The sequence below is a fragment of the Methanomethylovorans hollandica DSM 15978 genome (assembly GCF_000328665.1).
Classification (GTDB): Archaea; Halobacteriota; Methanosarcinia; order Methanosarcinales; family Methanosarcinaceae; genus Methanomethylovorans; species Methanomethylovorans hollandica.
In genome coordinates, this window is sequence record NC_019977.1 from 1 (window position 1) to 57,671 (window position 57,671).

Here is a 57,671-nt window from a genome sequence, read left to right on the forward strand (position 1 = left end):
TGGAACACTAAGGTTATGTGTTAGAGGTAAAAGTTGGATGTAAAGATTAACAGTAGTTTTATTTTTTATTTGTTTTGCTATTATATTTATCAAAGACAGTTTTTGTACTCAGAAATAAAGCTTAAATAGTATAAGCTACATAATTGAAGTAGGCTTTTTTTTTGTATATAGTTAAAAATTGTTCACCAATTTTTTTTTATGGCTCCACTGGAAACAATAGGGTTCCTCTCTTTTATAAACCTTCCACTGGAAATAAAGGGGTCTCACATTTTAAGTTCCATTTGAAATTCACAATTAGATGTATCTTTTTTCTCATTAAATTTTGATAAAGGTGCTAAGCACTGTTTTTTCTCCATAACTTTATTTTTATAAATGCTTGCAATGGAAACAAAGGGGTTATCACCATAAGGATTAATAACCCTAATTTCCAATGTAGCGAATGGAAGAAAAGGATGAAATAAAGACTTCAGTTAGTTATAGTAGATTTTCTTTATTCAAGGGTACTGAATTACAGAAGAGTTTATTTTTTCTTCTTTTAGTTCCCTTTACAATACATTTATCTGAAATGGTACCTTTACAGGCTATTTCACGTTGGTGAGTTAAGTCCAAGGTCTTCAGTGGTAGGATGGTAGTCAATATGCAAAATAAAGCTTTAGATGGTCTTTTTCAGGAATTACTTGCAACTGAACCTATTTTTAACAATAAGGAGGTTTTAAGGCCAACATATACTCCTGATACCTTAGTGCATAGAGATGAGCAAATAAACAGTCTTGCAACTATATTGGTTTCAGCTTTAAGAGGTGACACTCCTTCTAATATTCTTATCTACGGCAAAACAGGAACTGGAAAAACAGCTGCTTCCAGGCATGTGGGAAGAGAGCTGGAAAGAATAGGTGAACAACTTAATGTTCAGTGTAGTGTAGTTTATGTTAATTGTGAAGTGATCGATACTCAATACAGGTTGCTTGCTAATCTGGCAAGACAGTTTGGAGAAGATGTACCAATGACCGGTTGGCCTACTGATCAGGTATTTGCAAAATTTAAAGAGGTTATAGACTCAAAAAAGCAAGTAATTGTTGTAATTCTTGATGAAATTGATAAGCTTGTTAAAAAGGGAGATGATGTACTTTATAATCTATCCAGAGCAAATTCAGATCTCAAACAGGCTAAGGTTAGCATGATCGGAGTCTCTAACGACCTTAAATTCACTGAATTTTTAGATCCACGAGTAAAAAGCTCTCTTGGAGAAGAAGAAATCATTTTCCCACCTTATGATGCAGATCAGATCAGTGACATCTTGATGGAAAGAGCAGAAATTGCTTATAAAAATGGAGTTTTGGAAGAAAGTGTCATCCCTTTATGTGCAGCTTTTGCGGCTCAGGAGCATGGTGATGCAAGGCGTGCATTGGATCTATTAAGGGTTGCAGGAGAACTTGCTGAACGCGAAAAGAAACCGCATGTACAGGAAGAGCATGTTAGAAGGGCTCAGGATAAAATAGAAGTTGATCGTGTTATTGAAGTAGTAAAGACCCTTCCCACTCAATCAAAACTTGCACTTTGTGCAGTCATAAATTTGAGAAACAACGGATATAAGAACGTTACCACTGGAGAAGTGTACAATGTTTACCGTCAACTTTGTATTAATGTAGACATGGACATTCTAACCCAGAGGCGCGTGACCGATCTGATGTCAGAACTGGACATGCTTGGTATAGTAAATGCTCTTGTTGTGAGTAAGGGTAGATATGGAAGAACAAAAGAAATAGTTTTGAGTGTCCCCGTTTCCAGTACACAGCGCGTACTTTTTGAGGATTACAGACTGAAGCCACTTGAGGACTTCAAACCTGTAATTACCACTCAAATGCACTTATGATGCTGTTTTCTGATAAAGTCCATATCAGAAAGGCAACATCAGCCTTATCTTCCCTATATATGGTATTCGATATCTGGCAATTCCTATGATCCACTCTTCTTTTACCGGTGTAAGATAGCTTATTTGTCCCTGCTGATCATATATCATATTAGTTTGCTCATTATCCCCTTTAGTGATATAACCATCATGAGGGGCAACTGGCCCTCCTTTCCACATTGGTTCACCTGCTTTAACAAAGTACATCGCTCTATGTATAATAGGTATAACCTCTTCTCTGCCGTAAGGCCGGTATAATATAACATCCCCTTTATCCTTAAATGATACATAATCAGTGGATGCATCATCTTTGGTTATTACAGATGTTCTTTCTATATTTTGGATAAAAATTATATCTCCTATATTCATATGTGGTTCCATACTACCGGATTCCACAGCTACCATTGGTGTCCACATCCCGAATATCAGGTATGAAATTGTTGAAAATAAAAGCACAGCTGCAGCTACAGAAGTTATGTCTCTGGCAAGGGAAATATAAAAGTTCTCGCTTTCTCTAAAAGTTTTAATACCTTCCTTTAAATCCATTCTTTCACCGGATGCTTTTAGATAAAAATGATATAATAGTTTCCTCCTTTCCATTACAACTATATAACAACATAGCATATAGAATACATCGCTCTCCTTGGAGTGCCAGAGGATTGAAAATCTGTGATCAAAATATTTCGCTATTCATAACGCTGATCCTCTATGAATCAGATCGAAGTGATTACCGTTTTCCTAGAAGAAGGATATCAGATAAGCCCGAATGCTGTGGAATTGATATGTTGTCATTGTAACCCACGCAGTCTTCTGGACGATGTCCTGCAGAACATGGACCCTTCTGTGTTAGTAGTGGATATTGAGCATATTAATGAGTGCATTAATGAAAGAGATATTCAAAAAAAATATGAAGTGCCTGTAAAAGCTCCTTTTTCTAAAAGCAGCAATATTATTCCTGCACAAGTAAACCCTATGGTTTCCACTCTTACCTGTCCTCAGTCTTACAATCCTGTTGATGTTTTATTGGACATTACTGATAATTCAACATGTGTAGGCGAATATATGGAATTTGTCCAGTTTTTCAGGAATAGATATAGCAGATTAAGTGAAATGATAAGGGGCAGGTTAAATTCAAGACCTATAGAAAGTCTGAACAAATACCGTAATAAAAAAGGCGGTCGTCGCGAGGGCATGGATAAGGATATGAATGAAGTTTCCATCATTGGTATGATCTCAGACATTAAGAGTACAAGTAATGGTCATAAAATGGTAGAACTTGAGGATACTACGGGTTCTATCTCAGTGCTGATAAGAATGGCTGATAAAGAGCTATTTGAGCTTGCCAGTTGCTTTGTACTGGATGAAGTTGTGGGTATTACTGGTGCTCTTACTAACGATGGTAAACTGCTTATAGCTAAAAAGATCACGATTCCAGACTTACCTAATACTCTGGGTGAAAGAAAAAGATCATACGGCAAAGCTGTCCTCACCTCTGATGTTCATGTAGGTAGTTCTACATTTTTAGAAGAAGAATGGTATCGTTTTATTGATTTTCTCAAAGGTGATACTGACAATGAAGTGATGGCTGAGTTGTCCACGGAGGTACGTTATCTTGTTGTGGCTGGAGATCTTGTAGATGGAGTAGGTATTTATCCGGGACAGGAGATGGAATTAAATATACCGGATGTATATGAACAGTATAAAAAAACTGCAGAATATTTTAGTGAAATACCAAAGCACATTAAAGTTATAATATCTCCTGGTAATCATGATGCTGTGAGACAAGCAGAACCACAGCCCATGCTGCCGGAAAACATACGGGCAGATTTCTCTGAAAATGTATTATTTGTGGGTAATCCCTCTGTTGTTGATCTTGATGGTGTCAAACTTATGATATATCATGGTAGGTCTATTGACGATCTGGTAGCCTCCATACCTGGTGTATCCTATCAGGAACCCACAAAGGCAATGGTGGAAATGATGAAAAGAAGACATCTTTCTCCCATTTATGGCAGCCGGGTATCTATAGCTCCTGAAAAACAGGATCATTTTGTTATTAGCCAGGTGCCAGATATACTGCATTGTGGTCATGTTCACACAGTGGGTGTGGAATGGTACAAGAATGTTCTATTGGTTAATTCGGGTACATGGCAGTCCCAGACCGAGTTCCAGAAAAGAGTAAATGTCGTGCCTACTCCTGCACAGGTGCCTATAGTAGACCTCAGCACTCTTAAGACCACTATCCTTAAGTTTGCTGAGTGATACTTGTAACAGTTTTTATCTAGAAATAAGATTGGCAGTTGAACAGAAAATTATAAATAGAAAATATTTACTACTCAACACCACATCCAATATAAATTTTGAAATTTTTGGTTACAGTATCAAATAAGTTTTTTTAGGTGTTTCTCTTATCTACTTCTTTTTTTCCAAAGCCCCCCATCTTAGATCTCAGAGCAAAAAATATATATTGGTGTGTCCTCAAGTCAAAGTTAAAACTTAATTGCCTGTAAATGCTTTTTGAAGGTATCTTCATGTATGTAATTGCACTAGACCTTGGTACTAGCGGTTTCAGATCGCAGCTGATAGATATAGAGACAAGAGAAACTATTAAAACTGTGATCACTATGGGTCATCCACTCCCTGGCGGGAATGTAATGGACCATCTGGATTTTGCGATCAGCACAGGCAAGGATGTAGCTCATGGATTGATAATTGAGGCTGTGAAGAAAGTACTGGAAAGATTCAATGTTGATCCATTAAGTATACAGAGAATAGCTGTTTGTGGTAATCCTATACAGTTATCCCTTTTTCAGAATAGTGAGATTCTGGACCTTGCGTATGCAGGCGAGGCCAAGCAGAAAAAACTGGGTGTTCACGATGTGAAAAGAGATGCTCGGATCTTCCCTGCCAACCAGATATTCAAAGGCATCTATGAGATGGACAACTGTGAGATAGTAGTCCCTCCTGCAATAAAACATGAGATAGGTGCTGATGCCCTTGCCATGATGATGGAAACCGATTTCATAAACCAGAATGAACCGTGTTTGGTAACAGATTATGGAACAAATGCAGAGATGGCATTAAAAGTAGGAGAGAGGATCATCACTGCAAGCGCTGCAGCTGGTCCGGCCATTGAAGGTCAGGGCATCAATTGCGGTATGCTGGCAGGTCCCGGAGCCATAAGTGATGTTAATCTTGAGGGTTCCTACTGGCGGCTCATAGTGCTCAACGAGGAGATGGAACCCATAGAAAGTGATCTTGTAGATCCAGTTTCCGGTGAAATCATTGAATCTTCTGGAATAAAGGCCAAAGGTATTACAGGAACAGGGGTTATTTCTACCATTGCTTTGGCTATCAAGGAAGGCCTGACGAAAAAGTTGCCGCATCTTCCAGAGGGAAGGATTGTTTTGGGTGATGGGATCATAATCACCGATAAGGATGTGGAAGAAGTGGGTAAGGCGATCGGTGCCATCTGGGCTGCTCACATGACTCTCATGATAGAAGCCGGTATTGAATACTCTGACTTGAAATACGTTTATATGTCGGGGGCTACGGGCACATACGTTGATGCTGAAAAGGCGAGACATTTAGGTTCTGTACCGGGTTTTATCCCTAATATTGTCCAGTTTGGCAACACTTCCATCGGTCTTGCAAGAAAGCTTGCTGTGGATCCTATAAAGTTGTGTGATGTCATATCTGTAGCAAAGAAAATACATGCCGATCATCTCATGATGGCTACAAGTGAAACATTTAAAGACATATATCTCTGTGAACTGTCTTACTGGCAACAGGGAATGCCTTTGGAGATCTATGATCAGATGCTTCAGTTATATAAAATTAAACCTTTCCCCCAAAACCTTGAAAAGGTGAATATAGAAAGACGTGTTTCAAAGGATATTGATGATGTGGGGGAAAAAGGCATAGAGATTGTAAAGGATATAGGTATCATCCTTGAGGCACCTGTGGTAAAATGTATAATGTGCCATAAATGTGAAAAAGACTGTCCTGAAGATGCTGTAATTATCATTGAAAGAGAAGGTAAGAGGTTTGCAAATATAGACAGCCAGCATTGCCTTGGTACAAGTTGTAGACGTTGTGTTACCATCTGTCCCGAACAAACAATGAACCATTCAATTTTGAAGGTGAAGCGTTAAACCTTTGCATGCTAACACTTCTAAAGGTCATAGTATATGGAACCCTCAGAACTTACTGACAGTAATAGAGCAACTTATGGCAGGTATTTTGGCATCTGTACTTCATACCATCATTCTAAAGGTTGCCTCTGTATAAAATGTCCTTCTTATCAGGAAAAAGGGATGATGTTCTGTGCCAGGAAAAATCAGCAAACGCCATCTTTAAAGGCAGGTTGTCTGTGTCTCTCATGTCATACTTATGAGAAGTTCAGACTTGAAGGAGATTATTTTTGTTTTATTCAGTAGTGAGGTAGATACTAATTGAAATTATTTAAAAAAATATTTACTGGCAACTCTACGAAGAAAGACATCAAAAAGATTCACGATGGTGCATTACAGGCTTATAAGAAGGGACATGTTCTTCTTAAGATGCAGAAGTTTGAAGAGTGTATAGCTGCTTATGATCTGGCAGAAGATTTGTGGGAAGAAGAGGTGGACATGCTTACATCTCAGGGTGATTATGAAGCTGCAAAGATATCAAAAGCAAGTGTCCTTAATAGTTTGGCTGGAAAAAGCTATGCAAATTATATGATAGGAAAATATGATAATTCTCTCGAACTCCTTGAAAAGATGTTGGATCAAGTTCCAGATGATCCTGAAAGCCTTTTTAGAAAAGGCTTTGTGCTTTATAAAACTGGGAGATACAATGAAGCTTTGTTTTGTCTTGACAGTGCATTGTCCAAATGTATGCAATTCCCTGAGGCATGGTACTGTAAAGGAAATATTTTAAGAGAGCTTGGAAATTATGAGGGTGCACTTGAAGCTTTTGAGTATTCTATTGAATGTTCGCAGCCTCTTAACTATCAGTTCCCACGGTTTACATGGATTCCTCTCACATCATCTTCTCACATTAAAATGGATAGTGCAGAAGCATGGTACTGCAAAGGTGACATATTTTTCAGACAGACTAAGTATGCAGATGCTCTAGAAGCTTTTAACAGAGCTTTGGCAATAAAACCCGGGTTTGAAGATGCTGCTAAGTTCAGGGATACAGTGCTTCATGAACTTGGAAAGAAAAGTATATCAAATTAGGAATGCTAGTTGAAAACCTATCCTTTTTTTAGTGATAGATAATTAAAAACTAATGCAGGGTCTTTACTAACCCTGCATATTTCAGGTTTTAGTTCAATACTTATGTGCTTTCGCCATTTCCACCATTGCCTGCAGGTTCACTGTGGGTGTCTTGCTGACAATACCACAACCTGGTGCAAGCAATGCGACCCCTGCATCAAGGACTTCCTTTGATTTCTCTTTGATGAACTCAGGTGTCTTGTTCCAGAGCACATTCACAGGGTCCAGGTTACCAACTATCAATGCCTTTTTGACTGCATTGACGGCTGTTGCAGGATCTACATTCTGATCGATACTGATGGCGTTCACACCACTGGATTCCATGAGTGCAAGACCAGCTGTGGTATCACCGCAGATGTGGAGTACTGTAGGCACGTTCAGCTCGTTCATGGCATCTACCAGTTTCTTGTGGAATGGTACTACGAACTTCTCATAGAACTCAGCTCCAATCAGCTGGTAACTTGCTGTTGGGTCGATAATAACCATAGTATCAGCACCGTTCTCCACCATCTTCTTTGCGTATGCAACACTGAAAGCTGTGGAGAACTCCATAAGCTTCAAGCCAAGGTTCTCATCTGTAAAGATATTCATGAACCAGTCATCACCGTTCAAATGCTGGGCAAGGGAGAAAGGACCTATCATACTGCCAATGATGGGTAATTCCTTACCGTACTTGTCTGCCAGGATCTTAATAGCCTCACAGACAACGCCTATCCTGCCGTGGTCCAGACTGTAACCTTCCAATTTAGCTATGTCATCAACGCTCTTGACCACATGGCCTACCACAGAAGGCTGTTGTTCCTGTGTACCTGCCTTGATCTGGCAGCCGAAGAACTCAGCTTCAGCAGTGATATCAAAGGGTACACGTACCGCTTCAAAACCTACAACGGTATGACCAGCTTCGCCTAAATTTGCCATGAGCTGGGCATCTTCATTGGCCTGCGGCCAGAATGCGCCACAAGCTTCCATTTGTTCTACGGTACCGGTCTGCGTGACAGAAATAGCTGCCATACGGTCTACGCTCTGCCCTGTTAAAATACGGGCAAGCCTTTCTTTAGGGGTGTAATCGGACATAATCAGTCTCCTTAAAAATTATGTTCTTTCAAAAGCTTTTCACTGTTAAAATGAAACAAGTGGCTATATACAATCCTCACAGATATGATGGTCTTTGAAAAACCAAAAGGTGAGGTGCTACTTATTATATCAGTTATGAGATTTATATAAACTAGTTCCGTTACTGTTTTTTCACTTTGATTTCTCACTTAAAGTTCATTATTCCCACTTGCAGGGTTTGCCTTCACTCTGTATCTTCGACATGACCTCTATACGTTTGAAACTTTCCCAGAGTCCGTGAACATTGCAACTTGCGACTGCAATTAGATCTGTGAGCACTGATTTTGTACCACAATCACCACACACATTGACCCCATGGATATTACATTGTTCTAACACTTTCACAGCAACAACTTCTTCAGGGATTGTTACTGTGAACTCCGCAGTGGTGCTGGTATCAGATGGTGAATAATTCACTTCTCCTAACTTTATTCCATGCATGGAGAGCTTTATCCATTCGATGTAATGAGATTGTTCCATTACATGTGGAACTGTCACCTTAACAATGAAAGGCTGTCCAGTGAGGACAAGTTCCGGTGCTTCTATCATAGGCACATGCTTCTGCTCAAGCTCTGTGAGGTGAGCTGGATCTACAGGCTTATTGATTTTTTTATCAGTCATTTGATCACCATTTTCCTGAGTTCTATATCAATAAATAAAATAAAAAGCCAGCAGAGCCGGCATTAGAACTTATAGTGTTTCACAGAGTGGTACAGTATAACCACAAAGAACACTATTATTACTCCAAGAGATGAGAAATAGGCTACAGGATCCCATACAAAGCTCATAGCTCCGCTTTCTCCCCAGCCTACAAGCACAGTTCCCTGCAAGACCACTGGTGTTACCACGCAGGTAAAAGCAACTATGAAGACAAAGAGGATGTCAAAGATCCTCATGAAAATTCCTGTTTCTCCTTCCTGTTTAACTGCTGCTGCCATCTTATACCTCCTTAATCATAGTATTCAAATTCGAACATGTGTTTCTTGATGGATTTATATACACCCACACATCCCAATGTTTCTATTCCCAGCAACAGGATTATGAACAGTACATACAGTCCTATGAGGAGAGGTGGTATAGGTACACTGGCTCCTATTATTGACACTATGTTGTATATCATGTACAGTTCGGAGAAGTACAGCAGTGCTAGCAGCAACACAATGACTCCGGCATCCTGATGCAATTTGCTATGGTATCTGTTATTGTCTATATTTGCCAACTTCATCCCTCCTTATTAGCTCCTGTGCATTACCGGATTTGGCCATCCCATATCGCGTTCCCAGTCATGCTCACTTTCCATGCTCTTGTACCTCCAGTTGAAGTAGAAGTACGCTACTATGTAGAACACCAGCCCAAAGATCAGATTGTAACGGTATCCCCAATTGAGTGTCGAGAGAATTATTATTGCAAGGAATATAGTAAAGTAAGCTATCCATGGCTGCAAGGGTCCTATGAACGGACGCACCTTGCTCGAATGCTGTGGGAACATTTTTCTGAACCTTATAAGAGCAAATGGGATCATGACATAGGCAACCATTCCTGATGTGATCGAGAAGGTTATAACCTGGTCAAGGAAACCACTAAATGCAAAAGCAATAGCTATAGGCATTGTAAAGATCACAGCTCTGTAAGGTGTGTAATATCTTGGGTGCACGGCTGCGAACCAGGGTGTCAGGAAATTATCCCTGGACAATGCAAACCATGACCTTGAAGAGTCACACACACATCCGTTTGCACTGGCAATACAGGTAAACAATGTACCTATGGCCAGGAACACTACCAGGAAATACATACCACTTGAAGTTGCTGCCTCATAAAGGGGATATACAGATACTCCGAGTACTGATGCGGGTATAAGGCCAGAACATAGAAACAGCGTCATACCTGCTCCAATAAGCAGAGTGATCATACCAGCCTGTTGTCCCAGTGGAACTGCCCTTGAGGGATGCTTGCATTCTTCTGCGCACATTGCCGCACCTTCTATTCCCAGATAGAACCAGGGACCGAACTGCAATGCAGCAAATATTCCCACAATCCCGTTAGGCATTGCGCCTGAGATCAATTCTGCAGGGTTCCATGGTATATTTCCTATTCCCAGGAGATTGAAGAAGAAGAACATGATTATAGCTATGAAAGCGGTCATGGTTAGCGCAAAGTTAAGAGTAAGTGCAGCCACGACTCCGCGGTAGTTGATAAATGTAAGGATCGATATCACAAGCAATGTAACTGGTAATACTTGTATCTCCGGAAAGATCGATTGGGCTATTGATGCCACGACAATTGAATCTGCAGCTTCCAAGGCAATATATTCCATGTACACGGCAAGACCAACTATGGCAGCTGCTCCTGGTCCTATGAACAATCTTGCCCAGTCATAGGGACCTCCCGCAAGTTTTGTAGCGGCTCCAAGTTCACTAGCACACAGTGCTACCATAACATACATCGTACCTGCTACAAGCAGTGCAAACAGGGAACCAAGTATACCACCCTTTGCAACTGTGAAGTTCCACCCCATATATTCTCCGACAAGCACTATGCCGACACCAAGAGCCCATACGTGATAAGGTCTCAATGTTTTTACAAGGGTGGGGGATTCTGAACTCGTTTCTTCGGTCATTGAGTTTTCCTCCTTTTATGATTTTTTAGACACTTTTACAGCATCCAGCAACACCCAACCTATCAACAAGAAATCGATGAGATAAATTGCACCATTTATCATGGTCCATGTGTCCATTTTAATATGCCTCCGCTGTTTTATATAATTAATAGATATTTCTACTTGGGCTAACCTCCATAAAAAAAAAGCCAGCGATTAATTCGCCGGCTTGGTTTTGGAGGCTTAGAACACCAGCCCCAGTCCTTCGAGCTTCTTTCTTGCTCCTTCGTAGACTTTCATGTATTCATCCGTTGGTTCGATTGTCTTGACGTTGTAGCATTCCTGGAACGTCTTGCCAGCAGGTGCTTTAGCATAGTCGTTCTCGTACATCTTGACGAGGTTGTCCAAGATCTTGTTGACCTCTGGGATCTCCATTCCGGCAGTAGCCCTTGCAGTTTCTCCCATCATCCTGGCTTCCATACCTGTGGTCTTGTCAAGTGCAACACCCTTTGCGGCTGCGACACCAGAGAGGATCTCACGTCCGGAAGCAGTGTCTGTGACGGACTGTGCTGCAGCTTCCAGCAGGCACATCTCGGTACATGGACCTGCACATGGGTAGTACTGGTTGCCTGAGAGAATGTTAGTGAACTCACTGATGGTTGCACATGTCCAGCCTGCGATCATGAGGGTTTCTCTGGTGTTGGTGGAACCCCATCTGATGTGGACAGGACCGTCAAGGTGCCAGCTTGCATTGCTCATCACCATTGCGTTGATGTGGGTTGCAATGTCCACAATTGCTGTCTCTTCTACGCCGCCGGTGTAACCACCGAATATGGGCATCTGTTCGTCCATAATGATGTTGCTGTTAGCCTGATAGTGTGCTATTACAGCAATTGCGTCCAGGTCGATCTTGAGCTCATTGAGCTGTGAGACCTCGTGACTGTCACTGCTTTTCATGCCACCGGCACAGTCTGCAGCTATATTTCCCTGAGCGGACAGGGAAGTCTCTGGTCCCTATATGCCCATACCTGGGCGGCCTGCCATAGCACATGCCTGCTTGATAAGCCTGGTTTCTGTCTTGGCTGCAAGTATTTCGTATGGGCTGCCTGGTACAGGTGACTTGCCGCGGATGGACATCATCACACCATCTACAATGGTGTCGACTTCCTTCTCAAGGGCATAGCTCATGTGTATTGGCATGAACATATCTTCGGATATTGGGGAACCAGTTGGGCCACCCTGAATAATAGGTTTCTTCTTGTCGCCGACATTTCTCTTGCTGACACGCACAGCGTCCCTGCCAGTTCCCAGCCTGAAGTCCTCGCCTGAATTCTTAATGGCATCCCAGATCTCGTCTTCAGTATACTTGACGACCCTGTGGGTGTCGGTACAGAAGATACCACATTCAAGAAGTAACTCGAAACCTGCCTTGAACAGTTTCTCCATCATGTCCTTGTCAGTGGGGACGAACTCGCCCTTGAAATCCAGACCATACTTCTGCTTAAGTTCCATTGTCTTGGATGGGAGGACCATAAGATCCCAGTCGTCCTGAGTTATCTTCTCGCCGCTCTTTGCGCGGTCATAGAAATCATAAACATCAAATGATTTTCTGTATGTCATCTACAAACCTCCTTATTTCATGATATCAATGGCTACACGGGCTGCTTCAGCTGCGTTCTCTGCTGTTGCATCAGCACCGATTTCTTTTATCCATTCCTTGGTAACAGGTGCGCCACCGAACATGCACTTTACACTGTCCCTGAGGCCTGCTTCCTTGAGCAGTATGACCACGTCTTTCTGGCCAAGCATGGAGGTTGTCATGAGTGCAGAACCTACGAGGACGACTTTATGTCCCTTGAGTTTGGCTACTTCTTCAACGACAGTCTCGTTAGGTACATCCACACCCAAATCAACGATGGTAAATCCGCTGGCACCCAGCATTGTGGACACTAACCTGTGACCTATGTCGTGAATGTCTCCTTCCTGCACAAAAGTAATTGCGGTACCTGTGCCTTCTCCCGGCTTCTCCTTTGCAAGTTCAGGGGCCAGGATTTCCATTGCGCCGTTCATGGCCTTAGCTGACATCATGATCTGAGGTAAGTAGATCTCAGCTTTCTCAAATTTTTCACCAACAATATTCATACCCAATGCAAGGCCATCGTTGATAGCATCAAATGCAGGAACACCGGCTTCAAGGGCTTCCTTTGCTGCTGCAACGCAACCATTGATGTCCTGTTTGACTATGGTGTCTCTAAGTTTGTCAAGAATTTCTTGTTTACCCATTTAAGTTCCTCCTATTGTAAATCAACTGTACTTTCAGCAATGCCATTACACGCTATGCTAATGGCTTACCTTCAGAACAGTTTATGATCAGGAAGTCATTCTGAAAACTTCCTACCCCATGATGGTATACGCTAATATATAGTATAATTTGTAGCTGCTTTTCCATAGAAGTACTAATATTGCACTTCTTTTTGATTTTAAGTAAAGTATATGACTTTGTGTAGGAACAGGATATTACAGATGTCATATGAAAGGCAGAAGATATGTGATATTACATGAGGTATATGATCTTGCAATATATATGCGAATTAACTGTCAATATCTAAATTTTCATGAGCATCTGGCGCTGGACAATCTTCACTCTGCACAAAGTATTAATAGAGCATTAGAAAGATACGTTATCAATGGCAATAAAGTGAGTTTTAGAGTATTATGCGATATTCACTGATGAACATTATCTGGTATTCAGAAAAGAGAAAGAATATTCTTCTCCTGTTAAAAGAAGGACCAAGGGATATAGATAGAATAAAAATTTCCCTTAATGAGACCTCACGGTCTATAATGCCTCAGATCAAAAAACTCTTGCAAAAGAAACTCATAGTTCAGGATGGAGAAAAGTACTATCTATCTGAAATAGGAGAACTGATAGTAGAGAATATTGAGCCGCTATTGAATACAATGAGAGTGATAGAAGAGAACAAAGAATTCTGGGCGACAAGGGATCTTAGCGCTCTTCCTCAAAATCTTTTTAATAGATTAGGTGAACTGGGACATTACTTGCTAATAGAACCTGATCTAGATCGTATGTTCGAGCTCCCTAAAGAATTCAAAGATAACGTACTTAAGTCCAAAAAAATGTCCACTTTTATATCTTATGTACATCCACATATCCCTTCCTTTTACTTAGAATTAGCAGACAAAGGTGTTTCTCTTTCATTGTTCATGACTAACGCAGCATTCCAGAAAATGAATTCTGAATATATTACAGAGATGGAAGCTATTTCATCTTACAATGATGTTGAAATCTTTCTGTGCGATGAGAACATACCTTTGCCAACAGTGGCTGTAACTGGATGGTTCACATATCTTTGCTTTTTAAACAGTGAGGGAAGATACGACCACAGGGACATAATTAGTTTTGATGAAAGTGCATTGCTTTGGAGTACTGAACTTATTGATTATTGCAGAAGCAAATCTGAAAGAGTCTGTCTTCCTAAGGAAAAGAGCAACTTAGATCATTGAGGGGGTGGATAAATGGAAACATTATCAGAAACAATTTGGTTTTCAGAAAAACGTAAAGAGCTCATGTTCTTACTATTGGAAGGCCCAAAAACTTCTGAAGAAATAGAACATAAAATGGGAGTAGCCTGGAGATCGATGATGCTCCCAGTAAAAGAACTTAAGGAAATGGACCTGCTTGTAACTGAAAATAGCAGATATATGCTATCTAGCATCGGTAGGATCGTAACAGAGAATGCAAAGCCTGTTTCAGATATCATAGATGTACTGGACAAGAACACTGATTATTGGGCAAACAGAAATCTAAAGTTGATTCCCAGGAGACTCTGCAGAAGGCTTGGAGAACTGGGAAATTTTTCTCTCATAGAGCCTGAACTAAAAGATATGTTCGAATTGCCTGAAAAATATATGACTTCAATTTCCAGATCTACCCACATAATGTCAGTATTATCCTTTTTCCATCCCTCTTACCTTTCAATTTTTAGTGAGATGGCCTCAAAAGGTGTTGAGATTTCACTTCTGCTAACAGAATCTGTGTGGCAGAGAATAAAAGAGGATTTCCAGGAACATAAGGACCAATTGGAAAATATCGGTAATGCACATGTATTCGTTTATCAGCATGAATCTGCACCTCCAACTATAGTTGCCACTGATGTTTTCCTGCTTTTAAGCATCTTTAATAAAGAAGGCAGGTATGACCACAGAGATATTCTGAGTTTCGATGCAAGTGCACTGCAATGGGGCAAAGAGTTGTTCCTTCATTATGTTGAAAGTTCCATTAAAGTGATTTGAAACACTGAAGAGGCACAATGATGGGATTTAACGATCTATCCATAAAATTTAAATTAACTCTTTATATAGTAGTAGGGGTTTTTCTGGTGCTGGCAGTGTCCACAGGAGTTATTATTACCACAGTGACTACTCAGCAGGAGAAATTGGCCTATCAGCAATCCATTGAGCTGGCCAGGGACTACGCCAACCAGTTCGATGGCGATATGAGGCAGTCAAAAGCTATTGCTCAGACACTTGCAAATTCAATGGAAGTTTATTCGTCTTCAGACAGGGATGAGGTAAATGATATGCTCAGGAACTTGCTGCTGAAAAACCCCTCAATTACAGGTGTCTATGTCGGATACGAACCCAATGCTTTCGACGGTAAAGATGATGAATACTCTGGCACTAATGGTCATGATGAAACCGGGCGTTTTATTCCTTATTGGAACAAGATCAGTGGTAGTGTGGCTCTGGTGCCTCTTGAGTATTACGATGAATATGATTACTATCAAAAGACAAAAAAAACAACCATGGATGTTGTTACAGAACCATACTACTACCAAGGCATATTCATGGTAAGCTTTGATTCACCAATTATCAAGGATGGCAGTTTCGTGGGGATAGGGGGAGTGGATGTTTCCCTGAAGTACATAGATGATGTCATGGACAATGTAAAGGCATTCGATACGGGTTATGCTTTTGTGACCGGGAACACCGGTATCCTGGTCTCTCATCCTGTGCACAAGGACTGGATAGCTTCAAAAACTCTATACGACTTTGGCATACCAGAAATATCTGAAGCTGCAGACAATATAAAAGAAGGAAAAGGTGGTAACTTCGAAACAGTAGATCCAGCTACAGGTAAAGATGCAATAATGTTCTATGAGCCGGTGAAGACCGGAAACTATTCTTTTATTCTCGTAGTTCCTAAAGATGAGATGCTTGCAGGTGTGGCTTCCCTTAGGAACAAACTCATCATAATCTCTGCCATCTCTATTGCGTTCATGGGACTTGTGGCTTATCTCATAGCAATGTCCATAACCAGACCGATCAATAAGATCGTCACCAGTTTTAAAATGATCTCACAGGATGCTGTAGAAGGTAAACTGGATGCGAGGGCAAATACTGACGTAGGAGTAGACTTCAGGGAGATACCTAAAGGCCTCAATGAAATACTTGATGCTGTGACAGCTCCAATTCGGGAGAATATGAGAGTTACTAATGCTCTTGCTAAAGGAGAACTTAAAACAAGGATACAACTTGATCTGAAGGGTAAATTTAAGCAGGCAGGCGATACATTGGATAATTTCGCCGAATATCTGGATAGGATCATAGAAGACTCTAATAGCGTGCTTACTGCTATCCAGAATAATGACTTCTCTAAACCTGTTAAAGTATATGGAGAAGGTGATCTACGCATACTCACTAATGGTATCGAACAGACACGCTTGTCTCTGGACGAGGCCACTACAGAGCGCATAAAGGCTGAATATGCACTACGAGAATCCGAAAAGAAGTTCAGAACACTCTTTGATAGTACGAGTGATGCAATATATCTCCATGACATGGAAGGAAAAATACTTGAGGTCAACCAGTTAGCATGTGAAAGAATGGGTTATACCCATGACGAATTCCTTCAGATGAAACAGACTGATATAGATGGTACTTTTACAGGTAAATATTTACTTGAACTGATCAAGGAACTTTGTAAGCTAAAAAGTAATATTTTTGAGACAGTGCATGTTACAAAAAGTGGTAAGATACTGCCTGTAGAACTCAGCAGCCGCCTCATCAAGTATGATGGTAAAAAAGCTGTATTGACCATAGCTCGTGACATCACTGAGCGCAAACGCATAGAAAAGGCTCTTAAGCAATACGCTGAACAACTTGAGATTTCTAACAAACTAAAAGAAGAAATGGAAAGAGTTGTGAATAGCAGTCCTGTAATCGTATTTAAATGGAGAATGGAAAAAGACTGGCCAGTTGAATTTGTTTCTGAGAACATCACCCAGATAGGTTATACTGTCGAAGATTTTATTTCTGGTCAAATCAAGTATGCGGATATTTTACATCCAGAGGATCGCGAAAGATTCCACTATAGGCTTGAGCAACATCAAGGCACTCCTTCTGATCAGTTCAATCAAGAATACAGGATCTTCACGAAATCAGGAGATGTCAGGTGGGTAGATGAAAGAACTTTTATCCAGACAGAACCATCTGAAGAAATTATGCTTCAGGGTATCATTCTTGACGTTACTGAACGTAAAAAGGCTGAGGAAGCACTTTTAAGGACAGAGGAGATCCGTAAGAAAGAGATCCATCACAGAGTTAAAAATAATCTCCAGGTAATATCAAGTCTGCTATTCCTTGAATCTGAGAATTTCAAAGATAAAGAGATAGTTGAGGCTTTTCTGGACAGCCGTAACCGTGTGAGATCGATGGCATTGATCCATGAGGAATTATATCAATCAGGAGATATGTCCACAATTGATTTTGCAGATTATACCCGCAACTTACTGAATTTCCTGACAAAATCCTATTTTATGGAATCCAAAAAGATTAAATTAAATTCAAAGATAGAAAATGTTTATCTGGGCATGGACACTGCCATTCCTCTGGGAATGATAATAAATGAACTGGTCTCCAATTCGCTCAAGCATGGATTCCCGCATACTATCGAAGGGAATGTTAATGTTACTCTTGAGCTTGATGGTAATGAGTTCACCCTACAGATAAGTGATGATGGCATAGGATTCCCTGAAAGCATCAATTTCAGACAAACTACTTCTCTGGGCCTGCAGCTTGTGACAACTCTTGTTGAGCAGATAAACGGAACTATTGAACTTGAAAACAATAGGGGAACATCTTTTAAAATACGTTTTAAAGAGTTTAAGTGTAAGGTTTAGGTGGGAGAATGACAGAAGCAAAGATACTTGTAGTTGAAGATGAGAACATAGTTGCTCTTGAAATAAAGAAAAGATTGCAGAAGTTAGGCTATATAGTGCCGAGTGTGGCGTCAACCGGGGAAGACGCGATCAGTAAGGTTGAAGGTATTCTTCCGGATCTTGTGTTGATGGACATAATGCTCAAAGGTGAGATCGACGGAATAGATGCTGCAGGGGAGATCAGGAAGCGTTTTAACATACCTGTAGTCTATCTAACTGCATATTCTGATGAGGAGACATTGCAGAGGGCCAAGTTGACAGAACCCTATGGTTATATTCTGAAACCTTTTGAGGAAAATGATCTGCGTACAACAATAGAAATTGCACTATATAGACATCAAAATTTAAATGGCAGCAAAAAAAAAGAAGGTTATATCACTGAATAAAGCATAGATGTAACTCCTATGAAGAGAGGTTCCATGACTAGATCTACTCTGTATTTACCTCCGACTTCCTGAGGCAATCCACAGGGTATTCCAGGTGTTGAGACCAGACATCTCTCTGCTATCATACCCTCGGTTATTGTGTTTGCATTGGGTGTTGCTTCGAATACCATGGAAAACTTCTTTCGATCCTCTTTGCAGTATTCCTTAATTCCAATTTCATGAGCTGCTTTATCCAGAAAATCTCTGTTAGGATCACAGGCATAAACATCGAACCCTTTTTCTGCAAGATGTTTAGCTCCTGCATATCCTACTCTTCCAAGGCCTATAACAAGGATCTCACTTGAGCCTGAGTCCTTAAACCTGGAAGCGATCTCTGAATAGATGATGCCTGTTGCTTCATGGTTAGTGACCAATTTTCCATTCCTGAGATTGTGAGCGATGAAAAGATGATCATCAGCCATTAATAGTATATCTGCGCCATCCCTTATAGCCTCATAATATCCTGCCACATCTGTATGCTGAGTAATGAAACCTTCAAGCCCAAGGCGCTGAGCTATGAAAAGCAAGGAAGAGGTAAAATTGCTTATGATTCCATTACCTGCGGTTATGGGTATTATACCAACCTTTTCCGATCCCAGGTCTTTTCCATAGAGTTCTTTGCAGATATCTGTAAGTCTGGTTCCTGTAACTCTTTCAATGGTAGACTCACTCTCTTCAAATTGAGCAGAGAGATTATCAAGGTCTTCGGGTGTGAGCAATGCCATTATGGTACCTCCTGTTCTGGCGTACTAAGTATCATTTCGTGTGCCTTTTTTCTGTTCGTTTCAGCTTTTTCCTGGTCTCCACCCCAGGTTATAACTGTAAATGCCTTATGTTCTCCATCACGCTGGAATATCTCTATACTTTCCGATTCATGGATCGGCCTGTAATTGTTTCCCATTGACAGAATGTGCTCACCAACAGGTGACAATTTTCCATCCTTGAGGATAAGGTGCTCATATATGCAGTAATTACCCTCTGGTGCCTGGACTATCTCCTGTACACCTTCTGTAAAAGCCTGCATAAGTAGTTCCAGAAGATTAACTCCTGAAGAATGATAGACAGCTGTAGGTGTCTGGCTGGGGAACCTGGCGTCTATTTCTAGCACTTTCAGTCCCTGAGGACTGTAAATTGCTTCCACGTCCATGATACCCTTGAGCTTAAGATTGCGTGCAAGTTCATAGGTGATCCTCCTTAGTTCAGGATTGTGACTGACAGGTGTTACCATATGGCAATCGTGGGTATCATCAATATGGATCTTTGTTTCCTTTACCACCGCAAAATGTTCTCCATCTCCTACAACTTCAAGAGACAACACATCTCCTTCCACATATTCTTCTATGAGCATGGTAGGGTCAAGACCTTTCAGGCCTTCATCATCATAGATTATGGCTGTACCAATGCTGCTGCTCATGCAGGAAGGTTTTACAAAATATGGTGGATGAGTGGGTTTATCTGTAGGTGTTGGAATACCTATGGATCTGAAGTATTTTTTCGATGTGTTCTTATCCCTGCTTATCCTGTATGCATCAAAATCAAAGAGCAAAGAACAATGAAGCCTATCCTTTATGGTCTCAAGGAAATCGATAGTATCGAAATTTTCGTTTACAGGGATCATGGCATCGACAGCTGCTGATATCTCTATGAGCCTTTCAGGTTGCTCCACAATGTCAAAACAATGGAACGTATCAACCAGATCCTTTATGAACGCATTTTTATTCCTGTCTATCAATACAACTCTAATGCCTGCTTTTCTGGCATGGTATGCTACCTCGAAACCCTGCAGCTTACCTCCGATCAAACATATTTGTTTCATGCCACCACTCCTATCCTAGTAAATTGTTGAAATCTGATTGTGCAGCTGGTTCCATTCCCATGGTCCTGAGCTTTTCTACCACGCTCTTAGGGTCCCTCTTTCTCTCTTCATGTTTGCGGTCATAGTTTGCCACACCCTCAAGTGGAGAATCTGAAGGAATTATAGATGTTACCACATTAGCACCTGCATTTAAGCGGTATACCATACCTTCAATGCCTTCTACGTCAAGAGATGCAGGTATAAGTCTATCTGGGAACATCAGCCTTAATACTGATATTATCTTGAGTTCTGACAGGTTTGATTCCTGCACTTTTTTCTCAAGAGGGGTTCCTTCCTGGGGAATGAAGGTCATCACCCGGACCATCTGAGGATTCTCTTTTGCCATGCTCCTCAGAGAAATTAGTGTTGATTCGACATCATTACCCACACCTGTGAGCAGCCCATCCTCAACACAGTAACCTATCGTCTGAGCAAATTCACGGGCATGCATCCGGTCTGAGAAGGATTGCCCGACTCTCAGCTTCTCATAGAGTTCTTGATCATAAGTTTCCTGATACAAGGCTAAGAAGTTAGCACCATGCTCCCGCAGCATTTTCAGTGTTTTGTCATCCAGCACCCCTGGGGATATCATGACTGGAAGACCGAGTTCCTCTTTGACTATATCTATGACCTTAGCGAATTGTCTAGGATTTTCATGAAAGTACGGGTCTTCCCCCATGGTGAGGTCCACCATGTGGATCTGTTCTCCTTTAAGTTTCCTGCATATATTACGGATATCTTCAAGTTCCAGCCGGTACCTGTTGATCTTGTTCATTGTGTTGTAGTAACAGAATGCACACCTGTTCTTACAGTGTGTGGAAAAGTAGACGAAACTGTAGAGGAACACCTTGTTCCCGAAATAGTGATCTCTAACTTTCCTTGCTACATAATGAAGCTTTTCAAGTTCTGTACTGTCCGTAATCAAAAGCATTTCCCGAAGTTCATCTTCAGGTATTTCTATTCTATTTATGACCTTTAGTGCATATGCATCAAGGTCATTTTTGTCCATATTAGTGAACATTGAGATCCCCTCACAGGTTCGTACTGATGCCATTGTAGTAGTTCTCACAACGAGCTGCCCTTTTAATGGTCTTGAAATTATACGTGACCTTGAGCAATCTTTCCAGTCCGAATCCAGCCCCTATCCAAGGTTTGTTTATCCCCCAATCTATGTCCTGAGGAATTGGTCCTACCACTGCAGAGGAGAGTTCCATGTCCTTGTGGAGCACGTCTATGGTTTCACCATATACCATACAGTTATCAGAAACGATTTCATGCTCTATGTTCAGGGAATCAAGGAAATCTTCAATAAGAAGGATCAGGGTTTCTCGCGTACATTTTGATCCCATCTGGCAGAAATTGAGCATTGTAAACTCTTCAAGGTGGCTTTTACCATCGGATTCTTTTCTGTAACAGGGTCCGATCTCGAATATACGTATGGGGTCAGGAAGAATGTTATCAAACTTGTAAAGGTAATTGTAAAGCCCAGGTGCAAGCATGGGGCGTAGACACATATTCTCACCCACCCGGAAGATCTGCTGGGAAAGTTTTGTATCTTCACCAACTCCCATTCTTTCCATGTATTCAAAGGGTATCAGAATAGGGGATTTTATTTCCATGAAACCCCTTTCTACAAAAAAATCGGTGATCTGACGTTCAAGTTTTCCAAGAAGGTTTTCCCTGCTGTCTTCATATACTTTACGCAGGTCATCTTTTCTTTTGTTTATCAGTTCAGCTTCAAGTTGCTGGAATGAACGCTTTTCCTTAGAAAAAGAGATCATTTCATCCGGTCCCAGCAGCGATACTATTCTGTCCTTCTGGCTCTGGGTAAAACCTGGATCTTTTGCTTTTGAGCTGGAAGCTGCAGGTTTCTTAGGCAAGCTCGTAATTTTTCTTTCAACCTTGTTTTCCGTTTTTTCCTTGACATGTATCGAGGATACTTTTTGAGGTTGACTATGAGGGATATGAGAAAGTGGAACTACAGGTTTTTCAGCATGTACCGGAGTAGGTATATTTATAGAATTAGATGGAATTTCAGTTACTCTTACATGTTTTGTCCTGATCTCTTTGGATGTCTTCTGGAGAAATTCATTGATCTTTAGATCAGAAACCCGGCACTGTTTGCAGGGTTTTTTGAATTTCCTAAGTCTTAGAGCTCGTGCCGAGCGACTGGACCTTGAATTTCTTATATCAAAAGTCTCTCCACAGCCAGTAACTATATGAACAAAACGTTGAGATACATTTAAATCCCGTATGCTATGAAGCAATCCGGTTCTTGATACCCACATATCGGTATCATTAAGTAAGGACTCTATTAATTTTTTTTTCATGCTTTCAGCTCCATTATACGCTACGATCTTTTAAGGATTTTCTATAAGCCCATGTACTGCAATATCCAATTCTTATCTTTGTTCAGCATCATTCCATTCACCTGATTCATTTGTTTATAGCGACTTACTTTCAAGTTTCACAAACCATTAGATATATTTGTCGCTTAAAAAAAGCACTATTTATATTTTCTGCAATAAGCTAAAAAAAATAAAGTTGCCAAGTGATAAAGGCAAGAAAAAGAAAATACATGTCAATAGAACAAAAGATGGCGGAAACCCCGGGAATTTAACCCGGCTGAACGGATTTAGAGTCCATTTGATCAACATGATCCGGTTTCCATTTAATCAAATGTAATCGCTTTATTTGATATTTATATTTTGTGGTTATCTTCCTTAATCAAAAATAAAAAAAGGATCAGGATTTCTTACCAACCTTCAGACTTCCCACTCCCATGAACACAAGTTTTGTTTCAATGGGGACAGGGCTTCCTTCATGTAGATTTATATCTTCCCTGGACATATCTATTCTCACATCGTTCCAGTCCATATCAGCTTCTCTCATATAATCCATGACCAGATTTTCTCCTACATGTTCAGCATACTTAAGAGCTTCTCCATGAGTCGAAAACTCCTCAAATCCTCCGGGAGTGAACACAAGGAAAAATCTTTGTTTCTCCCTGAATACAGCTTTGATGAGAATTTGTATTCTCTTGACACCCTGTCCTACCAATGCACCTACAGCGTTACCGACTTCTGCAAAAGGTGGTAATATTATCTCTGCATCGATGATGCTCTGCATCTGCTGCACATAGGCCCTCACCGGTCCACCCAACAATACAACAGGTACAGAAAGCCTGAACTTAGAGAAGAACTCACCTCTGAGTATTTTTTCTATCTCTTTTCCGTTAACTCCTTTAAGCATGTAGGACATCAGGTTCAAGGCCATGTTGTAGGCAACTTCTTTCTTTATATGCTCAGCAAGTTCCTGCTCGTTCATTTGTACAAGCCTTGACATAATAGTTGCACCTATGAACGAAGCTTCCTTATCCCATTCATTGTAATCATCCAATATATGCAGTGCATCTGTGGGTGTGAACCCAATGGCTTGTATAAGCCTTTTCTTAATAAGGTAATCCAGATGTTCTACTGATACAGGACGACCGAACTTCCAATAAATATCGCTTATTGATACCGGTTCATTACCTATTGTACTAAGTATATCCTGTTCATACGAACTGAGTTTTACCGGCTCTTTTCCTGTGCGTACGAAGAACTTGGTCGGTTGCACGTTCTCTCCGAGTTCCACACGTGCAGGAGTGCGTCCCATTTTCAGTGTTTCCTTGAAACCCGGATACTGAACAGCAGCCACACACAGAGGTATTACCCTGCGCGGCCCGATGTTTATCTTCCTGTTCTTTATCCATACGTGACTATCCCCCCCCATGGCAGATGTTTCCATCCGGATAGCTTTAACTTTTGTATTCCAGCCACCTACTTTAGCACCATCTTCGCAGAGTTCGGGCAGTCCTTTATACAAGAGAGAAACATCAGTACTTGTACCGCCCACATCTATCACTGCACATGTGTCCCTCTCGGACAGGAAGGAAGCTCCTACAAGGCTTGCTGCAGGACCTGTAAAAATGGACTCTATAGGTTTCTGGATGGCTTCTTTGATATTTATTAACGAACCATCACATTTCAGCATCATGAGCTTTGCGTTGATACCTCTTCTCTCAATATCAGATACAATTGCATCGATGAACTGACGGGCAATGGGTATGAGCTGGGCGTTAAGATAGGCTGTAATACCTCTGTCATAGGCTCCCAGGTCCTGCGAGAGCTCATGTCCGCATACCACAGGCATCCCTGTTGCTTTTACTATGTGATCTTTAATCTGCAATTCATGTTCAGGGTTACGCACACTGAAGTATGAAGAAACTGCAAAAGCGGATACATTATCCTTCACCCTGTTCACAAATTCTGTTACTGCCTCTATATCAAGAGCATCTGCTTCAGCTCCGGTAGCAGTATGTCCTCCTCTGACCATCACATATTCCTGGACAGACGTGTCTTGGGGTACCAGATAATTACCCACAAGGATAAGACCTACCGGATAGCCTGTTCGCTCAAGTATTGTATTAGTTGCTAAGGTCGTGGATACTGAGACGAGCTTTATATCTTTCAGGTATTGAGGGTCCAGGCCATCTATAGCGTTCTCGATGCCCTCAAGCAATTCAGGATAAGTAGTAAGGGCTTTGTATGAAGCCATAACTTTCTTGTCAGAGTTCCTTATGATCACTGCATCTGTATAAGTGCCACCTGCATCAATGCCCAGACTATATTGCATATTTTCCCTCTCTACTATTCTATAGTTTGATGTGTTCAAATCCACACATTAAATAACCTTTATTTACCCTTTACTGCCCTATACCAAGGAAACTCAGCCTTGTTTCCAGAGGTGTGGTGCCTTCTTCCAAACTTATGTCGTTACGGCTTATATTAATCTTTACTCCAGTAAGGTCCAGACAAGATGATGACATATAATCCATCACAAGTTCAGAACCGATATTCTCTGCATGATTTAATGCTTCAGCATAGGATGAAAACTCTTTTCTCCCACCTGGATAGAAAACAATATAAGATTTAGGTTTAGCATTATATTTAGATTCTGATAAAGAAGCTTTTACAAGCACTTCCAGCCTTTTAATACCTTTAGCTGCAAGTGCTCCAATTGCATTGCCCACATCTGCATGTTCCGGAACAACGATAAGAGAGTCGAAATATTTACCGAGACCATCCTTGTAAGCAGTTACAGGCCCTCCCAGCAATACAACTGGCATTTTGACCTTGATACTTGCAAAGAATTTACCACTAATCATCTTCTTTATTTCTTTCCTATCCACATCTTCCAGCAAAAAAGCAGCAAGGTTAAGGGCTATATTGCTTGTTACTTGTTCCTTTACCCTGGAACAGAGTTCCATCTTTTCCATGCCTGCAAACCTGGACAAAACTTCAGAGCCTATATGTGCTGCTTCTACATCCCACTTTTGATATTCTCCCAGAACATGAAGAGCATCAGTAGGTGTAAAGCCTATGGTCCTTACTAACCTTTTCTGGATGAGCATATCCATGGTCATAGGACTTGGCATTCTATTTTCGTTCCAGTAGATGTCACTCACTTTATAGGGGACATCACTGAGGCGGTCGAACAAGTCCTTTTCTTCAGGGCTCAGTTCATCAGGTATCTTTCCGCTTCTCATGAAAAACTTCGTTGGTTGTATATTTTCCCCTATTTGATTGCGTAGGATATTTTGCTGCATCATCAGTTTTTCCTTGATCTCCGGATACTTCAATGCCGCTAAACATAAGGGTATGACCCTGCGCGGTCCTATATGTATCTCATGGTTAAGTATCCAGACGTGGCTATCTCCTCCGATAGCGGAAGTTTCCATTCTGAGGGCCTTTACTTTTGTCTGCCACTTCCCTACAACTGCTCCCAGATCAGAGATTTCAGGAAGGCCTTCGTGCATCACAGAAACATCAGTGCTTGTTCCACCTACATCGACCACTGCACAGGTTTCAAAACCTGAAAGATGAGACGCGCCCAATAAACTAGCTGCAGGGCCAGAAAAAATGGATTGAATAGGTTTTTTAAGTGCTTCCTCGATGCTCACCATTGATCCGTCACATTTGAGCATCATTAGTTTTGCTTCAATGTTCCTCTTTTTGATCTCGGAAGTTACAGCCTGCATAAATTGATTAGTGAGAGGTATCAGCTGTGCATTAAGATAAGCAGTCACACCTCTTTCATAAACTCCCAGGTCCTGAGATAGTTCGTGTCCACACACAACCGGAAGGCCTGTAAGCTGCATAACACTTTCCTTTACCTGCAACTCATGTTCCGGATTACGGACACTAAAATAGGAAGATACAGCAAAAGCTGAGACCTTGTTCTTTACTTTCAGAATGAACTCCTCTACTGGCTGGATATCCAGGGGCTCAACTTCATTGCCAGCACTGTTGTGCCCTCCTCTTATCTGGATACTGTACTCTATTTTCCTATCAGTGGGTATACCCGTTTTTCCTATCAGTATTAGACCTGCCGGATAACCCGTATTTTCAAGTATCGTGTTTGTTGCAAGAGTTGTTGAAACACATGCCAACCTCACGTCAGAAAGTAGTTTTTGATCAAGACCGTCCAAAGCTTCACGTATTCCAAATATCAGGTCAGGGTATGTTGTCAATGCTTTGTTTGCCTGCAAGACCCTGCCATCATCACTGTTAAGAAGAACTGCATCAGTATATGTTCCTCCGGCATCTATTCCCAGACTATATCTCATTCAAGTCTGCCCTCTTTTTTGTTATAGAATCTTTTGCCCGCTGATATGACTGTTCTGCGATCCTGATAGTGCCTTGCATATCGACTATTCGGAAATCAAATGCTTGAGCAAACTCTTCCACCTTTGCATCAAAACTCTCCTCGTAAACAAGACCTGTATTGATCTTACCTACATTCTTGTATCCTGCGTAATCGAAAACTATCTTGGTCATGACAGTGTTATCAGGGTCGTTCGTAAGACGGGCAATTACAGCCATCTCCTTCCAGAAAGCTGCACCCATGGGCGTAAGGAAATATACGCCTTCTCCACCGGTTTCTTTTAGAGCTTTAAGATATGGTTCTCTTCCTCCAAGGGAAGCGCCTATACAGTCATCGATTATCTCTCCATCTTCTTCTCTTAGAATGTGCACAGGACAAGAAAGATGTGCAAAGTCTCTGTTTAGATTGCCCAGTACATTCCCACACAAACCATAGAATACTAGGATAGTGTCGGCATACACGGACATGATGCTGATCTCTTTATACACGCTTTCTTTGAGTAATTGAGGAGATGCATCAAGGGAAAAACCAAGGATATTCACAAGAATACAATAATTTGTATCATTTGTATCTTGTTCATTATGCATTAAGTCCTCTATGTCATTTGGTGAACAAACTGTATGGTCTATATTATTTTCAGATAATTTCCTTAGAATGCCTGCGGCATCCAAGCTGTCTACAACTAGAATTCTGGTGATCTGAGAGTCGTTCTTGATGAGGTGTACGATCTCATCCTCAAAGATTCTGCAGGCAATTATGGACATTAAAGTCATTAGAACCTCATATATATTCTTATGCAGATGCGTGAACTGCACACTCACTTTGCTCGTGTGTAAAAAGCATAGTCCATATTTGCTATATATATTTACCCATTTTGGGGTTCAAACCACTACTAATTAATGTTCTTCACGCTGTGCTAAAACTGTTAAACAATCATGTATTTATATTTTTTGATGAGCTGCTGTAAAATCATTTTCAGTTCTGAAAAAAAGAGCTAGAATGATACTGGTTATTTTTCATATTTTGTTTTTGAGCTGCCCATACTTTTTGTAAAAACAAAAAATATTTAAGTATTTGAATTATACTCCTACGAATACCTTTAAATATGTAGTTTCTAGTTTTTTAACTTGATAATAGAGTTATTTCCATTAAAAAAAGCATATACTCATGAATTCTTATTTCACATGATATTTGGTAAAATATTGGTCCTCAGAGGTGATCATAATTTCCAAAATTACAACAGTTTCTGAATATGAAAAAAAACGTGCAGAGTACTATTTACCAGAGGACCCCGATACAATAAAAAAGCTTGAAGCTCTTCATAAAGTAAGTCCGGTGATATCTTTCATTTGGAAAGTGGACGAAAGATGGCATGTTGAGTGGGTTTCAGAAAATATCACACAGTTAGGATACACTCCTGAAGATCTTATGTCTGGAAAAATCAATTATGCTGATATTATTCATCCGGAAGATTATGTAAAGATTAACTCAGAGGTCAAAAAACTGGTTAAAAAGGGTAATACCTCTTACTTTACTCTAGTCTACAGAATACTTTCCAAATCCGGGGAAGTGAGATATGTAACCGAAAGATCTCTTTTAAAGAGGGATGGTAATGGAAATATTTCACGTTATCAGGGTATAATAATTGACAATACCGAAAAAGAAAAGGCAGAAAACACTTTCAGAGATCTGGAAAGGAAATATCGTCTTATCTTTGAACGTTCTCCTCTGGGTATTCTTTGTTTTGATGAGAACGGCGCGATCATTAACTGTAATAGCGTCTGTGCAAAAATTATAGCGGATCCTAAAAGTAAGATAAATGGTCTTAGTGTACTCAAATATGTAGAAGAAGGACCTTTAAAAGCTGCTATTGATCTGGTTTTTTTGGGTGAGTCGGGTCGCTATGAAGGCGAATATATCTCCCCTGCCGGAAAGAGATCTATTATAAAAGCAGAATTTTCTCCTATAATGTCTGAGGATGGTTACCTGATAGGAGGACTTGGACTTATCCAGGATGTAAGTGACATTCAAGAAACTGCAGAAAAGATACATCTAAACGAAGCACGTCTGGAAGCACTTCTTGAATTGTATCAAAGGGGGAATTCCTCTATTTCAGAAATCGCTGAATTTACAATAGAGGAAGCTGTAAAACTAACACATAGTCAGGTAGGTTATCTTGGTCTGCTGAAAGCAGATAATATCCTTGAAATGTATGAATGGCCTACACAGAAAAAAAATCATGATAAAAAGGCCTGGAGATGTCCTGTAAATTCCACAGGCATGTGGGGAGAAGCGATAAGGGAAAGAGAACCTATTGTGAATAATAATCCATCTGGATCTGGTCTTACAAAAGGAATAAAACCTGAACTTGAGGGTAAAGTCAATCGTTATATAAATGTGCCGGTGATGGATGGAGATCAGGTAGTTGCTGTTGCTGCTGTGGCCAATAAATCACAAGAATATGACAGTTCGGATGTAAGACAGATAACGCTGCTTTTTGATGGAATGTGGAAAATTATACAGCGTAAGTTTGCTGATGAACAAATCCTTGAGACCCGCAGGATACTCAAAGTACTCGAATCAGTGATAAATGACAGCCCTGCAGTTGTCTTTATGTGGAGTCCTGAAAAAGATTGGCCAGTTAAATTTGTTTCAAAGAACATTGAACGTTTTGGCTATTTGGTAGAAGATTTCCTTTCAGGTAAAATGATATATGGTGACATCATCCATCCTGCAGATCTCGAAAAAGTGCGTGCACAGGTAGGTAGATGTTATAAAGAAGGATATTCTGATTTCAGCCAGGAATACAGGATCCTTACCCGATCAGGTGAAGTAAGGTGGGTAGATGAAAGAACAATGATCCATCATGGTCAAAATGGAGATATTGATTTTCTGCAGGGAATAGTCGTTGATATCACCGAGCGCAAGCAGGCAAATAACTTTGTTCGGATAGAGTATGATTTTGATGATGTCTTAAGCCCAGGTGATAATCTTCAGGATATATTTGAAAAAATACTGGATTTTGTTCTGCAGATCAAAGCTGTGGATTGCGGAGCTATATACTTATTGGATGGTTCAAAAGGAGATCTTGAGCTTATAGCTTACCGGGGCCTGTCTGAAAAGTTCGCGGATAGTATCAGATATTTTGGTGTTAATACTATCCAAGCAAGACTTTTCACTACCGGTTATCCTGTTTATAAGTATTTCTCTGAGATAAGTGCAATGATCAAGGAAGATTTTGATTATGAAGGCTTGCAGGCAATGGGTTTCATACCGGTACACTATAATGACAAGATTGTTGCTGCAATGATACTCGGTTCACATAGAGAACTGGAAATACCTGCTAATTCCAGAAATGTTATTGATACTATTGCAAGTCAGTTGGGAATGATCGTAACCCGTTTCAAAGAAGGCACTTTGATAAAGAAGGATCATGGACTGCAAGATCTTTTTGATACTATGGATGACCTTATATTCATAATGGACATGGGTGGCTTGATCATCCATACAAATCATGCTTTGCAGAAATATTTGCAGTACTCCAAAAAGGATCTCTCTAAAATGGATTTCCTGGAACTGTTCCCTCCGGGCAAAGAAAAGGAAGTACTTGAGAGTATTGATCTAGAGGGACTGATTTCAGGCAATTCTTCAAGATGTTATGTACCTCTTATGAACAGTAATCATAAATTCTTATCTGCAGACACTAAGTTCTTTGTGGGAAAATGGGGTGGGAGAGAAGTTCTGATTGGAGTATCCAGATTATCCTTGAATGAATCGGCAAATTAAATTTTTTACATATTGTTTCATGAAACAGATAAGGGCTACTATATTTATATAATTCCTACAGTCCCCTGCGCACAGGACCTTAAACTTTTATGAAGAAACTAAGAAATTAATATAAGTTATTTACTGACTTTTTTGATGAGGGGACATAAAAACAATAGGCAGAGGCTTTTTATTGGACTTTTCTTTTTCCTTAAATAAAGGACTTATTTAAGTTGGAAGCAATAATTATTTATAGTAGTGTAATTCCATTAAATGTACTTTTGTACGAACATCAATAGCTATAAAGCATACATGTCTTTTTTAATACATTTTATACGTGTGTAGTTATCCATTCTCTCCCCGTAATCTTTAAATAGGGTGTTCTATTTTTCTCTTACCAAAATATATATATAGGCGAGTTTGGAGAAAAATATATATACGAGAAAAGAGAAGCCCTGGGTAAGGATCAATGCAAGCCACAATTGTACGCTCAGATACTCAATGTTTGGCATGCATGACTGAAGTAAGGAGGAAAGAATATGGTAAACCACTATTATCCAGGCAGGAAAATGCTGGACGGTGTGAAGTTGGAATTGTTCTCTAGCGAAGATCTGAGAGCAATTCACTACGCCACCATGGATGTATTTATGAACCCAGGTATCCAGGTATCAGATGCTGATGCAAGGGCTGTTTTCAAGAAAGCCGGATGCCAGGTAGACGAGACGACACAAATTGTCAAGATCCCTGAGTATGTTGTTAACAGAGCACTTCTGGACTGTCCATCCAGGTTTACACTATATGGACGCGACCCAAAGAAAAAAGTAGTACAGGAGCATAAAGGTAAGGTTCATTGGACATGTTTCGGTACTGGTGTCAAGATGTGCAACTACAAAGCACCAGGACAGTACGAAACAGTTGACTCCACAGAAGCTGATGTTGCAGCAACTGCAAAGCTTGTGGACTGGGCAGAGAACATAGACTATTACTCACTTGCAGTTTCCGCCAGGGATTGGGCAGGCAAGGGAATGCAGGATGTTCACGAGACACTTACTCCTCTGATGAACACCACAAAGCACTTCCACCACATAGACCCTGTCGGTGAACATGTAGAATATTACAGAGATATCGTAAAGGCATACTATGGTGGAGATGACGAGGAGTTCCGCAAGAAGCCTCTTTTCTCAATGCTGGTTTGTCCAACAAGCCCACTTGAGCTCAGCTCCAACGCATGTCAGGTCATCATGAAGGGTGCAAAGTTCGGCATGCCTGTCAACGTGCTGAGTATGGCAATGGCTGGCGGTTCATCCCCTGTTCATCTTGCAGGCACACTGGTAACCCACAATGCAGAGGTTCTTTCAGGTATCGTACTGGCTCAACTCACTCAACCAGGAGCTTCTGTATGGTACGGTAGTTCTACAACCACATTCGATCTGAAGAAAGGTACAGCACCAGTAGGTTCTCCAGAGCTTGCGCTTATCAGTGCTGGAGTAGCAAAACTGGGACAATACTATGGTCTACCCACATATGTAGCAGGCTCGTAGTCCGATTCCAAGATACCAGACGGTCAGGCAGGTCACGAGAAGACCATGACAACGTTGTTGCCAGCCCTGTCCGGTGCAAACACTCTGTATGGTTCAGGTATGCTTGAACTCGGTATGACTTTCTCAATGGAACAGCTTGTCTTTGACAACGATATGATCTCCATGACAAAGAAGGCAATGCAGGGTATTCCAGTATCTGAGGAGACGCTTTCGGTGGAAGCTATCCAGCAGGTAGGAATTGGAAACAACTTCCTTGCACACAAGACCACAAGAAAGAACATAGATCTCCCATCCAGCCCAACGCTTATCAACAGGCTGATGTACGGAGACTGGGTGGCGGCCGGTTCAAAGGATATTGCAACAGTGGCCCACGAAAAGGTAGTTGATGTAATGAAGAACCACGAGGTCACACCAATAGATGCAGATCTGCTTAAGGATATGAAGGCTATCGTAGACAAGGCAGATAAGGCATTCAGGGACAACCTGTGATCTCATAAGAATTTAAATGGAGGATTATCAATGGCAACAAAAGCAGAAATTATTGCAAAAGCAAAAGCAGCAATCCTTGACTTTGATGAAGAGGCAGCCGAGGAAGTAGCTAATGAATCCCTTAAAGCAGGGATCAATCCAGCAGAGCTCATTCAGGAAGGTTTCACTGCTGCAATGACAGAAGTAGGCGATCAGTTCGAAGCAGGCGTTGTGTTCCTGCCACACGTCATTGCTGCATCCGAAGCAATGAGCGCAGGTGTAAAAATACTGACTCCAGCACTGGAAAAGATGGGTTCAGAGGCCGAAAACAAGGGTACGGTCATGATTTGTACCATTGAGGGTGACATTCACACAATCGGTAAGGACATAGTAGCTACTATGCTGAAGATCGCAGGCTTCAAGGTTGTAGACATTGGAAGGGACATTGCAGTCAAAGACATAGTCAGTAAAACCGCTGAAGTCAAACCCAATGTAGTTGCAACTTCTGCTCTGATGACTACCACAATGGTCAATCAGATACAGGTAGAAGAGCAGCTTAAAGAAGCAGGCCTGCGTGCAGGTGTCAAGACAATGGTCGGTGGAGCACCTGTCACCCAGGATTGGGCAGATAAGATCGGTGCAGACATCTACGCAGAAAACGCAGCAGATGCAGTAACAAAGCTTAAAGCTTTGTTCTAACCCCCTTAAATCCGGGGTCTAAATCCAAAATAAGGGGTGTACTCTCCATACACCCCAACTCCTTCAACTATGGGTGGTTGAAGTAGAATATGAGAAGAAAAGGGGAATGGTATCAAAACAATCCTTTCATCAAGTTCTGAGCTATGTATACAGTTCTGAGCTATGATGATAGTAATTGGACCTAATCTCAATATGAAGTCTGGCGGATAGACCTGCCAGTAAAAGAAGGAGGTAAAATATGGATCTGCAAGCTTTAAGAAAACTCGAACATAAAAGACGAGTAAGATATGGATACATGTGGGCTCTTTTCTGTGCTGTGCTCTGGGGACTGTGGTACCTTCCTGGTACAGTTGTATGGGCACTAAATCCTTTTGATCAAATGTATGTTGAGATCGCTGCTGAAAGCGGTGATAGTATGGCTTTGATCATAACTGCTGTGTTGATCACGGCATTCAATGCTTTGACAGTTATAATTGCACTTATGGTATGGAATGGTGTCCTTGGTAAGTTTGGTGAAATGAAGAGGACTCTCAAGGAATTCAAACCCTGTTCAAAATGGTTCTTTTTGGCATCTTTTTTCGGTGGACCTATGGCTATTCTAGGTTCTTTCATTGCAATGGGCTTTGTAGGTGGCGCTTTTGCAGCTGTTGCAGCTTTGATGTATCCTGTAATTGGCTCCATAGTTGCATCTCAATGGTACGGTGAAAAGATCAGTAAGAGAGCAGCAATTGGAATCTTCTTTATCATCACTGGCGGTTTTGTGATATTTGGTGGCGGACTGCTTTCAGAAATGGCTGCCGGCAACGTTGCATGGATCGGATATATTGGTGGCTTGATGGCGGCAGCAGGTTGGGGTATTGAAGGTGCTATAGCCGGCAAAGGTCTGGATGTTGCAGAACCCGATGTTGGACTTACCCTGCGTTTCCTGGGAGAAAATATAATCTGGTGGATTATTGCAATACCACTTCTGTCCATTGCCGGATTCCCGATGATAAAGTACGCTCTGCTTGCATTTGAACCATTCACAATGATGGTACTTATATTTGCAGGTATAACATTCGGTTATTGCTATGTTACCTGGTACAAATCTTTCCCGCTCATAGGAGTTGGAAGAGGACAGGGTATAGGAAACCTCTACGGACTTTTCGCTGTGATCTTTATAATCCTCTTCTTCGGGGATATTCCTTCATGGACCCTGTTGCTAGGAGGTGCATTCTGTCTTGCAGGCAGTTTCACTATGTTCTCTGAAGACACCAGCGGTCTTGAATCTCTAAGAGGTGAATGAAATGGCAGGAAATCGTCCGATCAAGTTCAGAATACTGGAATTATTCAGTGATGAACAACCTCACTGGAATTATGAGATCGTACAGAAGATACAGAAAGAATATAACCTCAATGGAGACTTCTACAGAGACTCGATAAACTTCGATCTTATCGAACTGGCTTCCGGAGGTATGTTAAAAGGTCTTGAGAGCAAAGTTGATGATAAAGGGATCTACAAAAAGGGTTTCCTTCTTCACAAATATGCGATCACAGACTTCGGAAAGATCAGAGCATCTAATGTGTGTCTTGTATATGTCTGAGGAGGAGTTGAAATGGTACAAAGTGCAGCCGCAATGGAAGCATATAATGGATACTGGGCAAACTCATATCTTCCTGCCGCAGATATCCTTTGGATGGTAGTGATAGTAATAGTAGCTCTCTTGGCTTTATGGCAAGCCAGGACTTTTGTATCAAAATTCTAACAGTGATACATTAAAAATAAGTTCAATGTGTAAATATCCCAGCGTCCTAGTGATGCTGGGATGCTATGTATTTCGTTTTTATTTGGTGAAGATGAAATTGAAATCTGTAGCAGCACATTGGATCTTATACACCCCATCACAAAATAAAGTTTATATATTGCGATAAAAAGCAATATAGTAAAATCAAAAGGTAGCCCACCTTTTTCCCAAAAATGGGTACACTCTAAGATAACAAGAAAGAGGTAAATCATGAGCAAAGAAGAAATGTTCAAGGAATTAGCAGATGCTATAATTTCCTGTAAAAAGGATGTTGTGGTCGCTGCTGTGAGCAAGGCAAAAGGCCAGGGTATCGCACCTGCTGAGATCATAGAAAAGGGTCTTGCAGCAGGTATGAACGAAGTGGGTGTCATGTTCGAGAGAGGTAAACTGTTCTTACCCCACGTTATGATGGCTGCAGGTGCTATGCAGGAAGGCGTCAATCTCCTGGAAGCCGACATGCCTAAGGGAGAAGCTTCCAAGAAACTGGGCGTTATCGTCAACGGTACCGTTGAGGGTGACGTGCATGACATTGGCAAGTCCATTGTGTCCACCATGCTGCAATCTGCAGGTTTTGAAGTACATGACATCGGCAGGGACGTACCTTTGCAGAACTTTATTGACAAGGCCAAGGAAACCAACGCCCAGATGATAGGTCTTTCCGCTCTGATGACCACCACGCTGGCAGGTCAGAAGGATGTCATCGAGATGCTCAAGGAACAGGGCATGAGGGATAAGATCAAGGTCATGGTAGGCGGTGCACCGGCAACCCAGACATGGGCCGATAAGATAGGCGCTGACTGCTATGCAGAAAATGCAAGCGAAGCCGTTACAAGGGCAAAAGAGCTTCTGCTTTAAAGGTGATATAAATGACAGAATATGCTTTGAGGATGGGAGACGGTAAGAGGATCTTCCTTACGAAGGAACAGATCCGAGCCGATCTGGAAGCAGGTACTGCAGATGCTGCAGACCTGGGAAGTATTCCAGCACTGACCGGCAATGAGCTGGACAAGCTGGCCGAGATCCTGATGATGCCTGCCAGAATGGTCGGTGTAGAGCCAGGTAAAGAAGTACCAGTAACCCATGACATAGGCACCATCAGGCTTGATGGTGATCAGGGTAACAGCGGTGTGGGTATCCCCACAAGCAGGCTTGCAGGGTGTATGGTACACGAGAGGGCCATGGGCGCAGACACCATGGAACTTGGTCACATAGACTACAGCTATAAGCCAGTGAAGCCTGTCATCTCACAGGAACAGCAGGCAATGGAAGTATGCCAGCAGAACATGATAGTACCTCTGTTCTACGGTGCTATGCCTAACATGGGCCTGTACTACACTCCTGATGGTCCTTTCGAGAACCCTGGTGACCTGATGAAGGCATTCAAGATCACTGAGGCCCAGGCATCTATGGAGCACGCTGCTGATCATCTGACCAGAGACATAGTCTGGATCATGCAGAAGATGATGTTCGCGGGTGCAGATGGTGCTAACTTTGATACTACCGGTGCAGCCGGCGATGGTGACATGTTCGCAACCCTGAGGGCAGTGGAAGCCTTGAGAAAACAGTATCCTGACATGTATATTGAAGTGGGTATGGCAGGCGAACTTGTACTGGGTATGCACGGTGAGCTGCAGTATGATAACACCACACTCGCAGGTCTGTGGCCACACCAGCAGGCTCCTCTGGCAGCAAAGGCAGGTGCCAATGTATTCGGACCTGTGGTGAACACAAACACCAGCAAATCCTCAGCCTGGAACCTCGCCAGGGCAGTCACTTTTGTAAAAGAGGCTGTGAAGGTATCACCAATACCATGTCATGTTAACATGGGTATGGGTGTGGGTGGTATCCCAATGCTTGAGACCCCGACCATTGATGCAGTTTCCAGGGCCAGCAAGGCCATGGTGGAAATTGCTGGCGTGGATGGTATATAGATAGGGGTCGGCGACCCGATGGGTATGCCGATCACTCACATAATGACCTCCGGTATGAGCGGTATCAGGGCAGCTGGTGACCTTGTGGCAAGGATGGAATTCTCCAAGAACATGAGGCTTAACGATGCAAAGGACTATGTGGCTAAGAAACTGGGAGTTTCCACAATGGATCTTTCTGACGAGTATGTCATGAGAGATCTCAGGGAAGAGCTCGGTATCGGTGTCATAACATCCGTTGCAGGTGCCCCCAAGGGAATTGCTGCAAAGATGAACATCGAAAAGCTGCTTGATATCAAGATCAACTGCTGTGAGAAGTTCAGAGGTAAGCTGAGATAACTTAGTTTAAGTCGCGGGGCCGGGAACTTGCGGTGCAGGGGAACGGCCCGACTTATCTCATTTTATTCTTTTTAATTTAGACAAATATTGTATTTATAATCATGTCGGAATGTTAATGCCGGATGACTTACTTAGAAATACTTGTTTTGAAGGTAAGCCATTAGCATAGCGTGTAATGGCATTGCTGAAAGTACAGTTGATTTTCAATAGGAGGAACTTAAATGGGTAAACAAGAAATTCTTGACAAACTTAGAGACACCATAGTCAAACAGGACATCAATGGTTGCGTTGCAGCAGCAAAGGAAGCCCTTGAAGCCGGTGTTCCTGCATTTGATGCTATCAACGATGGCCTTGCATTGGGTATGAATATTGTTGGTGAAAAATTTGAGAAAGCTGAGATCTACTTACCCCAGATCATGATGTCAGCTAAGGCCATGAACGGCGCAATGGAAATCCTGGCCCCTGAACTTGCAAAGGAGAAGCCGGGAGAAGGCACAGGTACCGCAATTACTTTTGTGCAGGAAGGAGACATTCACGACATAGGTCACAGGTTAGTGTCCACAATGCTGGGTGCCAGCGGATTTACCATCGTTGATTTGGGTGTGGATGTACCTAACGAGACTGTCGTTGAAGAAGTAGCCAAACTCAAGGGACATAAAGTCGTCCTCGTAGGTTCTGCACTCATGACAACCTCCATGCTTGGCCAGAAAGACGTGGTCATACTGCTCAAGGAAGCAGGCCTCAGGGACAGTGTAAAGTGCATGTTCGGTGGCGCACCTGTTACCAAGGAATGGATAAAAGAAATCGGTGCTGATGCAACAGCAGAGAACGCAGCTGAAGCAGCCCGTGTAGCCATTGATATCATGAAATAAGGAGGTTTGTAGATGACATACAGAAAATCGTTTGATGTTTATGATTTCTATGACCGCGCAAAGAGCGGCGAGAAGATAACTCAGGACGACTGGGATCTTATGGTCCTCCCATCCAAGACAATGGAACTTAAGCAGAAGTATGGTCTGGATTTCAAGGGCGAGTTCGTCCCCACTGACAAGGACATGATGGAGAAACTGTTCAAGGCAGGTTTCGAGTTACTTCTTGAATGTGGTATCTTCTGTACCGACACCCACAGGGTCGTCAAGTATACTGAAGACGAGATCTGGGATGCCATTAAGAATTCAGGCGAGGACTTCAGGCTGGGAACTGGCAGGGACGCTGTGCGTGTCAGCAAGAGAAATGTCGGCGACAAGAAGAAACCTATTATTCAGGGTGGCCCAACTGGTTCCCCAATATCCGAAGATATGTTCATGCCAATACACATGAGCTATGCCCTTGAGAAGGAAGTCGACACCATTGTAGATGGTGTGATGATGTCCATCCGCGGCAAGTCACCTGTACCAGGCAGCCCATACGAAATACTTGCAGCCAAGACAGAAACCAGGCTTATCAAGCAGGCATGTGCTATGGCAGGCCGCCCAGGTATGGGCATATAGGGACCAGAGACTTCCCTGTCCGCTCAGGGAAATATAGCTGCAGACTGTGCCGGTGGCATGAAAAGCAGTGACAGTCACGAGGTCTCACAGCTCAATGAGCTCAAGATCGACCTGGACGCAATTGCTGTAATAGCACACTATCAAGCTAACAGCAACATCATTATGGACGAACAGATGCCCATATTCGGTGGTTACGCCGGCGGCGTAGAAGAGACAGCAATTGTGGACATTGCAACCCACATCAACGCAATGGTGATGAGCAATGCAAGCTGGCACCTTGACGGTCCTGTCCACATCAGATGGGGTTCCACCAACACCAGAGAAACCCTCATGATCGCAGGCTGGACATGTGCAACCATCAGTGAGTTCACTAACATTCTCTCAGGCAACCAGTACTACCCATGTGCAGGTCCATGTACCGAGATGTGCCTGCTGGAAGCTGCAGCACAGTCCGTCACAGACACTGCTTCCGGACGTGAGATCCTCTCTGGTGTCGCAGCCGCAAAGGGTGTTGCACTTGACAAGACCACAGGTATGGAAGCCAGGATGATGGGAGAAACTGCAAGGGCTACTGCCGGAATGGAGATCCCAGAGGTCAACAAGATCTTGGACAACCTCGTCAAGATGTACGAGAACGACTATGCTAAAGCACCTGCTGGCAAGACGTTCCAGGAATGCTACAACGTCAAGACAATCGAACCAACGGATGAATACATGAAAGTCTACGAAGGAGCAAGAAAGAAGCTCGAAGGACTGGGGCTGGTGTTCTAAGCCTCCAAAACCAAGCCGGCGAATTAATCGCTGGCTTTTTTTTGAACTGATATTTCTATCTTTAACTGTAATTTTTCTATGTTTGAATAAAATTTATAAACTTTAAAAAGCTTCTCCGGGGAAATGACCCATTATCTCATAGGACACTTTTCTGTAGATTAATTCATACTCTTCAGTAGGTTCGAGATCATATTCTGATTTTATTCTATAACATTTATCAAAAGACTTTCCTGCTGGAGGATTAATTAATTTGTTCTCATACTTCGAATATATCTTTGTGATTAGTCTGTTGGCTTCAGATAATGACAAATGTGTAGCCATTTGTGCTATTTCTCCCATGAACCTTGATTCCAGTCCTGAAGAATGATCAGGTATTCCACCACGTGCACCTACTGGTCCCAGTAACATGTCCCTGCCGCATACAGTGTCCCCTATAGCCTGAGCAGCAGTTTCATAGAACATCATATCAGTAGATATACCAGCAGCATTCCAATAATATCTCGCAGTGTAATAGTCCATATTCCTTGATATTGCAAGTGAGGAGAGATTTGAAGCCCAAAGTATCTCTTTTGCAGAGGAAGATCCAGTAGCTGCGTGTGAAGCTCCAGAGGCATGTATACTTGAATGTACGAGCACTTTTGACTGTAACGTCTCAGCAACATCTATTATTGCAAGTCCTTCAGCCGAACCAATGCAAGGTCCTCCAAAAACAGGTACCTGTCCAGAAATATAATGATTTCCGTGCTCTTGGTGAAAGATACATTTGGACAATGTCTCGTAGTCTATTTTGAGATCATCCATGTAGACTTCCTGAGGGTCATATTTTGAGTATAGCTCGTCAGATGAAACAAGCAAATATGATGTAGGAAGTGTGGGTGTGCTGGGTCCCATCAATGCAAGCCCTTCACGCCCTCCGATCTTTGTAGCAAGTCTTTCATTACGTGCAGCTTTTAGGACAGCTAACATCTCCAATGGGCTCTTTGGTCTTACATATTCTCCACAGAACTGCTTCATTGAACCGCTATAGATTCCCTGCACAACATTCTCAAGTACTGCACTTAAGTTAATGTAAAGGAAGTTTTCTTCGGAAACACTTCCCCCCATTGGTCCACCAATAATAATGGGGGGAATTGGTGATAAAGGATATCTGCGGTTAACAGTTACTTTTTCTTTCAGTCTGCCGATCTCTAGAGAATTGATCACATTGAGAGATGTCAGGATATCTTCTTCGTCTATCTGAATCACTTTTTCTGTGCTTTTACAGTACACACCTACAGAATGCAATAGTTCTATACCTGCCTCAAATGTCGCATCTGCAAGTTCAAGGTTATCAGGTACAAAACTTTTTCCATCATATTTGATCCCATATTTTAAAGCAAGTTCTTCTGATTTCTTAAAAACATTTAGGTCATGTTGCTTCTCAGTCCTGCTTTCGCCTTCAATTGCGCTCTTGAGGTACTTATACATGTTTTTCATGTCGACACCCAGATAAAAAGGGACTTAATTAGTTACATTTATTTTTTAAAATTATTTAGTTTAACTTTCAACGCTCATCCTTATATTTATTTTGATATTCTAGGTATGCATAATATAAAAAACATCTTATATCATATTCTGACTATATTTAACGAAGTTTTTCTTTAAAACAGCCAGTTTCATTGTATGCATCTTATCTCATTTTTTTACGGTTTCTGAGTCTTAAGATAGTATTACTTATATTTTTCTATTATTTACAATCTATGGAATGTAGGTTTTTAAAAGAAAAACTCAATTTTCTTTTTGTTTATTGTTATGAACTCTTGTAAAAAAAGCCTACAATCATTGATTCTCATTTCTTTCTTTTTTTTAATTAGAACAATATATTTTATTGTGCTGTGCTTGTATTTCCTTTCCTAACTTTTCCTTTTTGTTCTTATATATATTTATGCATGTTGCAACCAAAAAATATATATTTAAGTCTCTCCCTTTTGTCACGATCAATATAAAAGAGGAGACTGATTATGTCCGATTACACCCCTAAAGAAAGGCTTGCCCGTATTTTAACAGGGCAGAGCGTAGACCGTATGGCAGCTATTTCTGTCACGCAGACCGGTACCGTAGAACAAATGGAAGCTTGTGGCGCATTCTGGCCGCAGGCCAATGAAGATGCCCAGCTCATGGCAAATTTAGGCGAAGCTGGTCATACCGTTGTAGGTTTTGAAGCGGTACGTGTGCCCTTTGATATCACTGCTGAAGCTGAGTTCTTCGGCTGCCAGATCAAGGCAGGTACACAGGAACAACAGCCTTCTGTGGTAGGCCATGTGGTCAAGAGCGTTGATGACATAGCTAAATTGGAAGGTTACAGTCTGGACCACGGCAGGATAGGCGTTGTCTGTGAGGCTATTAAGATCCTGGCAGACAAGTACGGTAAGGAATTACCCATCATTGGCAGTATGATAGGTCCTTTCTCCCTTGCCCAGCATTTGAACGGTGATGACTGGTTCATGAATATCTTTACAGATGAGAACCTTGGCTTGAAGCTTATGGAGTTCTCCACAGCTTTCAGTGTTGCATACGCAAAGAAGATGGTGGAGAACGGTGCTGATACTATGGTCATTATCGACCCAACAGCAAGTTACCAGCTGATTGGAGCTGAGTTCTATGAGAAGTTCGTAGTACCATTCCACAAGAAACTGGTAGATGCCATGAACGAGCTGAACGTGCCTACAGTACTCCACATCTGCGGTGATACCACAGCTGGTCTTGCACTCATGGAATCCAGTGGTGTGAACGCCATCAGTATCGATCAGAATGTAGATCCTGCAACAGCCGTCAATGCAGTCAAAAAGGCATTGATAGTTGGTAACCTGGATCCTGTGAATGTGCTCTGGAACAAGACACCTGAGTTCATCAAAGAGAAATCAAAGGAAGTCCTTGATGCAGGGGTCGCATTGCTTGCACCAGGTTGTGGTATTGTCAGCAAGACACCCACAGTGAACCTGCAGGCAATGGTGGAAATGGCGAAGGCACATAAGTATTGAACATTTAATTTTAAATATTTGGTTTCTGGGGAAAAATGTATCTAGGCTTTCCCCATATTATTTTATTTTCATGGTAAATTCACTAAATTATATATACTCCAAATCTTAACTAAACCTCAAATGTCCTCTCAGGAATATAATTTCTCAGATCTTACAGATCTTCATTCACTTCTCAAAAAGCAAGGTTATAATCTTGCAGGCAACCACTCGGCTGTGAAGACGTGTCTATGGCTTCGCAGGGCAATGAGAGAAGAAGGTAAATGCTACAAAGCTTCCTTCTATGGGATAGAATCCCATAGATGTCTCCAGATGACTCCGACTCTTATGTGCAACCAGAGATGCTTGCATTGCTGGCGTCCTGTAGAGGTAGACGCACCTGCACCTGAAGAGTGGGATTCTCCATCGGAAATAGTGGGGTCATGTATAAAATCTCAGAGAAAGTTAATATCAGGTTTTGGTGATGCTGATCGCAGGGAGCTATGGTTAGAGGGCAATGAACCCAGGCATGTTGCCATATCTCTATCAGGCGAGCCTACAATGTATCCTTATCTTCCAGAACTTGTGGAAGAGTTCAAAAATCAAGGATTGACAACTTTTGTGGTCAGCAATGGGACTAACCCTGAAATGATGCGTCTTATAGATCCTTCACAGCTTTATATGAGCCTGGATGCACCTAATGAAGAAACCTATAATAAGGTATGTCGGCCCAGATCCACTCAATTATGGAACAAACTGAACGAGTCTCTTGAAATATTGAAAAACAAAGAGACAAGAACAGTAATACGCATCACTCTGATAAAGGGAGTTAATATGTTCCAACCACAAGGTTATGCTGATCTAATAAGGAAAGCTTCTCCAGACTATGTGGAGGTAAAGGCTTATATGCATCTGGGTTTTTCAAGGAATCGTCTTCCAAGGGAGGCAATGCCATCACATGAGGAAGTTTTGAATTTCTCCAGGCAAATTGCGGATTATCTGGGTTATGTAGTTGCTGATGATGTTGAGATCAGCAGGGTAGTATTGCTTTCAAGAGATGGTTATGTTTCTTTTCTCAAATAGCATCTATGTATCTTTCGACTGGTAACAATACCTGTCATAATCTATATTTATCACTAGACCTACATAAAGACAAATTCTAAATTGATATTATCTGATTTCAATCTTATCACGGAGTATTTACAAAATGACAGAACAATCTGCTCATAAGAAGTATGAATTCAAAAAGAAACTTGAGGAACTCAGGATCAAGAAAGGTCGTGGGACAGAACTCATTTCTCTATATATTCCCCCCGACAAGCAAATATCTGATATTACCTCACAGCTCAAAGGAGAACATGGCCAGGCGGCAAACATTAAGTCTAAAATCACAAAGGACAATGTGCAGGGTGCTATAGAGTCCTTGCTTGCAAGGCTCAGATATGTCGAAGTTCCGGAAAATGGTATTGTTTTCTTTACAGGTGCTGTTGATATCGGTGCTAACAAGACTAATATGGAAACCACTATTGTAGAACCTCCTCAGCCAATTGTGACATACAGGTACCACTGTGACTCTAGTTTTTATCTCGAGCCCCTTGAAGAAATGCTCAAGGATGCAAAGACCTATGGACTGCTGGTGCTGGATAGGCGTGAGGCAGCCGTGGGCTTGCTCGTGGGAAAGCATATAGAGGCTCATAGAACCCTAACTTCCACTGTACCCGGTAAACAGAGAAAAGGTGGTCAGAGTGCCCATAGATTCCAGCAGTTGAGGCTCATTGCTATTCATGATTTCTACAAACGTATAGGAGATGCTGCAAGTGACGTGTTCATGGCAGTGGACCAGAAGAATTTCGAAGGTATACTTATAGGTGGTCCTTCTCCCACCAAAGAAGAGTTTGAATCAGGAGAGTTCCTGCACCATGAGATGAGGAAAAAGATGCTTGGTCTTTTTGATGTTGCCTACACAGATGAATCCGGTCTTCCGGAGCTTGTCAACGCAGCAAGCGAAAAATTATCGGATATAGATCTCATTGCCGAAAAAAAACTTATCCAGCGTTTCTTCACAGAATTGGTTTCCGATTCAGGTAAAGCAGCTTACGGAGAAGAGTCTGTCAGGGCTAATCTCAACATCGGTGCAGTGGAAGTTCTCCTGATATCTGAAGATCTGAGGGCAGAACGATTGACGATCCGATGTCCAAATGGGGACCATGAGGCAAAACTGACAAAAGACTTCAAGCCCGGAGAGGACAATTTTGTCCCTGGACCTTGTCCTGTTTGTGGTTATTCCATGGAAGTCATTGAAAAGGTGGATATTGTGGACGAACTTTCTGAGATGGCGGATCAGATGAACACTCAGGTGGAATTCATTTCAACTGACTTTGATGAAGGTTCACAACTTATGAATGCCTTTGGTGGTCTGGTTGCTATATTAAGGTTTAATACGGGTGTATAAAGCGGGTGGTATTTATGTATCTGGATTTCAGAGAACAGGTTGAAACATTATTAAATGAAACTCTTTTCCAGCTTGGGATAGAAGCTGCAGACCTTGACCTTGAGTCATCCAGGCATGCGGATCTGGCCTCAAAAGTTGCTTTCAGGATCGCATCCAGGGAAAAGAAGAATCCAAAAGAGTTAGCAGAAACAATAGTTAAGGCCGCTGATATCAAGAAATTTCCACTGATCGGTGAAATGCGGGCTATGGGTCCATATATTAATATAAGCACTTCCAGGAACTATATAGAAGAAACATTTTCAAGAATAAGGACTGAAGGTGCATCTTTTGGAGGAGGTTTCTCTGAAGGTCGAATCCTTCTTGAACATACTTCTGCTAACCCCAATGGTCCATTGCATGTGGGCCATATAAGGAACTCTGTCATTGGTGACACTTTAGTACGGATTCTCAGGAAAGCGGGTTATGATGTTGAAACCCAATACTATGTGAACGATATGGGACGTCAGATAGCTATTGTTTCCTGGGCCCTTTCGCATTTTGAGTTCGACACATCAAAAAAGTCTGATCATTCCATAGCAGATGTTTACATTAAGGCCAACGCGAATCTTGGAGATGATCCCGAAAAGGTGGCAGAGATAGACAGGCTTATGCAGCTGGTGGAAAGAGGGGATGAGGCTACAATTAAAAGCTTTAGTGAAGCTGTTTCCTTCGCCCTTGAAGGCATCAAAGCAACTCTTTTACGCATGAACATACACCATGATAGTTTCCCTTATGAATCGACTTTTGTAAGGTCCGGTGCTGTTAAAAGGATGATCGAGGAGATAAAAGCTACCGGTCGTACAACTGTAGATGACGGAGCTCTTGTATTGGATCTGGAGGATTATGGCTTTGAGAAGAAACTGGTGGTGCAGCGTTCAGATGGTACTTCTCTATACTCAACAAGGGATCTGGCATACCATGAGTGGAAAGGCGAAAGAGCTGACCGTATGATCAATATTCTGGGAGCTGATCACAAACTAATTTCAGGCCAGTTAAAGGCCACTCTTAATCTTCTGGAAAAACCTGAACCAGAAGTGGTCATCTTTGAGTTCGTTTCTTTGCCCGAGGGTTCCATGAGTACCCGCAGAGGCAAATTCATTTCTGCAGATGAGTTGTTAGATCAGGTGGAAGAACAGGCTTTTATTGAAGTTGACATGCGCAGGCCGGAGATGCCCGAGGATTTCAAAAAGAAAGTAGCCAGGATGGTTGGCATTGGTGCTGTCAGATATGATGTTATCCGTGTGTCACCGGAGAAATCTACGGTGTTCAACTGGAAAGAGGCACTTGACTTCGAAAAACAAGGTGCACCGTTCATCCAGTATTCACATGCCAGAGCATGCAGTATATTGAAAAAAGCTCATGAAGAAGGGCTATGGAATGAGGCTTTTGATACCGATCCCTCAATGCTTGTAGAGGATACGGAAGTGGAATTGATCAAGAAAATGGCTGTTTTTGATAGTATCATAGAGCAGTGTGCAAGGGAGTTGAAACCACATACAATGGCCATATATGCAAGGGAGCTTGCTGAAGCTTTCAACCAGTTCTATCGTTTCGTACCTGTGATCAATATCGATGATGCAAAATTAAGAGCCACAAGGCTTGGGTTGGTGGAATGCGCACGCATTACATTGGCGAGTTCATTAGAGACCCTGGGTATCGATGCCCCAGAGTCCATGTGAATTTTGATAATGGTATTTAAATATAGTTGTATGGTATGAACTCTTGTATTTGTTAATGAATTGCCCAAAATATAAGAATTCTAATAACAGAAAGAATGATGTGGTCACTGGCTATCAATGATATAAATGTCATTATTGTGGCCATGACTATTCAGCAGAGACTTTGCAAACTCTATATTGAAATGCTAAATGGCTCTACTCTTTTTTTAATGGATTAAGAAACAAAAAGCTAGCTATATTTAGTTAACAGCACCAGAATATGCACTGTTATTTAATAGTCATGGCTTGAACTGATCATCTCTCAAAATTACTTTTTAATTCTGCTGGTACATCAGCCATCTGTACTAGTTAGGTCTACTCCCATAAGTCCAAGGAACACTTCTTCTAAAGCAGGCTCCATAGTGCGCATTTCAATTATCCTGCCACGTTTTCTCACTACACGTCCTGTGATCTCATTGACGGTACCCATATCTGCTGTCACAAGTACGAACCTGTCCTGCAGACGTTTCACACCTTCGATACAAAGATCAGCATGGTCATCGACTATGAACTCCAACCTGTAAAGTATCTTAGAATGATTCTTACGTATCTCTGCGGATGAGCCCAGTATAACCTGTCTTCCATCCTTTATTATGAGAATACGGTCACATAGCTTCTCCATTTGATATAGGTTATGTGCACTGAAAATAATGGTCTTTCCGTTTTTCTTGAGTGACCTTATGTATTCTGTTATGAATCTGGAGGTCATAGGGTCAAGCCCCGAACCTGGTTCATCATAGATAAGAAGTTCCGGGTCATTGATAAGGGACCTTGCGATAGCAACCTTACGGCGCATACCTTTGGAAAAATCGCCAATTCGTTTGCATGCTGCATTAAGTGAAAGGTCTTTGAGCAAAGAATTGATCCTTTTTCTGGCAACATGTTTCTCCACATCATATAGTTCACTGAAGAAGAGTAAGTAATCTTCCACATACATGCTTTCATAGAGGGGAGATTCTTCTGGCAAGAATCCAATTATGGACTTTACTCCCACAGGATTCACTGATATATCGATATCTTTTATCTGTATGCTGCCTGCCGTAGGATGTACCAGGCAGCTTAGCATTTTCAGGGTAGTGGTCTTACCTGCGCCATTGGGACCTACAATGCCAAATATCTCTCCTTTTTCCACATTAAAACTTAACCTGTCTACAGCAACAAATTCACCGTATTCCTTTCTCAAGCCGTTAACTTCTATCATGTGTACATATATAATAATAAGTTAAATTATATATAATTACTTGACATTATCAACTAGTAGCTGTTCTTCATATGAATCAGCCAGCACAATTATTCCATAGATATTAATATAATAAATTTATTATATATTATAATGCCAGGCTGGTATACTGTTGCCAAATGGGAATTGATCAGGTCGGGAATGAAGTTCAGCCGCAGGTCTATAGTTGCAGTCCTGCTCACGCTACTGCTGCTCTCAGGCGTATCTTATGCAGTATCTCTTACAGGCATGAATCTTGACCAGAAGATATACAGTGTGGTCACTTCTTCTTCGGAACTGAGCAATATTATCTACAATGATGGCAGATTCGATGTATTGCCTGCAGACAGCAAGGATGCCGATATAACTATCGTTGATGATCGTGCCTATATTTCAGGCACAAAAAAATCAATTGCAGCTGCAGATGCATTGGAAAAGGTATTCATCAATTACAGAGAAACTGTCCTTTCATCATACAACGATATCAATAACAGCCATACGATATGGATTACCATCCATGACCTTGAAAGGCCTGAGAGTTTTCAGGTACTGGGAAGTACTACTAAGAAGAATGATCAGTCATCAGATGCCGGGAACGAGAACACTGATGGCTCCGGAGAAAATAAAAGAACCTCAACAGCAGGAAAACGTGCTTCAACCATTACCTCACCTGAGGAACTGGAAGATCTGGAAAACAGTAATTCTAAAACACTATTTGAGAGGCAGACCATTGCCACACCTTCCAATTTCACTCCACCCATACCTTTTACAGCGATACTATACTCTTTCCTTTTCATATTTCCGATATACTTTGTATCCCAGTTCTATTCTTCCAGTATAATGGAAGAAAGGACGAACCGCAGATGTGAACTGCTACTTGTGGCACCGCTTAAAAGCAGGGATATAGTGCTTGGAAAAAGCATGCCGTACATACTCGTTGCTCTGCTTTTGCTATCTATTATCTCCCTTTACATAGAAAGACCATCAGACATTCGGGAATTGAGAACATCCCTTGCAATGATAGCAGTGATATTTCCGGTGTTGTTGCTGTTCTTTTCATTATCCTTCATAGCAGCTATATTTTCCCGCAGTTTCAAAGAACTGACATTTGCCATGGTGTTCTTCTCAGTGATCGTTTCAGGATACGTATTCTTTCCTGCGATGTTCGCAAATGTACATACAGTGAGCTCCATATCCCCAATGACGCTCATAGTGAACCTGATTGAAAAGGGAAATATAAGCTTTGGAAAGTATATCTTCTCCACGCTACCTTTTTATCTTGTTGCATTGAGCATCTATGGATTTGGTACGGCTATCTTCAGGGAAGAGGATCTTTTCAGCCAGAAGACCATACCCGAAAAAATAATGGATTGTGTGGAAATCTTTCTGTTATCGCCTTTGGGATCTGTATTTTCCCTCAGTATCGTATCCATTCCTTTTGTGTACATGGCTCAATTGATGCTGATAGTCATGCTCTTCAATCTGCCACTTCCTTATTCAGTGATCACAATGATAATATTCGCAGCTTTCGTGGAGGAAACAGCAAAATCCATAGGTATCTACACTATCATGAAAAGGGGATCGAAACCCGTGAAGCTGAAAACTGCCGGATCACTTGCATTGCTTGCAGGAGGTGGCTTCTTCTTTGGAGAGAAACTCGTATCTGTGATCACTCTTGCACCCATTGCCTCCTCAGCATTCGGCTCAGTAATGACCATGGGTACATTGCTCCTGATACCTCTCTTATTACATGTGACAACGACGATGGTCACTTCTCTTGGAATGCATTTTACAGGCCACAGATACTATGTGTTTTTCCTGTTATTGGCAACTGCAATACATACAATTTATAATACATACATAATCAGGGGGCTTCTTTTTAGCTGAAGCAAAAGTGCACCCTAAAAAGATCATGTCTATCTCCAGGAGGGAATATAAAGCACTACTGCTTGAAAAGACATTCGTCCTTTCCTTGCTTGTGCAACTGTTCATTGCTTCCTTTTCTGTATTCCTCGTTGTAGGCCTTACATCCTTCTATGATCCTATGGCTCTGCAAGGCATGCAAATGAAAGAATCAAAGATAGGGGTCATTGGAGACAGCGGGGGAGAACTTTTCAAGCTAATGGAAATAAGAGATCTGGAACCTGTGCAGTATGCAGATTTCGGGGTAGCATATAATGATTTCTATGACAGGGAGATAGACGCCATCATTAACATACCTAACGAAACGGCCGAAGGCAATGATCTGATCAATCTGGATATATATCTGCCCAGATCCGAACTCAAAGCAACCATCGTTTCGCTGCAGTTGAAAAAGCCTCTTGAGAAATTCGAGCAAAGTGTAAGGAGTGTAAGAACTATGAGACTTGATGGTTACACGCCTCTTGATATCCAGATAATCCGGGGTAATAGAGGTTCTTCTTCCAGCAAGTTGGAGTTCATCTACGTGGCACTTCTGCCATTACTTATGTTCACTCCGGCTTTCATATCAGGGGGGCTTGTTATTGATATGATCACCGAAGAGTTCGAACGCAAAACGTTGGAGCTGTTGCTTGCTTCGCCGGTGTCCCTGCTTGATGTAGTGGGAGGGAAAACACTGATGGTTACTGCCATCGCACCTGTGCAATCATTGGCGTGGATGTTACTGCTGGGACTTAATGGTATACAGATCAATAACTTTACTGAAATACTGCTTTTAGTTACTATGATATCCCTGATACTGGTAACTGCAGGGAGCATGATAGCTGTCCTGTGTAAAGAGAGAGGGACAGCCCAGTTGTTCTATTCGCTTGTACTGATATTGTTGTTCATGTCATCATACCTGTACACCAACTCACCACTTAATCTTGTTTCAAGGCTTGCACTTGACAGTATACGAGGTCTGGAAGCTTTTATCTGGACTACAGGATACATGTGCTTTGCTCTCCTATTGCTGTGGCTGCTGACCATGGTAGTAAAAAAAGAACAGATGAAGGTATGATATGAAAAGAACGATACATGTCCTTTTCAGTTCCTTTATGATAATATTGCTGGTTTCGATCTATCCTGCCAGTGCATATGATTTCCAGCATGAGGATATCTGGGTGTATATGGGAAGTTTTGAGCTTGGAACAGGAGAGAAGGCTAGCATTGAACGATACACCCTGAAGATCTATAGCCTTGACCAGAACACTACAGAAACATCTGCTGTTATCCTTGTATACAAGAATGGTGACTTCAAAAAAGCCTATTATGTAGATGCTGGTCCCAACAGCCAGAGAGTATATGACAATGACCTTAAGATCGAAGTAGTCGGAATTAATGCAGGCAAAGTTTCGTTCATTGTGTATAAACATGAATTTGAAAAGGTATGGATGCTTTCCACTCCTAAAATTTCGTTGTCTATGGGAGATGTGGTCCGTGATGGAGTATATACACTTTCATTAACAAACATTTCCAGCAAAGAAGTAAACATTGCTGTTGTATCTCCATCCGGGAAATATGAGAATGTATTTACTTTGAGGGACTACAAAAGATATGACAATGCATTTATGGTCAGGCTGGTCTATATCGACATAGCCAGATCACAGGCATTCATTGAAACCTACAGACCTGGAAAACCGAATGTAGAGGCAATTATCTCTCCTTCAAAGAATACTTTTGAGGCCGATGAGCCTGTTTCCTGCATTCTGAGACTTACCAACAATGGTACTTTAGCTTTGAGGGACATAAAAATAGATAATAAGGCCAGTGAAGGTGTGTTTACAGAGCCAAGAATTTCATTGGAAACACTGGCACCAATGCAAACAGTGACTTTATTCACGGGTCTTGAGATCCCTGTAGCTGCAACAGGCAAGTCTATATCAGTCACCACAGAAGTATCAGGAGGGGATTATTCGGGGAATGCATATTATGCAACCGATACGAATGAGTTCTTTATGGATCCCTATATTTCCATGGTCAAGGAGGTCCTTGGGAATAAAGGTCCTTCTGGAAGAACTATTGTTCCTGTAAATGAACAGCTGAAAGTGCGCCTGGAGCTGAAGAATATGAACACTATTCCCGTAGCATTAAAGATTACAGACAGGTTACCCGAGTCTTTCAGTTTGCAGGATACAGATAAACTTGAATGGGAAATGCAAGTAGATCCACATGCTACGAATGAGGTAACTTACATTGTTACCCCAAACTTTCCCGGTAATTTCACATTGGGAAATGCCGTTGCCACCTGGGAGGATAATGGCGATCTGTATGAAGTAACTTCTGCTGCACCAGAGATACTGGTAAACGGGTCCTGTGTGATGCCTGATAAAACCGTGAGTAGCAGATATGCAATGGAAGGAGTGATAATTACTGTGGCCTTGCAGGTATCGAATATTGGTGAGAGTGAAGTTAAATTCCATGTACACGACGATCTGCCCACGGAAGCTGATCTTGTCAGCGGCAACCTGCAGTGGTCGGGTAAACTTGCTCCAGGAGAAGCGGCCTTGCAGAGCTATGATATTATGTTTACAGAAGCAGGAGAATACACATTGCCTGAATTTAAGATGGAATATACTGATATGCAGATGAAGGAAATGACAGTTTACTCGAACCCTGTAGAAATGTACGTTGACAGGAAAGTTGCGTCTGAAGACTTTGATGAATATGGAGCTGACAGGATAACATCTGTTGCAAACGGGCAGCAACCCAGGGAACTTACAAAAACACAGGCTGCAGGCTTCCTTGTGTCTTCTTTTTTGAGTTTGTTATGCATTGTAGCATTGATACCTATAGCAGTACTTTTTTTATTAAGGAAAGTATATAATTAATAAATTAATAATATTGTTCACGTCTTTTGATAAATAAACTATGAGGATATCATGGATATTGCATATTCCGTTATTTCAATTATAATATTCGCCCTCCTCACTTTGCTGGCGATAGTACTCATGGTGTATGTATCTTCGGCAGTTGCCATACTTGCTCTTTTAATGGTGCCTCTCATATGCATTTTCATAATGCCCGATACTGTACTGTCTTTCCTGGTTTTCAGGCACATAGTGCTTGCAGAAGGCAATGTGCCCATAAATAACTACCATTTGCTGCTGTTCGTCTGGTCAACCCTTATTGGTATGATAGTTTATTCGGAGATCTTCACCTGGTACCTGGGAAGGAGAGACATGAAGAAGGCAGCAGTAAAAACCTACAAATGAAAAGCCTGAAAAGAATATCACAGCTTCTGCCAGAGGCATTGTTACAAAGGCCGGTTCTTTGCTGCACAGGTAATACCAGGACATAGGATTTTACCTGGAAGGAGATTAAAACAGAATCAGGCTGCTTAGCAATTCCAGCCATTCTTTTCTGGAGATCCTTACATCTTCCATCAGTTTCTTAACCATACCTTTACCAAGGTCCTGACCACTGTGAATAGGGATGACAGTCGTTCTTCCATCGGGATGCTGCATAAAAAGATGGCTGCCTTTCTGGCGCACCTGTACAAATCCCAGTGATTCCAGGGCTTTAATCGCTTTTTTGGCAGGAACAGGCCGTATTTTCTCGGTCATACTCCAACTCTTACTTTCTGTATGCCTACAAAATCAAGGTGCTTTTCACGCTCTTTCTCAGAAGTTACTTCAAGATACAGTTCTATTGCCTCTTTGATACGCTGGCTGAGCTCGTCAAGCGTCCTGGCCTGTGTATGACAACCCGGTAGCTCCGGCACAGAAGCTACGTATATACCGTCCTCATCCTGCTCTATTACAACTGTGAATTCTTTCATGATCTTAGCCATTTTGTGTATAGAGAAAGATGGTATTCAGGATTAAAATAACTGACCGTTCAATGTATTTGTCAAAAAGAGTCATGGATTCATTTCAATAAAGTTATATTTCTTGAAACTGTCTATTAGTGGGATGTCACTGGAAGATCTTGGAAAACCTTTTGAAGGTCCATCATGGTCAAATCGTATATTTTTCTATTTTTGTCTCTTTAGTTTTCTACTTATAATATTCCTATTAGTATTCATCGGCTTTGCAGCAATAAATCCTGATTTTGCAATCCCTAATAGACCTCACTATAACACCACTTAATTAAGAAACATGGGTTTCTTCGACAACGAGCGCTACCTTATCAGCGCCCTTGTACAAAGTCTTGCAGCAACCATCGCCCTCGTCATAACTCTAAGCCTCGTGGCAGTACAGCTTGCAGCCCAATCATATTCCACAAGAGTAATTGATGTTTACAAAAAAAACCCTGATATGTGGATCCTCCTCTGCATTTATATTGCTGTAATTTTCTACGGGCTTGGACTGCTGAAGGTAATAGATATTGGTGTTGCAGGCATCAACATGGAATTTGCTATTTTTTGGGTCTATTTCCTGGGATTCTTTGCTTTTATTTGTCTGGTTCCGTATATACTGAAGACATTGGATTTGCTGAAACCTTCAACTGTGATTAATTTGCTGGCAGAAGAGATTACAAAAGAAAACGTGCTGGCAGCTTTGAAAAATCATGAAGTTGTAGCTGAAATAGATCCCATTCAGCCTATCATCGATATAATAAATAGTGCTCTAGAGAAAAATGAATATGAAACAGTAAGAAATGTACTTAAAGCGATTACAAACTCTACAGTGTCCATATTAGAAGAATCTCATTTTGAGTGGGGAGAGGAAGATGAGTTTTCAAGGTATATAGTAGATTCTATCAAAAATATTGCAATTTCGGCAATTCAAAAAGAAAACACAAATTCGACTTTGGCAGCAATCAAGAACCTTGAAATAATTGGAACTAAAGCAGTAGAAAATAATCACGAAAAAACTGCGGGATGGACTGCAAAAGTACTTGAGAAAATAGGAATTAATGTAGCAGAGACACAACTTGAAGAAGCGGTAAGGAGAACTGTCAAAGCACTCGAAAAAATGGGATATGAAGCAGTTTGCAAAAAACTTACAAGATCAATATGGAGTGCTACTACAGCACTCGAAAAAATAGGAGATAAAGCAGTTGAGAATAAACTTAGAAAAACCGTAAGTGAAATTGCTTATTCACTTCAGAATATAGGAACTAAAGCAACAGAGAACAAATTTGAAGAAGCTATATGGAGAACTACAATTACTCTTGAAAATCTAGGAAAAGGAATAATAGAAAGTGAACTTGATGGGATTTATTTAGTAGTAGAAGCCATTGAAATTATAGGAACTAAAGCAGCCAAAAACAGATTTGAAATAGGAACTCTGCATTCAAAACAAATGCTAAATTCACTATTGGAAAAATCTAAAGAAAAAGGAAGGACTGAAATCTCGAATACAATAGAAGAATCCATTCAATCTATTGATAAAATACCTTGAACTCCACATCTAAACAACCTTCCAGCCTTTTTACCTCACCTCAGAAAATCATTATTATCAACATTCTAAGTTCAAAACACAGAAAAGTCAATACATCTTATGAGTTTGTCCCAGCAAGCCAAATAAATTGCCTATTATTTGGTCTGCTAAACCAAATAGGAAAAAATCCAATCTTTACTGATGATGAAAAAGATGAATTACAGGAAAATATTTGTAAAAGCCATCTGGAAATGGCTGCTGAGCTAAAGATAGCCGATATCACAAGATTGAATTTTTACCTAGCCCATATATAGTAAAAAAGCAAATAGAAAGTGGGATACCAGATGATAAGCAAATTCACTGCATATATAGAGAAAGATGTGGAAACCGGCTGCTATGTTGCTATTGTCCCGGGAATTCCCGGAGCTCATACACAAGCTGAAACACTGGATGAATTGCAGGTTCGGTTAAAAGAAGTGATCGAGCTGTGCCTTGAAGAAATGAGCCCTGAAGATAAAGAATCGATCCCCGAGTTCGTAGGCCTTCAGCAAATTGAGGTTGCTGTATGAGCAGATTGCCATTGGTCGATGCCCGAACAATGGAAAAGATACTGTATAATCTTGGATTTGAAAAGGTCAGACAAAAAGGCAGTCATGCATTTTACAGGCATGCCGATGGTAGAACGACCACAATACCCTTTCATTCAAGCAAAGAACTTGCAAGGCCTCTCATAAGAGTCATTCTGAATGAGATCAACCTCACTATTGAAGAATATGGCGAATTATTGAAGGATATTTAGCCTAGAGTGCTCCTGAACAATCTTAAATGTAGAATCTATGACACAATAATAAAATTCTTTTTCAACCTCTTTTGATACTTTTATTTCTCGCCCTCATCCACGAACATCCGCGCCAGCAAGCCCAGATGGTCCTCGTGGAATGGGTCGAGCTCTTTGCGTTGCAGCACCTCGAACTCCACGCCAAAGTCGCTTTCCAGCTTTTTGACCTCGTCCTTGAATACCTTTTTTGGACTGGCTACAGTGTCGATGCTGCGGGATTTTATGGAAAGCATCAGATGTCCGTCCTCTTCTAAGAAGTGTTTGCAGTTAAGAGCAGCTATCTCAGCCTGGTTGGGCTGGGCTACGTCCTGGAAGATAACATCCACCTTTTCCACGATATGAGCATAGGAGCGGGGCTGATTAGCATCTGCAAGTATGGGGATGATGTTGGGGCGCTGGTCGCACAGTTTGATAAGATCGCGCATAGTGCGCGGAGAGAACTCTACAGCATACACCAGGCCATCAGTCAGGATATCCGAAACATGGCTTACGGTGGTGCCCGATGCAGCTCCCAGGTATAGTACGTGGGAATCATATTCGATGGGAATATCAAAATTCTTGAGTACCATAGCGCCCAGCTTGCTTCTGTGAGGATCCCACTGGCGGTATTCCACCCCATCCACATCAATAAGCCTTTCACCATACACACTATGGGCAGGATAGAGGTTATGTGTGGCCAGTATCTTCCTGTCGTCCATGACCACTTCAAAGATACCGTCTGACAATTGTTCAATCATCATACAGGTCTGCCTCCCGATCTGTCACCTGTGCCTTTAGAGCCTTTTTTCATGCCACTTTTATTTTGACCCCGGTGCTTCTTGGCAGGCCTGCCGCCTGCTCTGCCCGGTCCCGGCTGTGTGAACTTTGTGGATTGCTTCTTAGGCGCCTCAGGATTAGCTTTCTTAATAGATTCAACTTTGCGCTCAAGTTTTTCCTTTATGGAAGGATCATGTTTCCCTCCATAAACATCCATGCGTACAGCCAGACTGATCTTCGCTGCCAGTGCCCTGGCGATCTTACCTCTCTGCCACCACGGTGAACCCTTGATGAGAGGATGATTGAAGATCACACCATGCTTGGGAGAAGGAGCGCGTGACCTAAGGTGCTTGAACAGTGCATTGCTCGCGCCGATGACCTGCACGGTACTTGAAGGAAATGCCGCAAGCTTATCCAGTCCTCCGGCCAAGCTGATAAGCCGTGCACCAAGAGGGGCACCAGCTATATTTG

Annotated in this window: 47 protein-coding genes and 4 pseudogenes (1 of these 51 running past the window's edge); 30 read left to right on the forward strand and 21 right to left on the reverse strand. The window is 41.7% G+C overall.

Annotated features, from left to right (window positions below; all coding sequences use genetic code 11):
* Positions 1-637: 637 nt before the first annotated feature.
* On the forward strand, positions 638-1,873 hold the full coding sequence (locus METHO_RS00005) for an ORC1-type DNA replication protein (RefSeq protein WP_015323470.1): 1,236 nt from the start codon (positions 638-640) through the stop codon (positions 1,871-1,873).
* Positions 1,874-1,897: 24 nt separating this feature from the next.
* Here METHO_RS00005 and METHO_RS00010 read toward each other — a convergent pair whose 3' ends face one another.
* On the reverse strand, positions 1,898-2,455 hold the full coding sequence (locus tag METHO_RS00010; protein ID WP_048830917.1) for a S26 family signal peptidase: 558 nt from the start codon (positions 2,453-2,455) through the stop codon (positions 1,898-1,900).
* Between the two features lie 162 nt (positions 2,456-2,617).
* On the opposite strand from METHO_RS00010, the gene METHO_RS00015 reads away from it, so the two are divergent.
* The 4 genes from METHO_RS00015 to METHO_RS00030 all read left to right on the forward strand — a co-directional run bounded on the left by METHO_RS00015 (position 2,618) and on the right by METHO_RS00030 (position 7,134).
* On the forward strand, positions 2,618-4,171 hold the full coding sequence (locus tag METHO_RS00015; protein WP_015323472.1) for a DNA-directed DNA polymerase II small subunit: 1,554 nt from the start codon (positions 2,618-2,620) through the stop codon (positions 4,169-4,171).
* Between the two features lie 269 nt (positions 4,172-4,440).
* Complete coding sequence (locus METHO_RS00020) at positions 4,441-6,063, forward strand: methylamine methyltransferase corrinoid protein reductive activase (RefSeq protein WP_048830919.1); 1,623 nt, start codon at positions 4,441-4,443, stop codon at positions 6,061-6,063.
* 36 nt (positions 6,064-6,099) lie between these two features.
* On the forward strand, positions 6,100-6,348 hold the full coding sequence (locus METHO_RS14195; protein ID WP_015323474.1) for a DUF2769 domain-containing protein: 249 nt from the start codon (positions 6,100-6,102) through the stop codon (positions 6,346-6,348).
* Between the two features lie 15 nt (positions 6,349-6,363).
* On the forward strand, positions 6,364-7,134 hold the full coding sequence (locus tag METHO_RS00030) for a tetratricopeptide repeat protein (protein ID WP_015323475.1): 771 nt from the start codon (positions 6,364-6,366) through the stop codon (positions 7,132-7,134).
* Positions 7,135-7,227: 93 nt separating this feature from the next.
* Here METHO_RS00030 and mtbA (METHO_RS00035) read toward each other — a convergent pair whose 3' ends face one another.
* From mtbA (METHO_RS00035) to METHO_RS00070, 7 genes and pseudogenes are all read right to left on the reverse strand, one after another.
* The gene (gene mtbA / locus METHO_RS00035) at positions 7,228-8,247 is read right to left on the reverse strand and encodes a methylcobamide:CoM methyltransferase MtbA (RefSeq protein ID WP_015323476.1); all 1,020 of its coding nucleotides are present in this window, start codon (positions 8,245-8,247) and stop codon (positions 7,228-7,230) included.
* Positions 8,248-8,445: 198 nt separating this feature from the next.
* Positions 8,446-8,907 (reverse strand): desulfoferrodoxin family protein, encoded by a 462-nt coding sequence (locus METHO_RS00040; RefSeq protein ID WP_015323477.1) that lies wholly within the window; start codon positions 8,905-8,907, stop codon positions 8,446-8,448.
* A gap of 62 nt (positions 8,908-8,969) precedes the next feature.
* Positions 8,970-9,224: a hypothetical protein gene (locus METHO_RS00045; protein ID WP_015323478.1), complete on the reverse strand. Its 255-nt coding sequence runs from the start codon at positions 9,222-9,224 to the stop codon at positions 8,970-8,972.
* A gap of 11 nt (positions 9,225-9,235) precedes the next feature.
* Positions 9,236-9,505 (reverse strand): hypothetical protein, encoded by a 270-nt coding sequence (locus tag METHO_RS00050; RefSeq protein ID WP_015323479.1) that lies wholly within the window; start codon positions 9,503-9,505, stop codon positions 9,236-9,238.
* A 15-nt stretch (positions 9,506-9,520) separates the two neighbouring features.
* Complete coding sequence (locus METHO_RS00055; protein ID WP_015323480.1) at positions 9,521-10,903, reverse strand: APC family permease; 1,383 nt, start codon at positions 10,901-10,903, stop codon at positions 9,521-9,523.
* A gap of 222 nt (positions 10,904-11,125) precedes the next feature.
* A pseudogene (locus tag METHO_RS13180) lies at positions 11,126-12,502 on the reverse strand (monomethylamine:corrinoid methyltransferase).
* 12 nt (positions 12,503-12,514) lie between these two features.
* Positions 12,515-13,165 (reverse strand): methyltransferase cognate corrinoid protein, encoded by a 651-nt coding sequence (locus METHO_RS00070; protein ID WP_015323483.1) that lies wholly within the window; start codon positions 13,163-13,165, stop codon positions 12,515-12,517.
* A gap of 447 nt (positions 13,166-13,612) precedes the next feature.
* Here METHO_RS00070 and METHO_RS00075 point away from each other — a divergent pair, with 447 nt between their 5' ends.
* The 4 genes from METHO_RS00075 to METHO_RS00090 are packed head-to-tail and all read left to right on the forward strand — an operon-like array spanning position 13,613 to position 18,509.
* Positions 13,613-14,407, forward strand: coding sequence for a helix-turn-helix transcriptional regulator (locus tag METHO_RS00075; protein WP_245546294.1), 795 nt, complete (start codon positions 13,613-13,615; stop codon positions 14,405-14,407).
* 12 nt (positions 14,408-14,419) lie between these two features.
* Positions 14,420-15,196, forward strand: coding sequence for a helix-turn-helix transcriptional regulator (locus METHO_RS00080; RefSeq protein WP_015323485.1), 777 nt, complete (start codon positions 14,420-14,422; stop codon positions 15,194-15,196).
* Between the two features lie 20 nt (positions 15,197-15,216).
* Positions 15,217-18,084 carry a PAS domain S-box protein gene (locus METHO_RS00085; RefSeq protein WP_015323486.1) on the forward strand — a complete coding sequence of 956 codons (2,868 nt, stop codon included), beginning with the start codon at positions 15,217-15,219 and terminating at the stop codon, positions 18,082-18,084.
* 8 nt (positions 18,085-18,092) lie between these two features.
* Positions 18,093-18,509, forward strand: a complete 417-nt coding sequence (locus METHO_RS00090; RefSeq protein ID WP_015323487.1) for a response regulator — start codon at positions 18,093-18,095, stop codon at positions 18,507-18,509.
* Here the strand turns inward: METHO_RS00090 and pylD are convergent.
* The 7 genes from pylD to METHO_RS00125 all read right to left on the reverse strand — a co-directional run bounded on the left by pylD (position 18,494) and on the right by METHO_RS00125 (position 27,884).
* Positions 18,494-19,273 (reverse strand): 3-methylornithyl-N6-L-lysine dehydrogenase PylD, encoded by a 780-nt coding sequence (gene pylD / locus METHO_RS00095; protein ID WP_015323488.1) that lies wholly within the window; start codon positions 19,271-19,273, stop codon positions 18,494-18,496. The genes METHO_RS00090 and pylD overlap by 16 nt on opposite strands.
* Entirely contained in the window at positions 19,273-20,364 is a 1,092-nt protein-coding gene (gene pylC / locus METHO_RS00100; protein WP_015323489.1) for a 3-methylornithine--L-lysine ligase PylC, read from the reverse strand. The genes pylD and pylC overlap by 1 nt, the downstream gene beginning before the upstream one ends.
* A 10-nt stretch (positions 20,365-20,374) precedes the next feature.
* Positions 20,375-21,424 carry a methylornithine synthase PylB gene (pylB, locus tag METHO_RS00105; RefSeq protein ID WP_015323490.1) on the reverse strand — a complete coding sequence of 350 codons (1,050 nt, stop codon included), beginning with the start codon at positions 21,422-21,424 and terminating at the stop codon, positions 20,375-20,377.
* A gap of 10 nt (positions 21,425-21,434) precedes the next feature.
* On the reverse strand, positions 21,435-22,733 hold the full coding sequence (gene pylS, locus METHO_RS00110; protein ID WP_015323491.1) for a pyrrolysine--tRNA(Pyl) ligase: 1,299 nt from the start codon (positions 22,731-22,733) through the stop codon (positions 21,435-21,437).
* Positions 22,734-23,148: 415 nt separating this feature from the next.
* Positions 23,149-25,080, reverse strand: a complete 1,932-nt coding sequence (locus tag METHO_RS00115; RefSeq protein ID WP_015323492.1) for a hydantoinase/oxoprolinase N-terminal domain-containing protein — start codon at positions 25,078-25,080, stop codon at positions 23,149-23,151.
* A 70-nt stretch (positions 25,081-25,150) separates the two neighbouring features.
* A complete protein-coding gene (locus tag METHO_RS00120; protein WP_015323493.1) occupies positions 25,151-27,073 on the reverse strand; it encodes a hydantoinase/oxoprolinase family protein in 1,923 nt (640 codons plus the stop codon).
* Positions 27,063-27,884 (reverse strand): DUF1638 domain-containing protein, encoded by an 822-nt coding sequence (locus tag METHO_RS00125; protein ID WP_015323494.1) that lies wholly within the window; start codon positions 27,882-27,884, stop codon positions 27,063-27,065. Before METHO_RS00125 ends, METHO_RS00120 begins: the two co-directional genes overlap by 11 nt.
* Positions 27,885-28,302: 418 nt before the next feature.
* Here METHO_RS00125 and METHO_RS00130 point away from each other — a divergent pair, with 418 nt between their 5' ends.
* The 10 genes and pseudogenes from METHO_RS00130 to METHO_RS13490 all read left to right on the forward strand — a co-directional run bounded on the left by METHO_RS00130 (position 28,303) and on the right by METHO_RS13490 (position 39,896).
* Complete coding sequence (locus METHO_RS00130) at positions 28,303-30,897, forward strand: PAS domain S-box protein (protein WP_015323495.1); 2,595 nt, start codon at positions 28,303-28,305, stop codon at positions 30,895-30,897.
* Between the two features lie 548 nt (positions 30,898-31,445).
* Positions 31,446-32,906 (forward strand): annotated as a pseudogene (gene mttB, locus METHO_RS00135) ([trimethylamine--corrinoid protein] Co-methyltransferase).
* Between the two features lie 30 nt (positions 32,907-32,936).
* On the forward strand, positions 32,937-33,584 hold the full coding sequence (locus METHO_RS00145) for a methyltransferase cognate corrinoid protein (protein WP_015323497.1): 648 nt from the start codon (positions 32,937-32,939) through the stop codon (positions 33,582-33,584).
* Positions 33,585-33,822: 238 nt separating this feature from the next.
* Positions 33,823-34,869, forward strand: coding sequence for a DMT family transporter (locus tag METHO_RS00150; protein WP_015323498.1), 1,047 nt, complete (start codon positions 33,823-33,825; stop codon positions 34,867-34,869).
* A 1-nt stretch (position 34,870) separates the two neighbouring features.
* Positions 34,871-35,167 carry a hypothetical protein gene (locus METHO_RS00155; protein ID WP_015323499.1) on the forward strand — a complete coding sequence of 99 codons (297 nt, stop codon included), beginning with the start codon at positions 34,871-34,873 and terminating at the stop codon, positions 35,165-35,167.
* Between the two features lie 12 nt (positions 35,168-35,179).
* Positions 35,180-35,329, forward strand: a complete 150-nt coding sequence (locus tag METHO_RS13845) for a hypothetical protein (RefSeq protein ID WP_015323500.1) — start codon at positions 35,180-35,182, stop codon at positions 35,327-35,329.
* Between the two features lie 249 nt (positions 35,330-35,578).
* A complete protein-coding gene (gene mtbC, locus METHO_RS00160) occupies positions 35,579-36,223 on the forward strand; it encodes a dimethylamine corrinoid protein MtbC (RefSeq protein ID WP_015323501.1) in 645 nt (214 codons plus the stop codon).
* An 11-nt stretch (positions 36,224-36,234) separates the two neighbouring features.
* Positions 36,235-37,635 (forward strand): annotated as a pseudogene (gene mtbB / locus METHO_RS00165) ([dimethylamine--corrinoid protein] Co-methyltransferase).
* Between the two features lie 221 nt (positions 37,636-37,856).
* The gene (locus METHO_RS00175; protein ID WP_015323483.1) at positions 37,857-38,507 is read left to right on the forward strand and encodes a methyltransferase cognate corrinoid protein; all 651 of its coding nucleotides are present in this window, start codon (positions 37,857-37,859) and stop codon (positions 38,505-38,507) included.
* Between the two features lie 12 nt (positions 38,508-38,519).
* Positions 38,520-39,896: pseudogene (locus METHO_RS13490) on the forward strand (monomethylamine:corrinoid methyltransferase).
* A gap of 102 nt (positions 39,897-39,998) precedes the next feature.
* Here the strand turns inward: METHO_RS13490 and METHO_RS00190 are convergent.
* Complete coding sequence (locus METHO_RS00190; protein ID WP_015323504.1) at positions 39,999-41,372, reverse strand: monomethylamine:corrinoid methyltransferase; 1,374 nt, start codon at positions 41,370-41,372, stop codon at positions 39,999-40,001.
* Between the two features lie 524 nt (positions 41,373-41,896).
* Between METHO_RS00190 and mtbA (METHO_RS00195) the strand changes: the two genes are divergently transcribed.
* The 4 genes from mtbA (METHO_RS00195) to argS all read left to right on the forward strand — a co-directional run bounded on the left by mtbA (METHO_RS00195) (position 41,897) and on the right by argS (position 47,062).
* Complete coding sequence (gene mtbA / locus METHO_RS00195) at positions 41,897-42,916, forward strand: methylcobamide:CoM methyltransferase MtbA (RefSeq protein WP_015323476.1); 1,020 nt, start codon at positions 41,897-41,899, stop codon at positions 42,914-42,916.
* Positions 42,917-43,036: 120 nt separating this feature from the next.
* Positions 43,037-43,975 (forward strand): 4-demethylwyosine synthase TYW1, encoded by a 939-nt coding sequence (gene twy1 / locus METHO_RS00200; protein ID WP_015323505.1) that lies wholly within the window; start codon positions 43,037-43,039, stop codon positions 43,973-43,975.
* Between the two features lie 124 nt (positions 43,976-44,099).
* The gene (prf1, locus tag METHO_RS00205; RefSeq protein ID WP_015323506.1) at positions 44,100-45,344 is read left to right on the forward strand and encodes a peptide chain release factor aRF-1; all 1,245 of its coding nucleotides are present in this window, start codon (positions 44,100-44,102) and stop codon (positions 45,342-45,344) included.
* A gap of 14 nt (positions 45,345-45,358) precedes the next feature.
* Complete coding sequence (argS, locus tag METHO_RS00210; protein WP_015323507.1) at positions 45,359-47,062, forward strand: arginine--tRNA ligase; 1,704 nt, start codon at positions 45,359-45,361, stop codon at positions 47,060-47,062.
* A gap of 331 nt (positions 47,063-47,393) precedes the next feature.
* On the opposite strand, the gene METHO_RS00215 is transcribed toward argS, so the two are convergent.
* The gene (locus METHO_RS00215; RefSeq protein WP_015323508.1) at positions 47,394-48,302 is read right to left on the reverse strand and encodes an ABC transporter ATP-binding protein; all 909 of its coding nucleotides are present in this window, start codon (positions 48,300-48,302) and stop codon (positions 47,394-47,396) included.
* A 132-nt stretch (positions 48,303-48,434) separates the two neighbouring features.
* Between METHO_RS00215 and METHO_RS00220 the strand changes: the two genes are divergently transcribed.
* Genes METHO_RS00220 through METHO_RS00235 form a run of 4 tightly spaced genes read left to right on the forward strand, consistent with a single transcriptional unit; the run spans position 48,435 to position 53,494 of the window.
* Positions 48,435-50,207 (forward strand): ABC transporter permease, encoded by a 1,773-nt coding sequence (locus METHO_RS00220; RefSeq protein ID WP_015323509.1) that lies wholly within the window; start codon positions 48,435-48,437, stop codon positions 50,205-50,207.
* A 25-nt stretch (positions 50,208-50,232) separates the two neighbouring features.
* Entirely contained in the window at positions 50,233-51,300 is a 1,068-nt protein-coding gene (locus METHO_RS00225) for an ABC transporter permease (protein ID WP_015323510.1), read from the forward strand.
* A 1-nt stretch (position 51,301) separates the two neighbouring features.
* Positions 51,302-53,110, forward strand: coding sequence for a hypothetical protein (locus METHO_RS00230; protein ID WP_015323511.1), 1,809 nt, complete (start codon positions 51,302-51,304; stop codon positions 53,108-53,110).
* A gap of 51 nt (positions 53,111-53,161) precedes the next feature.
* Positions 53,162-53,494 carry a hypothetical protein gene (locus tag METHO_RS00235; RefSeq protein WP_015323512.1) on the forward strand — a complete coding sequence of 111 codons (333 nt, stop codon included), beginning with the start codon at positions 53,162-53,164 and terminating at the stop codon, positions 53,492-53,494.
* Between the two features lie 105 nt (positions 53,495-53,599).
* Here METHO_RS00235 and METHO_RS00240 read toward each other — a convergent pair whose 3' ends face one another.
* Positions 53,600-53,845: a type II toxin-antitoxin system HicA family toxin gene (locus tag METHO_RS00240; RefSeq protein ID WP_015323513.1), complete on the reverse strand. Its 246-nt coding sequence runs from the start codon at positions 53,843-53,845 to the stop codon at positions 53,600-53,602.
* Entirely contained in the window at positions 53,842-54,060 is a 219-nt protein-coding gene (locus METHO_RS00245; protein ID WP_048830935.1) for a type II toxin-antitoxin system HicB family antitoxin, read from the reverse strand. Before METHO_RS00245 ends, METHO_RS00240 begins: the two co-directional genes overlap by 4 nt.
* Before the next feature lie 319 nt (positions 54,061-54,379).
* Here METHO_RS00245 and METHO_RS00250 point away from each other — a divergent pair, with 319 nt between their 5' ends.
* The 3 genes from METHO_RS00250 (at position 54,380) to METHO_RS00265 (ending at position 56,405) form a co-directional block, all read left to right on the forward strand.
* Complete coding sequence (locus tag METHO_RS00250; RefSeq protein ID WP_015323515.1) at positions 54,380-55,627, forward strand: DUF2254 family protein; 1,248 nt, start codon at positions 54,380-54,382, stop codon at positions 55,625-55,627.
* A gap of 323 nt (positions 55,628-55,950) precedes the next feature.
* The gene (locus METHO_RS00260; protein WP_015323517.1) at positions 55,951-56,175 is read left to right on the forward strand and encodes a type II toxin-antitoxin system HicB family antitoxin; all 225 of its coding nucleotides are present in this window, start codon (positions 55,951-55,953) and stop codon (positions 56,173-56,175) included.
* The gene (locus tag METHO_RS00265; RefSeq protein WP_015323518.1) at positions 56,172-56,405 is read left to right on the forward strand and encodes a type II toxin-antitoxin system HicA family toxin; all 234 of its coding nucleotides are present in this window, start codon (positions 56,172-56,174) and stop codon (positions 56,403-56,405) included. The genes METHO_RS00260 and METHO_RS00265 overlap by 4 nt, the downstream gene beginning before the upstream one ends.
* Positions 56,406-56,485: 80 nt before the next feature.
* Here METHO_RS00265 and METHO_RS00270 read toward each other — a convergent pair whose 3' ends face one another.
* Both METHO_RS00270 and METHO_RS00275 read right to left on the reverse strand, forming a co-directional pair.
* Positions 56,486-57,184 carry a fibrillarin-like rRNA/tRNA 2'-O-methyltransferase gene (locus METHO_RS00270; protein WP_015323519.1) on the reverse strand — a complete coding sequence of 233 codons (699 nt, stop codon included), beginning with the start codon at positions 57,182-57,184 and terminating at the stop codon, positions 56,486-56,488.
* A protein-coding gene (locus METHO_RS00275) for an NOP5/NOP56 family protein (RefSeq protein ID WP_015323520.1) crosses the window boundary here: on the reverse strand, positions 57,181-57,671 show its final stretch. 610 nt of this gene lie beyond the right edge of the window; only the last 491 of its 1,101 coding nucleotides appear in the window; its start codon lies beyond the right edge, outside the window; the stop codon is at positions 57,181-57,183. Before METHO_RS00275 ends, METHO_RS00270 begins: the two co-directional genes overlap by 4 nt.

What these genes read in the sequence shown, in the direction of transcription:
- METHO_RS00005 (WP_015323470.1), top strand. Translation starts at nt 638, where the DNA reads ATGCAAAATAAAGCTTTAGATGGTCTTTTTCAGGAATTACTTGCAACT.
- METHO_RS00010 (WP_048830917.1), bottom strand. Translation starts at nt 2,455, where the DNA reads ATGGATTTAAAGGAAGGTATTAAAACTTTTAGAGAAAGCGAGAACTTT.
- METHO_RS00015 (WP_015323472.1), top strand. Translation starts at nt 2,618, where the DNA reads ATGAATCAGATCGAAGTGATTACCGTTTTCCTAGAAGAAGGATATCAG.
- METHO_RS00020 (WP_048830919.1), top strand. Translation starts at nt 4,441, where the DNA reads ATGTATGTAATTGCACTAGACCTTGGTACTAGCGGTTTCAGATCGCAG.
- METHO_RS14195 (WP_015323474.1), top strand. Translation starts at nt 6,100, where the DNA reads ATGGAACCCTCAGAACTTACTGACAGTAATAGAGCAACTTATGGCAGG.
- mtbA (WP_015323476.1), bottom strand. Translation starts at nt 8,247, where the DNA reads ATGTCCGATTACACCCCTAAAGAAAGGCTTGCCCGTATTTTAACAGGG.
- METHO_RS00040 (WP_015323477.1), bottom strand. Translation starts at nt 8,907, where the DNA reads ATGACTGATAAAAAAATCAATAAGCCTGTAGATCCAGCTCACCTCACA.
- METHO_RS00045 (WP_015323478.1), bottom strand. Translation starts at nt 9,224, where the DNA reads ATGGCAGCAGCAGTTAAACAGGAAGGAGAAACAGGAATTTTCATGAGG.
- METHO_RS00055 (WP_015323480.1), bottom strand. Translation starts at nt 10,903, where the DNA reads ATGACCGAAGAAACGAGTTCAGAATCCCCCACCCTTGTAAAAACATTG.
- METHO_RS00070 (WP_015323483.1), bottom strand. Translation starts at nt 13,165, where the DNA reads ATGGGTAAACAAGAAATTCTTGACAAACTTAGAGACACCATAGTCAAA.
- METHO_RS00075 (WP_245546294.1), top strand. Translation starts at nt 13,613, where the DNA reads ATGAACATTATCTGGTATTCAGAAAAGAGAAAGAATATTCTTCTCCTG.
- METHO_RS00080 (WP_015323485.1), top strand. Translation starts at nt 14,420, where the DNA reads ATGGAAACATTATCAGAAACAATTTGGTTTTCAGAAAAACGTAAAGAG.
- METHO_RS00085 (WP_015323486.1), top strand. Translation starts at nt 15,217, where the DNA reads ATGGGATTTAACGATCTATCCATAAAATTTAAATTAACTCTTTATATA.
- METHO_RS00090 (WP_015323487.1), top strand. Translation starts at nt 18,093, where the DNA reads ATGACAGAAGCAAAGATACTTGTAGTTGAAGATGAGAACATAGTTGCT.
- pylD (WP_015323488.1), bottom strand. Translation starts at nt 19,273, where the DNA reads ATGGCATTGCTCACACCCGAAGACCTTGATAATCTCTCTGCTCAATTT.
- pylC (WP_015323489.1), bottom strand. Translation starts at nt 20,364, where the DNA reads ATGAAACAAATATGTTTGATCGGAGGTAAGCTGCAGGGTTTCGAGGTA.
- pylB (WP_015323490.1), bottom strand. Translation starts at nt 21,424, where the DNA reads ATGTTCACTAATATGGACAAAAATGACCTTGATGCATATGCACTAAAG.
- pylS (WP_015323491.1), bottom strand. Translation starts at nt 22,733, where the DNA reads ATGAAAAAAAAATTAATAGAGTCCTTACTTAATGATACCGATATGTGG.
- METHO_RS00115 (WP_015323492.1), bottom strand. Translation starts at nt 25,080, where the DNA reads ATGCAATATAGTCTGGGCATTGATGCAGGTGGCACTTATACAGATGCA.
- METHO_RS00120 (WP_015323493.1), bottom strand. Translation starts at nt 27,073, where the DNA reads ATGAGATATAGTCTGGGAATAGATGCCGGAGGAACATATACTGATGCA.
- METHO_RS00125 (WP_015323494.1), bottom strand. Translation starts at nt 27,884, where the DNA reads ATGACTTTAATGTCCATAATTGCCTGCAGAATCTTTGAGGATGAGATC.
- METHO_RS00145 (WP_015323497.1), top strand. Translation starts at nt 32,937, where the DNA reads ATGGCAACAAAAGCAGAAATTATTGCAAAAGCAAAAGCAGCAATCCTT.
- METHO_RS00150 (WP_015323498.1), top strand. Translation starts at nt 33,823, where the DNA reads ATGGATCTGCAAGCTTTAAGAAAACTCGAACATAAAAGACGAGTAAGA.
- METHO_RS00155 (WP_015323499.1), top strand. Translation starts at nt 34,871, where the DNA reads ATGGCAGGAAATCGTCCGATCAAGTTCAGAATACTGGAATTATTCAGT.
- METHO_RS13845 (WP_015323500.1), top strand. Translation starts at nt 35,180, where the DNA reads ATGGTACAAAGTGCAGCCGCAATGGAAGCATATAATGGATACTGGGCA.
- mtbC (WP_015323501.1), top strand. Translation starts at nt 35,579, where the DNA reads ATGAGCAAAGAAGAAATGTTCAAGGAATTAGCAGATGCTATAATTTCC.
- METHO_RS00175 (WP_015323483.1), top strand. Translation starts at nt 37,857, where the DNA reads ATGGGTAAACAAGAAATTCTTGACAAACTTAGAGACACCATAGTCAAA.
- METHO_RS00190 (WP_015323504.1), bottom strand. Translation starts at nt 41,372, where the DNA reads ATGAAAAACATGTATAAGTACCTCAAGAGCGCAATTGAAGGCGAAAGC.
- mtbA (WP_015323476.1), top strand. Translation starts at nt 41,897, where the DNA reads ATGTCCGATTACACCCCTAAAGAAAGGCTTGCCCGTATTTTAACAGGG.
- twy1 (WP_015323505.1), top strand. Translation starts at nt 43,037, where the DNA reads ATGTCCTCTCAGGAATATAATTTCTCAGATCTTACAGATCTTCATTCA.
- prf1 (WP_015323506.1), top strand. Translation starts at nt 44,100, where the DNA reads ATGACAGAACAATCTGCTCATAAGAAGTATGAATTCAAAAAGAAACTT.
- argS (WP_015323507.1), top strand. Translation starts at nt 45,359, where the DNA reads ATGTATCTGGATTTCAGAGAACAGGTTGAAACATTATTAAATGAAACT.
- METHO_RS00215 (WP_015323508.1), bottom strand. Translation starts at nt 48,302, where the DNA reads ATGATAGAAGTTAACGGCTTGAGAAAGGAATACGGTGAATTTGTTGCT.
- METHO_RS00220 (WP_015323509.1), top strand. Translation starts at nt 48,435, where the DNA reads ATGCCAGGCTGGTATACTGTTGCCAAATGGGAATTGATCAGGTCGGGA.
- METHO_RS00225 (WP_015323510.1), top strand. Translation starts at nt 50,233, where the DNA reads ATGTCTATCTCCAGGAGGGAATATAAAGCACTACTGCTTGAAAAGACA.
- METHO_RS00230 (WP_015323511.1), top strand. Translation starts at nt 51,302, where the DNA reads ATGAAAAGAACGATACATGTCCTTTTCAGTTCCTTTATGATAATATTG.
- METHO_RS00235 (WP_015323512.1), top strand. Translation starts at nt 53,162, where the DNA reads ATGGATATTGCATATTCCGTTATTTCAATTATAATATTCGCCCTCCTC.
- METHO_RS00240 (WP_015323513.1), bottom strand. Translation starts at nt 53,845, where the DNA reads ATGACCGAGAAAATACGGCCTGTTCCTGCCAAAAAAGCGATTAAAGCC.
- METHO_RS00245 (WP_048830935.1), bottom strand. Translation starts at nt 54,060, where the DNA reads ATGAAAGAATTCACAGTTGTAATAGAGCAGGATGAGGACGGTATATAC.
- METHO_RS00250 (WP_015323515.1), top strand. Translation starts at nt 54,380, where the DNA reads ATGGGTTTCTTCGACAACGAGCGCTACCTTATCAGCGCCCTTGTACAA.
- METHO_RS00260 (WP_015323517.1), top strand. Translation starts at nt 55,951, where the DNA reads ATGATAAGCAAATTCACTGCATATATAGAGAAAGATGTGGAAACCGGC.
- METHO_RS00265 (WP_015323518.1), top strand. Translation starts at nt 56,172, where the DNA reads ATGAGCAGATTGCCATTGGTCGATGCCCGAACAATGGAAAAGATACTG.
- METHO_RS00270 (WP_015323519.1), bottom strand. Translation starts at nt 57,184, where the DNA reads ATGATGATTGAACAATTGTCAGACGGTATCTTTGAAGTGGTCATGGAC.